The sequence below is a fragment of the Glycomyces arizonensis DSM 44726 genome (assembly GCF_000482705.1).
GTDB lineage: Bacteria > Actinomycetota > Actinomycetes > Mycobacteriales > Micromonosporaceae > Glycomyces > Glycomyces arizonensis.
In genome coordinates this window covers 57,672-113,180 of record NZ_AXWO01000019.1, presented here as the reverse complement: position 1 = coordinate 113,180, position 55,509 = coordinate 57,672, and the positions used below count along the sequence as shown (strand labels likewise).

50 protein-coding genes and 1 rRNA gene (1 of these 51 cut by a window edge) are annotated in these 55,509 nt (G+C 71.1%); 30 read left to right on the top strand and 21 right to left on the bottom strand.

Features of this window, described 5'->3' with window-relative positions; translation table 11 throughout:
• Positions 1-24: 24 nt before the first annotated feature.
• Positions 25-141, top strand: a 5S ribosomal RNA gene (gene rrf / locus H613_RS0114505).
• A 563-nt stretch (positions 142-704) separates the two neighbouring features.
• Here the strand turns inward: rrf and H613_RS0114500 are convergent.
• Positions 705-1,868 carry a hypothetical protein gene (locus H613_RS0114500; RefSeq protein ID WP_169732001.1) on the bottom strand — a complete coding sequence of 388 codons (1,164 nt, stop codon included), beginning with the start codon at positions 1,866-1,868 and terminating at the stop codon, positions 705-707.
• A gap of 233 nt (positions 1,869-2,101) precedes the next feature.
• Between H613_RS0114500 and H613_RS0114495 the strand changes: the two genes are divergently transcribed.
• The 3 genes from H613_RS0114495 to H613_RS26630 all read left to right on the top strand — a co-directional run bounded on the left by H613_RS0114495 (position 2,102) and on the right by H613_RS26630 (position 5,977).
• Positions 2,102-3,181 carry a tetratricopeptide repeat protein gene (locus H613_RS0114495; RefSeq protein ID WP_169732000.1) on the top strand — a complete coding sequence of 360 codons (1,080 nt, stop codon included), beginning with the start codon at positions 2,102-2,104 and terminating at the stop codon, positions 3,179-3,181.
• Between the two features lie 67 nt (positions 3,182-3,248).
• Positions 3,249-4,790, top strand: coding sequence for a gamma-glutamyltransferase family protein (locus tag H613_RS26635; RefSeq protein WP_035738154.1), 1,542 nt, complete (start codon positions 3,249-3,251; stop codon positions 4,788-4,790).
• Positions 4,791-4,861: 71 nt separating this feature from the next.
• Positions 4,862-5,977: a DNA glycosylase AlkZ-like family protein gene (locus H613_RS26630; RefSeq protein WP_051393361.1), complete on the top strand. Its 1,116-nt coding sequence runs from the start codon at positions 4,862-4,864 to the stop codon at positions 5,975-5,977.
• A 338-nt stretch (positions 5,978-6,315) separates the two neighbouring features.
• On the opposite strand, the gene H613_RS0114480 is transcribed toward H613_RS26630, so the two are convergent.
• The 3 genes from H613_RS0114480 to H613_RS0114470 form a co-directional block, all read right to left on the bottom strand.
• The gene (locus tag H613_RS0114480) at positions 6,316-6,984 is read right to left on the bottom strand and encodes a lytic polysaccharide monooxygenase auxiliary activity family 9 protein (protein ID WP_026924381.1); all 669 of its coding nucleotides are present in this window, start codon (positions 6,982-6,984) and stop codon (positions 6,316-6,318) included.
• 210 nt (positions 6,985-7,194) lie between these two features.
• Entirely contained in the window at positions 7,195-8,352 is a 1,158-nt protein-coding gene (locus tag H613_RS0114475) for a S1 family peptidase (protein ID WP_026924380.1), read from the bottom strand.
• A gap of 292 nt (positions 8,353-8,644) precedes the next feature.
• On the bottom strand, positions 8,645-9,532 hold the full coding sequence (locus H613_RS0114470) for a LysR family transcriptional regulator (protein ID WP_026924379.1): 888 nt from the start codon (positions 9,530-9,532) through the stop codon (positions 8,645-8,647).
• A 104-nt stretch (positions 9,533-9,636) separates the two neighbouring features.
• Between H613_RS0114470 and H613_RS0114465 the strand changes: the two genes are divergently transcribed.
• Positions 9,637-10,491, top strand: coding sequence for an oxidoreductase (locus H613_RS0114465; RefSeq protein ID WP_026924378.1), 855 nt, complete (start codon positions 9,637-9,639; stop codon positions 10,489-10,491).
• 142 nt (positions 10,492-10,633) lie between these two features.
• Here H613_RS0114465 and H613_RS0114460 read toward each other — a convergent pair whose 3' ends face one another.
• The 4 genes from H613_RS0114460 to H613_RS0114445 form a co-directional block, all read right to left on the bottom strand.
• Complete coding sequence (locus tag H613_RS0114460; protein WP_026924377.1) at positions 10,634-10,981, bottom strand: DoxX family protein; 348 nt, start codon at positions 10,979-10,981, stop codon at positions 10,634-10,636.
• A 139-nt stretch (positions 10,982-11,120) separates the two neighbouring features.
• Positions 11,121-11,819 (bottom strand): nucleoside/nucleotide kinase family protein, encoded by a 699-nt coding sequence (locus H613_RS26625; protein WP_051393360.1) that lies wholly within the window; start codon positions 11,817-11,819, stop codon positions 11,121-11,123.
• 84 nt (positions 11,820-11,903) lie between these two features.
• A complete protein-coding gene (locus tag H613_RS0114450; protein ID WP_026924376.1) occupies positions 11,904-12,311 on the bottom strand; it encodes an ArsR/SmtB family transcription factor in 408 nt (135 codons plus the stop codon).
• Positions 12,311-12,967: an SRPBCC domain-containing protein gene (locus H613_RS0114445; RefSeq protein ID WP_026924375.1), complete on the bottom strand. Its 657-nt coding sequence runs from the start codon at positions 12,965-12,967 to the stop codon at positions 12,311-12,313. Before H613_RS0114445 ends, H613_RS0114450 begins: the two co-directional genes overlap by 1 nt.
• A gap of 151 nt (positions 12,968-13,118) precedes the next feature.
• On the opposite strand from H613_RS0114445, the gene H613_RS0114440 reads away from it, so the two are divergent.
• Positions 13,119-14,567 (top strand): cytochrome ubiquinol oxidase subunit I, encoded by a 1,449-nt coding sequence (locus H613_RS0114440; protein ID WP_211234832.1) that lies wholly within the window; start codon positions 13,119-13,121, stop codon positions 14,565-14,567.
• A complete protein-coding gene (locus H613_RS0114435; RefSeq protein ID WP_026924373.1) occupies positions 14,564-15,574 on the top strand; it encodes a cytochrome d ubiquinol oxidase subunit II in 1,011 nt (336 codons plus the stop codon). Before H613_RS0114440 ends, H613_RS0114435 begins: the two co-directional genes overlap by 4 nt.
• On the opposite strand, the gene H613_RS0114430 is transcribed toward H613_RS0114435, so the two are convergent.
• Entirely contained in the window at positions 15,575-16,648 is a 1,074-nt protein-coding gene (locus H613_RS0114430; RefSeq protein ID WP_035738168.1) for an aldo/keto reductase, read from the bottom strand.
• Positions 16,649-16,749: 101 nt separating this feature from the next.
• Between H613_RS0114430 and H613_RS0114425 the strand changes: the two genes are divergently transcribed.
• On the top strand, positions 16,750-17,301 hold the full coding sequence (locus H613_RS0114425; protein WP_026924371.1) for a TetR/AcrR family transcriptional regulator: 552 nt from the start codon (positions 16,750-16,752) through the stop codon (positions 17,299-17,301).
• 251 nt (positions 17,302-17,552) lie between these two features.
• Here H613_RS0114425 and H613_RS0114420 read toward each other — a convergent pair whose 3' ends face one another.
• Complete coding sequence (locus tag H613_RS0114420) at positions 17,553-18,590, bottom strand: hypothetical protein (protein WP_156926038.1); 1,038 nt, start codon at positions 18,588-18,590, stop codon at positions 17,553-17,555.
• Positions 18,587-19,096, bottom strand: a complete 510-nt coding sequence (locus tag H613_RS0114415) for a SigE family RNA polymerase sigma factor (RefSeq protein ID WP_026924369.1) — start codon at positions 19,094-19,096, stop codon at positions 18,587-18,589. Before H613_RS0114415 ends, H613_RS0114420 begins: the two co-directional genes overlap by 4 nt.
• A 189-nt stretch (positions 19,097-19,285) precedes the next feature.
• On the opposite strand from H613_RS0114415, the gene H613_RS0114410 reads away from it, so the two are divergent.
• The 4 genes from H613_RS0114410 to H613_RS29325 all read left to right on the top strand — a co-directional run bounded on the left by H613_RS0114410 (position 19,286) and on the right by H613_RS29325 (position 25,687).
• Positions 19,286-20,809 (top strand): 3' terminal RNA ribose 2'-O-methyltransferase Hen1, encoded by a 1,524-nt coding sequence (locus H613_RS0114410; RefSeq protein ID WP_026924368.1) that lies wholly within the window; start codon positions 19,286-19,288, stop codon positions 20,807-20,809.
• Entirely contained in the window at positions 20,802-23,369 is a 2,568-nt protein-coding gene (locus H613_RS0114405) for a polynucleotide kinase-phosphatase (RefSeq protein ID WP_156926037.1), read from the top strand. The genes H613_RS0114410 and H613_RS0114405 overlap by 8 nt, the downstream gene beginning before the upstream one ends.
• Positions 23,370-23,494: 125 nt before the next feature.
• Positions 23,495-24,121, top strand: a complete 627-nt coding sequence (locus tag H613_RS0114400) for a hypothetical protein (RefSeq protein WP_026924366.1) — start codon at positions 23,495-23,497, stop codon at positions 24,119-24,121.
• Between the two features lie 24 nt (positions 24,122-24,145).
• Positions 24,146-25,687 (top strand): serine/threonine-protein kinase, encoded by a 1,542-nt coding sequence (locus H613_RS29325; RefSeq protein ID WP_051393358.1) that lies wholly within the window; start codon positions 24,146-24,148, stop codon positions 25,685-25,687.
• Between the two features lie 118 nt (positions 25,688-25,805).
• On the opposite strand, the gene H613_RS0114390 is transcribed toward H613_RS29325, so the two are convergent.
• The 3 genes from H613_RS0114390 to H613_RS0114380 form a co-directional block, all read right to left on the bottom strand.
• Positions 25,806-26,315 carry a DUF2231 domain-containing protein gene (locus H613_RS0114390; protein ID WP_026924365.1) on the bottom strand — a complete coding sequence of 170 codons (510 nt, stop codon included), beginning with the start codon at positions 26,313-26,315 and terminating at the stop codon, positions 25,806-25,808.
• Between the two features lie 64 nt (positions 26,316-26,379).
• Complete coding sequence (locus tag H613_RS0114385; protein WP_026924364.1) at positions 26,380-27,312, bottom strand: aldo/keto reductase; 933 nt, start codon at positions 27,310-27,312, stop codon at positions 26,380-26,382.
• A gap of 15 nt (positions 27,313-27,327) precedes the next feature.
• Positions 27,328-28,188: an aldo/keto reductase gene (locus tag H613_RS0114380; RefSeq protein WP_026924363.1), complete on the bottom strand. Its 861-nt coding sequence runs from the start codon at positions 28,186-28,188 to the stop codon at positions 27,328-27,330.
• Positions 28,189-28,299: 111 nt separating this feature from the next.
• Between H613_RS0114380 and H613_RS0114375 the strand changes: the two genes are divergently transcribed.
• Positions 28,300-29,193: a LysR family transcriptional regulator gene (locus tag H613_RS0114375; protein ID WP_026924362.1), complete on the top strand. Its 894-nt coding sequence runs from the start codon at positions 28,300-28,302 to the stop codon at positions 29,191-29,193.
• A 1-nt stretch (position 29,194) separates the two neighbouring features.
• On the opposite strand, the gene H613_RS0114370 is transcribed toward H613_RS0114375, so the two are convergent.
• The 5 genes from H613_RS0114370 to H613_RS0114350 all read right to left on the bottom strand — a co-directional run bounded on the left by H613_RS0114370 (position 29,195) and on the right by H613_RS0114350 (position 33,645).
• Positions 29,195-29,617 (bottom strand): SRPBCC family protein, encoded by a 423-nt coding sequence (locus H613_RS0114370; protein ID WP_026924361.1) that lies wholly within the window; start codon positions 29,615-29,617, stop codon positions 29,195-29,197.
• 81 nt (positions 29,618-29,698) lie between these two features.
• Positions 29,699-31,168: a sensor histidine kinase gene (locus H613_RS0114365; protein WP_026924360.1), complete on the bottom strand. Its 1,470-nt coding sequence runs from the start codon at positions 31,166-31,168 to the stop codon at positions 29,699-29,701.
• Positions 31,165-31,860 (bottom strand): response regulator, encoded by a 696-nt coding sequence (locus H613_RS0114360; RefSeq protein WP_026924359.1) that lies wholly within the window; start codon positions 31,858-31,860, stop codon positions 31,165-31,167. Before H613_RS0114360 ends, H613_RS0114365 begins: the two co-directional genes overlap by 4 nt.
• Positions 31,861-31,933: 73 nt before the next feature.
• Positions 31,934-32,734, bottom strand: coding sequence for an ABC transporter permease (locus tag H613_RS0114355; RefSeq protein WP_026924358.1), 801 nt, complete (start codon positions 32,732-32,734; stop codon positions 31,934-31,936).
• Complete coding sequence (locus tag H613_RS0114350; RefSeq protein ID WP_026924357.1) at positions 32,731-33,645, bottom strand: ABC transporter ATP-binding protein; 915 nt, start codon at positions 33,643-33,645, stop codon at positions 32,731-32,733. Before H613_RS0114350 ends, H613_RS0114355 begins: the two co-directional genes overlap by 4 nt.
• 218 nt (positions 33,646-33,863) lie before the next feature.
• Between H613_RS0114350 and H613_RS0114345 the strand changes: the two genes are divergently transcribed.
• Entirely contained in the window at positions 33,864-34,496 is a 633-nt protein-coding gene (locus H613_RS0114345; protein WP_035738151.1) for a TetR/AcrR family transcriptional regulator, read from the top strand.
• A 79-nt stretch (positions 34,497-34,575) separates the two neighbouring features.
• Positions 34,576-36,918 carry an MMPL family transporter gene (locus H613_RS26615; protein ID WP_035738148.1) on the top strand — a complete coding sequence of 781 codons (2,343 nt, stop codon included), beginning with the start codon at positions 34,576-34,578 and terminating at the stop codon, positions 36,916-36,918.
• A 41-nt stretch (positions 36,919-36,959) separates the two neighbouring features.
• On the opposite strand, the gene H613_RS0114335 is transcribed toward H613_RS26615, so the two are convergent.
• Positions 36,960-37,562, bottom strand: coding sequence for a TetR/AcrR family transcriptional regulator (locus H613_RS0114335; protein ID WP_245598562.1), 603 nt, complete (start codon positions 37,560-37,562; stop codon positions 36,960-36,962).
• A gap of 125 nt (positions 37,563-37,687) precedes the next feature.
• Between H613_RS0114335 and H613_RS0114330 the strand changes: the two genes are divergently transcribed.
• Together H613_RS0114330 and H613_RS0114325 are read left to right on the top strand one after the other, a co-directional pair.
• On the top strand, positions 37,688-38,755 hold the full coding sequence (locus H613_RS0114330; RefSeq protein WP_026924354.1) for an aldo/keto reductase: 1,068 nt from the start codon (positions 37,688-37,690) through the stop codon (positions 38,753-38,755).
• A 22-nt stretch (positions 38,756-38,777) separates the two neighbouring features.
• Positions 38,778-39,758, top strand: a complete 981-nt coding sequence (locus H613_RS0114325; RefSeq protein ID WP_026924353.1) for an SDR family NAD(P)-dependent oxidoreductase — start codon at positions 38,778-38,780, stop codon at positions 39,756-39,758.
• 423 nt (positions 39,759-40,181) lie between these two features.
• Here H613_RS0114325 and H613_RS0114320 read toward each other — a convergent pair whose 3' ends face one another.
• A complete protein-coding gene (locus H613_RS0114320; protein ID WP_026924352.1) occupies positions 40,182-40,931 on the bottom strand; it encodes a FadR/GntR family transcriptional regulator in 750 nt (249 codons plus the stop codon).
• A 157-nt stretch (positions 40,932-41,088) separates the two neighbouring features.
• On the opposite strand from H613_RS0114320, the gene H613_RS26610 reads away from it, so the two are divergent.
• The 13 genes from H613_RS26610 to H613_RS0114255 all read left to right on the top strand — a co-directional run.
• On the top strand, positions 41,089-42,360 hold the full coding sequence (locus H613_RS26610; RefSeq protein ID WP_084546626.1) for an enolase C-terminal domain-like protein: 1,272 nt from the start codon (positions 41,089-41,091) through the stop codon (positions 42,358-42,360).
• A gap of 19 nt (positions 42,361-42,379) precedes the next feature.
• The gene (locus tag H613_RS0114310; RefSeq protein ID WP_211234830.1) at positions 42,380-43,405 is read left to right on the top strand and encodes a hydroxyacid dehydrogenase; all 1,026 of its coding nucleotides are present in this window, start codon (positions 42,380-42,382) and stop codon (positions 43,403-43,405) included.
• The gene (locus tag H613_RS0114305; protein ID WP_026924350.1) at positions 43,398-44,387 is read left to right on the top strand and encodes an aldo/keto reductase; all 990 of its coding nucleotides are present in this window, start codon (positions 43,398-43,400) and stop codon (positions 44,385-44,387) included. Before H613_RS0114310 ends, H613_RS0114305 begins: the two co-directional genes overlap by 8 nt.
• The gene (locus tag H613_RS26605; protein ID WP_211234829.1) at positions 44,384-46,006 is read left to right on the top strand and encodes a hypothetical protein; all 1,623 of its coding nucleotides are present in this window, start codon (positions 44,384-44,386) and stop codon (positions 46,004-46,006) included. Before H613_RS0114305 ends, H613_RS26605 begins: the two co-directional genes overlap by 4 nt.
• Positions 45,937-47,202 (top strand): ABC transporter substrate-binding protein, encoded by a 1,266-nt coding sequence (locus H613_RS26600; RefSeq protein WP_051393357.1) that lies wholly within the window; start codon positions 45,937-45,939, stop codon positions 47,200-47,202. Before H613_RS26605 ends, H613_RS26600 begins: the two co-directional genes overlap by 70 nt.
• Before the next feature lies 1 nt (position 47,203).
• Positions 47,204-48,118: a carbohydrate ABC transporter permease gene (locus tag H613_RS0114290; protein ID WP_026924349.1), complete on the top strand. Its 915-nt coding sequence runs from the start codon at positions 47,204-47,206 to the stop codon at positions 48,116-48,118.
• Positions 48,115-48,957: a carbohydrate ABC transporter permease gene (locus tag H613_RS0114285; protein ID WP_026924348.1), complete on the top strand. Its 843-nt coding sequence runs from the start codon at positions 48,115-48,117 to the stop codon at positions 48,955-48,957. The genes H613_RS0114290 and H613_RS0114285 overlap by 4 nt, the downstream gene beginning before the upstream one ends.
• 14 nt (positions 48,958-48,971) lie before the next feature.
• Positions 48,972-49,676: a deoxyribose-phosphate aldolase gene (deoC, locus tag H613_RS0114280; protein WP_026924347.1), complete on the top strand. Its 705-nt coding sequence runs from the start codon at positions 48,972-48,974 to the stop codon at positions 49,674-49,676.
• Positions 49,666-50,604: a ribokinase gene (locus H613_RS0114275; RefSeq protein WP_026924346.1), complete on the top strand. Its 939-nt coding sequence runs from the start codon at positions 49,666-49,668 to the stop codon at positions 50,602-50,604. The genes deoC and H613_RS0114275 overlap by 11 nt, the downstream gene beginning before the upstream one ends.
• A gap of 8 nt (positions 50,605-50,612) precedes the next feature.
• On the top strand, positions 50,613-51,110 hold the full coding sequence (gene rbsD / locus H613_RS0114270; protein WP_026924345.1) for a D-ribose pyranase: 498 nt from the start codon (positions 50,613-50,615) through the stop codon (positions 51,108-51,110).
• 254 nt (positions 51,111-51,364) lie between these two features.
• On the top strand, positions 51,365-53,986 hold the full coding sequence (locus H613_RS0114265) for a right-handed parallel beta-helix repeat-containing protein (RefSeq protein WP_026924344.1): 2,622 nt from the start codon (positions 51,365-51,367) through the stop codon (positions 53,984-53,986).
• Between the two features lie 150 nt (positions 53,987-54,136).
• Positions 54,137-55,372 (top strand): hypothetical protein, encoded by a 1,236-nt coding sequence (locus H613_RS0114260; RefSeq protein WP_026924343.1) that lies wholly within the window; start codon positions 54,137-54,139, stop codon positions 55,370-55,372.
• A 13-nt stretch (positions 55,373-55,385) separates the two neighbouring features.
• A protein-coding gene (locus H613_RS0114255) for a hypothetical protein (RefSeq protein ID WP_026924342.1) crosses the window boundary here: on the top strand, positions 55,386-55,509 show its beginning. 1,040 nt of this gene lie beyond the right edge of the window; 124 of the gene's 1,164 nt are visible here — the first part of the coding sequence; it begins with the start codon at positions 55,386-55,388; its stop codon lies beyond the right edge, outside the window.

The window sequence follows — 55,509 nt, the reverse complement described above, 5'->3', positions numbered from 1 at the left end:
GGGGCGTGTGTTCTCACTGGTTTGTTTGGTGGTGAGAGCGGAAGTGGCACACCCGGTCCCATTCCGAACCCGGTCGTTACGGCTTCCAGCGCCGATGGTACTGCACTCGAGAGGGTGTGGGAGAGCAGGACACCGCCAAACATTGAACATGAAGGAAAGGCCCCCACCGGTTCCGGTGGGGGCCTTTCCCGTGTCCTCTCGAAACGAACACCCACGCACCGCGTGAGGCACGGCCCGCAACCACCCCGCCGAGCGCCGGGTGGTGTCACCGCACCGATGACCGGGCCAGCGATCGACAGCGGCTGAGCGCACCGCTGCGGCTCACGACCCCGCCACAGGTGCTGGCCCCGGTTTTCTGTGCCTTCATCGTCTTCATCGTTTGCATCCGATGAATACCATTGCGCTCCACGATCATGGAGGTGGACCGTGCGGAGCGGAATCTGCGTCAAGTGTCAGAGCAACCGGATTTACGTCCTGTCGTCCTCTACGAGCAATAGTCGCAATCAGCCGGACCTGCGTCTGGGGATGGGCTATACCCAGGACAGCCATTTCCTTGCCTGCCGGGACTGCGGATACACCGAGCGATACATCAATCCCGAACGGCTGTATCTGCTCGAGACATACGGGCGTTCACTCGCCGAAGCGAAAGCGATGGCCGCACGCGGTCAGATGCGTTGAGCACCGCAGACCGCTACACGTACCTCTTACACGTAGGGACCCGCCAGCGGCTCGCCCGCGTGCTCGCGGTACCACAGGCCCCGATAACACCGCCACGGTTCCGGCCGCAGCTTCGTCGGGGCGAAGATCTGCTCCAGCAGACTCCTTGCCTCCAAGAAGAAGTCGAGGCGCTCGTCCGGGGCCGCCACGTGTTGCGAGTCGTCCACCGGTGTCTTCGCCGGGAGGATCGTCAGCGAAGGCCACATCGTCGTCTGCTCCGCTATCGGCAGCAGCCACGCCCGCATCTCGTCGAGCGGTTCGCTCCCCACCGTGTACGTGAACGACGTCCGGTGCCCGGCCGCTCGCGCCGCCGCCAGGATTCCCGCCAGACGCTCCGACTGCTGCGCCTCGGCGGCAACCGGATCAGCACCCGCCGCTTCGGGAGTGCCCGGGTCCGCGGCAGCGGCCTCCTGCGTCGCACTTCCCTCGACCGTAGGGTCGGCGCGGCGCTCTTCGAACGACTCGGTGGTCAGGAAGAGCAGGATCGGTCCCACCTTCTCGGCGAGCTCCTCGAACGCCGCCTCGCTGTGCAGCGCGGGCGTCAGCACGCCGAGCGTCGTGCTCTCCGGCAGGCCCTCGGCCGTCATCGCCTCGCGCACCGCGATGAGGTTCTCGACCACCAGCGCCTCGTCGTGCTCGTGGATGGCGGTGAGCATCACCTCTTGGAACACGTGCGGCGTGCCGTCGTCGCTCAGGTCGGACCCCAGGGCCTGCAGCAGGTCCCGGTAGTTCTTCACCAGTTCCTGTGCGTCCGTGCCGCTCTGCAGCACCAAGGTCGCCGCCGTCCCGTCGGCGCGCAGGTAGCCGCGCACCTCGTCGCCCGGTTCGGCCTCGATGATCTCGGCCACCGGCGTGCCGTCGACGCACAGCTCACTCAGTCCGTGCTGAGGCGACGAGGGGTCGACGTGCGCGCGCAGGCTGAACGGCGAGGTCGCTCGGTCGGACGGCAGCACCGTCATGAACTCTTCGCCCTCGGAGCTGCCGCGCAGGCGCATTCCTTCAGTGTTGTTGCCGCGCAACCCGTAGAGGTTCAACGCGATCAGCAGCAGCTCGCTCCACTGGAGGCCGTGGCGCACGGTCAGGCGACGCCAACGGCGTACAGTCGATGAGATCGGGCCGGCCAGGTCTGCCGGCTGTGTCGGCTCTTCCATCACAGATTCCGATCTTTCTTCTCGTCCCCACCACTGTCCCCCACCGTACAAGAGAACTTCGCCGTACAGGTGGGTGCGGTCCGCCCTCTATGCTAAGTCCGCCGAGGCGCAAAAGCACCCGCCGTGAGAGCATCGGCACTCCATTGCATCCGCCGCCGAAATGGCGGCCGGGTGGAACTCGGCAATTGTTTCCAGCATCGAATCGATGCACCACGACTGGTCTGGAGTCGCTCATGCGAAACGGTGTCGCGCGCGGGCGTGTTCTAGGGGCCGTGGCCAAGGCGTGGCCCGGTTTCATCATGCACGTCGTCGAGGCGCGCGCCCGTGAGCACGTCGAGGCCGGCCGTTTCGGCGAGGCCGCGGTGGTGATGGAGGAGGCCGTGGAGCGCTACGGGCCGGGCACGGTGCCGCCGCTGCTGCTCGCGTGGGTGCTCGTCAAGGCCGGGCGGCCCGATGCCGCGCGTGATTGGGCGCTGCGCGCGGTCGAGGACGAGCCGGAGAACCCCGACGCGCATTGGGTGCTCTCGGGCGCCCTGTTCGATCTCGAGCGCGGAGTCGAGGCCGCGGACGCATTGCGCAAGGCCGTCGAACTGTCGCCGGAGAACGGCTCCTACTACATGGAGCTGGCCTGGATCCGCTACCGGGAAGAGGATTTCGGCGTCACGCGGGAACTGGTGGACAAGGCCCTCGAATTGGCGCCCGATGACGCGTGGGTGCAGTACACGGCCGGGCGCATCTTCGATCACCATCTGCGCCACCGGCGCGCGCAGTCGCATTACGAGCGGGCGCTCGAACTCGATCCGGAGAACGCCGCTGTGCGCTACGACCTCGGCGCGCTCTTGCAGACGCGCGGACGGATCAGCCGGGGCGTGGTGTGCGTCTACGAGACCGCGCCCGAGCCGGGCGGCGAGGCCGAGTACGACGAGGCGTATGGGGCGGCGCTGCTGCGCTGGCCGTGGCGCTGGTACGAGTGGGCGCTGCGGGCGGTGTTCGTGATCAACATCGCGGACTGGGTCTTCCCGACGCCGCCGTGGCTCGCCGCGCCGCTGGCCGGCCTGCTGGTGGCCGCGTTCGCGGTGCGGTGGGGGCGCACGTTCGCCTCCTTGCCCGCGCAGTGCCGCCGCGACATGCTCGCCCCCGGGCGGCGGGGGCGCTTCACCGCCGCCTCGGTGCGGACCCTCGTGGTCTTGGCGGGAGCTGCGGCGTTCCTCCTGGTCGAGCCGGGCGGGTGGCAGCACTTGGGCGTGCTCGCCGTCATCGTGCTCGGCTATGCCGACTGGTATCGCCGGGCGGTGCGGATCGCCGGGAACTGACACTCGCTGCTAGCCGGGCGGCAAGGTAGGCTTCGGGGCGCGAAACGCAACCGATAGGAGCAGTCCCGTGGCCGACCAGGGTGTCGTGTGTTCGATCGATCCGCTCGTCAGCGGCATCGGGCGTCAAGTGCTGGCCGAGGGCGGCAACGCCGTCGACGCCGCCATCGCCGCCGGTGCGGCCCTGACGGTCGTGGCCCCGCATCTGTGCGGTCTCGGCGGGGACCTGTTCGCGCTCGTCCACCGGCCCGGCGAGGCGGTGCCCGCGAGCCTGAACGCCTCCGGGCGGGCCGGTTCCGGCGCCGACCCTGAAGCGCTGCGGGCCGAGGGGCACGCGGTGATGCCGTTTCGGGACGACATCCGCTCGACTCCCGTGCCCGGGTGCGTCGACGGCTGGTTCGCGCTGCACGGGCGGTACGGGACGAAGCCGATCGCCGAGCTGCTCGCGCCCGCGACGGTCCTGGCCGAGGAGGGCTGGGCGGCCACCAGGATGCTCGCGGCCGCCGGTGCCACCTTGAAGGGCGTCGAAGGCGCCGAGGACCTCGTCGGGCTGGAGGAAGGCGGCACCGTCACGCGGCGGCGCACCGCCGCGGCCCTGCGCGCCATCGCTTCGGAGGGCCGCGACGGGTTCTATCTCGGCGAGTTCGGGCGGGGCCTCATCGACATGGGCGAGGGACTGTTCACCGAGGCCGATCTGGCCGCGTCGCAAGCCGACTGGGAGGCGCCGCTCGGCGTCGACGCGTTCGGCCACCGCGTGTGGGCGGCCGCGCCGAACTCCCAGGGCTATCTCCTGCTGCTGACGCTGGCCATCGCCGACCGCCTCGACCTGCCCGCCGACCCGGCCGACCCGCTGTGGGCGCACTACCTCGTCGAGGCCTCGCGCCTGGCCGGGTACGACCGGCCCGAGCGGCTCCACGAAGACGCCGACGTCGCCGACCTGCTCGCCGCCGCGGGCGAGCGCGCCGCCCGCGTCAGCCCCGGCGGCCGCGTCGACGTGCCGGTCCAGCAGCGGGCGGGCGGCACCACGTACATGGCCGTCCTCGATTCGAGCGGCATGGGCGTCTCCTACATCCAGTCGAACGCGGCCGGTTTCGGGACGCGGCTGTTCGAGCCGCGCACCGGCATCGGGCTCCAGAACCGCGGCACCGGCTTCAACCTCACCCCCGGGCACCCCGCCGAGCTCGGACCCGGGAGGCGGCCGCCGCACACGCTCGTGCCAGCGCTGGTCACCCGGCCTGACGGGTCGCTGCGGCTCGTCGCCGGGACCATGGGCGGCGACTCGCAGCCGCAGATCGACGCCCAGTTGATCAGCCGCGTCCTCGCCTCGGGCGAGTCCGTGGGCGAGGCGGTGTCGGCGCCGCGCTGGAGGCTGCACCCCGGCGAGACGGGCTTCGGCACGTGGACCGGGGCCTACGAGATCGACGTCGAGCTCGAGACCGGCGCGCCCGAGGCGTGGAGCGCGGGACTGGCCGAACGCGGGCACGTCGCGGCGTGGGCCGCGGCGGGGAGCGCGTTCGGGCACGCGCACCTCATCGAGGTCGACGACGAGGGCCGCGCCTCGGGGGCGGCCGATCCGCGCGCTGAGACCGGGACGGTCGCCTGCGCCGATTGACGCCGATCGCCTGGTTGTCGGAGGCTCCGGTTACGGTCGCCTGAAGCCCACTCCCGCGGAAGGACCTCACCGTGACCGAGTCGCTCAGCCTGGCCCAGGCCCGTCGGATCGCCGTGGCGGCGCAGCTGCGGCCCCGGTCGGCCAGGTACCGATCGGTGCTCGAACGCCTCGGCTGCATCCAGCTCGACACGATCTCGGCGGTGCGCCGCGCCCACGAGCTGACGCTGCTGGCCCGCGGCCTCGATCTCGACGAGTCCGTGGGGAGCCTGGGGCGGCGGCGCAATCCGGTCGGCTTCGAGGGCTGGGCGCACGCGATGTCGATCATGCCGGTCGCGGACTGGCCGTATCAGGCGTGGCGGCGGGGTCAGCTCCGCAAGCGCTGGGCCGACGATCCGCTGCCGGCCGCCGCGGAGGCCGACGTCCGGGCGCTGCTGGCCGAGCGCGGCGCGGTCACCGTCTCCGACTTCCCCGACGGCGCGATGCACCGCGGCGGGGCGGCGACGATGGGCGACAGCTGGGAGCGCCGCACCGACCACAAGCACGCCGCCGAGCGGATGCTGCTCATGGGGGAGATCGCCTGCACGCACCGGATCGGTTTCAAGCGCGTGTACCAGCTCGCCGAGCGCGCCATTCCCGAGCGTTATTTCTGGGACGCCAGTGACGAGGAGTGCATGCGGCACCGGGTCGGCACCGCGCTGCGCAACCTCGGTGTGGGCACCACCAAGGACATCGCCGACTACTTCCGCCTGCCGGTGGCCGCCACCGGAGCGGCCCTGCGCGAGATGGGCGTCGAGCAGGTCCGCGTCGAGGGCTGGCGGAGCCGCGCGTGGATCGACCCGGAGCTGGTCCTGGCCCGCAGGCCCGCCGCCGATCCGGCGGTGGCGGTGTCCATGTTCGACCAGTTGGTGTGGCTGCGCGAGCGCATGGAGCGGCTGTGGGGCCACGGCTGGAAGATCGAGATCTACGTTCCGGCTCCGAAGCGGACGTTCGGGTATTACTGCCTGCCGATCTTCGTCGGCGACGACCTGCCGGGGCGGGTGGCGCTGCGGCGCGTGGGCGGCGACTTGGTCGTCGAGGCGGTGGAGTGGGACGACGCGAGGGCCGACCGCGAGCACTTGAAGGCCGCGGTGGACCGCGTGGCGTCCTGGGTGAACGCCGAACCGAGGTGGAGGACGGACACGCTCTGAGCCTCCGCGAAGGGCGCCAACGCCACACGCGGCAAGCTCGCCGACACCGTGTCGCTCCGCGAGGGCCGAGCGCTGCGCCAGTGCGGTGGCCACTGCGCGCACTTCGCGTCGCCCCGCACTGGACACCGCCGAGGGTGGCGCCGCCTTCCGTTTCGACATCGCGGACTTGGATCCGTTTCGCGGGCGGCGCCTATCGCCGCCGACGCGGGGGCTCCCGTCCGCACTTCGCACCCGCCCGTACAGGGCGCCGCGAAGGGCCTTCCGCTTCGGAAGGCCCTTCGGGCGGACGCCTGCTCACCGGCGTCCGTTCTCGATATGTGCTGGGAGCGCTCCCGCAATCAGCCGAAGTCGACGTCGCTGCAGGAGTAGAAGGCCTGGTCCAGGTGGCTGGCCTGCCAGATCACGTAGACCACGTGGTGCCCCGTCCGGCCCGGCGCGCTGACCGGGATGTCGATCGCCTCGCCGGGCTGGTAGACGCCGGTCGTGACGACCCGTTCGAGGTCGTCCCAGCCGAGCGGCTCGCTGTTGACGTCGAAGCCCTGCTTGGTGACGTACACCCAGTAGTAGTCGGCGCCGTGCGTGGCCACGTCCTCGTAGTGGAGCGTGAAGTCGTTGTCCAGTGGCGTGGCGTGCCAGGGGCCGACCGCGTCGAGGGAGTTGTAGCGCCCGCCCTCGGCGTGGCCGCCCGAGCAGAGCTGGCCGTCGGGGATCAGCGACTCATGCTGGCCCTGCATGTTCATGCGCAGCAAGCCGTTCCAGTTCCACATGGCGTTGGGGTTGTCCTGGAACGCCTGCCAGCACATGGGGTCTTCGGTGGCCATGTCCGGGTTCAGATGGTCGTCGCCCCAGCGTTCCCAGCAGCTGTACTGCCGGGCGGGGGGACTGGTCGCGGTGCCGTGGGCCGACGCCGAGGGCGCCAGCACGACACTCATCGCCGCTGCCGCGCACAGCGCGAACAGCACGACGAGGGAGCGCCGCAGCCGGGTGGTGCCGGTGATGGTCATCATCCACCTCCTTCAGTCGTTGTATTGATATGGATGAATATATAGGGATCCATGCAAGATCGCAAACATTGCACGCATAAGTCCATATTGACCAATATTTCGACCGAATCGCACCGCCCTGCGACGCACCGGAGGGCCCCACGTCGTGAGGCCCTCCGGCGGATCCCGGCTCACCTCGTAGCTGCGGTGCGAGAAGCCGGGAGCGTAACGGCGCTAGCTGGTGACCAGCGTCAGGTTCCAGGCGCTGAGCGCCTCGTTGATCGGTTGGAAGTAGGTCGTGCCGCCCCAGCTGCAGTTGCCCGAGCCGCCCGAGGTCATGCCCTGGGCGCTGTTGCCGGTGATGAACGACCCGCCCGAGTCGCCGGGCTCGGCGCACACGTTGGTGCGGGTCAGGCCGTAGACGGTGCCCTCGGCGTAGCGGACGGTCTGGTTGAACGCCTGCACGGTGCCGCAGTGCCAGCCGGTGGTCGAGCCGGAGCGGCAGACCGACGAACCGGTGGCGGCCACGTTGGAGTTGTAGACGTAGCGCGAGCCGCTGTACATGTTCACGATGTTGTAGAGCGTCTCGCCGCTGCCGACCTGCACCCACGCGCGGTCCGAGCCGGGGAAGAGCGAGGCGCGGAACGTGCCGGGGGCGGCCTGGCCGCTGGTGAGGCTGTCGCCCGGGTCGCCGCAGTGGCCCGCGGTCACGAAGCCGGGCGTGCTGCCCTGGCGGACGGCGAAGCCGACCGAGCAGCGCCAGGAGTTGTTGACGATGTAGGGATCGCCGCCGCGGACGTAGAACGTCTCGGGCGCCTCGGCGGTGGTGTCGACGGTGATGAGGTCGGGGTCGACGCCCGCGGCCTCTGCCAGGTCGGTCGCGGCGTCCGCGTCGGCGGCCTCGATGACGATCCCGTTGGACTCGACGTCGACGTAGTAGCCGTAGACGTCATCGGCCGCGACGGTGTCGAGGTCGGCCAGGGCCGCCTCGAGCTCGGCGAGGTCGTGCTCGACCAGGACCGGGGTGGCGCCCTCGGCCTCCAGTTCGGCGGCGTCGGCCGCGGAGGTGGTGGCCACCATGATCTCCTCGGCGCCGTCGGCGACCCACAGGCCGGCGTAGCTCTTGTCGTACTCGGCGGGGACTTCGGCGAGGAGGTCGGCGGCGACGGACTCGACCGCGAGCCGGTCGTAGACCTCGGTGGCGGTGATGTCGAAGGTCTCGGACATCTCCTGGACCATCGCGGGACTGACGTTGCCGAGCAGGTCGGCGCGGGCTTCATCGGCCTTGATCTCGAGCGGGTCGGCCGAGGCCGGGCTCGCGCTGAAGGCGAGGGCGAAGGTGGTGGCGAGGGCGCCGGCGGCGGTGACCGCAAGCGCTCGTTGGCGTTTCATCTCTCTATGCCTTTCGGGTGAGGCGATGAGGCAGCTGCGGGGGGCGGCTGCCACGGCCCGGCGATGGTGAGCCAGGCCATATGAGGAGGTTAGAGGGAAAACGCGTATATCAGAAGATGTGAATAATTCAGTTAATATATAGACAGGTTTCGTTTTACATTGCATATGCGAACGACTGTGTTATTAACGAGGTTTACGTGCATAGTGTGGCGAACTGCGGGGGCGCGCATGGGTCCCCGTCGTCAGAGGTGTGGAAGGGGCCGGCGTTGCCTTTCCGGCAGAACGCCCTGAGTCAGGTTTCGGTCACCGCCAGGTCCGAGACCGCCTCGACGAAGCCGCGCACCAGCGCGGTCTCGGTGTCGTCGGACCACGACAGCGCCACCCGCAGCGGCTCGACGTCGGTCAGCGGCACCCACGCCAGGTCCGGGCGCGCGTAGTAACTGGCCATGCTGGACGGAGCGAAGCAGATCGCGGCTCCCTCGGCGACCTGCTCGAGCATCTCCTCCACATTGTCGTTCTTGGGGCCCCAGAGCGGCTCCGATCCATCGGGCCGCGGATTGACCGCCCACCAGTCCACCCACGCCCTCGGCGCCCGTTCCGTCCACATCAGCGGCTCGCCGTTCGTCTCGACCACCGACACGCCCTCGCGGTCGGCCAGGCGGTGCCCCACCGGCAGGCCCACCACGCGCGGCTCGGTGTGGACGACGACGCTCCGCAGCCCCGCCAGATCCGCCGGAAGCCACACGAACGCCACGTCGACCCGTCCGTCGCGCAGCGCCTCGGCCTCTTCGCCCCAGTCGAACCGCTTGGGCTCCACCCGCGCTCCCGGATGGCGGCGGGCGAACTCGGCGCGGGCCTTCGTCGTCAACTCACCGGCGCCGCTGGCCTCGAAGCCGACCCGCAGCACCCGGTCGGCATCGCGCCGGTGGCGCGCGGCGACGGCCGCGACGAGGTCGGCCCGGCGCACCGCCTCCGACGCCGCGCGCACCACGTCGCGTCCGGCGGCCGTGGCGACCACGCCCCCCGGCGTGCGCTCGAACAGGCGCACCCCCAGCTCCGACTCGAGGCTCTTGAGCGCGTACGACAGCGCGGGCTGGCTGACGAACAGCGCCCTCGCGGCCCGTCCCAGGTTCCCGTGCTCGTCGATGGCGACGAGGTATCGCAGTTGGCGCAGCTCCATCCAGCGATCATAAGCCGCGTTTATGGCCCCGTCGAAACTCGGTATTGGACACCCCAAGGGCCCCAAGGGATAAATGGGGAGAACCACTGAGCGAAGGGAACACCATGAGCGAGCACACGCCCAAGAACCCCGTCGGCCGCGTCTGGCTGATCACCGGCACTTCCTCGGGCTTCGGCCGCGCCATCGCCGAGGCCGCGCTGGAGGCGGGCGACACCGTCGTGGCCACCGCCCGCAACACCGAGGCGCTCGACGATCTCGTCGCCGCCCACCCCGACCGGGCCGTCCCGGTCCGGCTCGACGTCACCGACGCCGAGCGCATCGCCGCCGTTGTGGCCGAGGTCGTCCTCTGGTACGGCCGCATCGACGTCCTGGTCAACAACGCCGGACGCAGCCACGTCGGCGCCGTCGAGGAGACCCTCGACGCCGAACTGCGCTCCCTGATGGAGCTGCACCTCTTCGGCCCCGCGGCCCTGACGCGGGCCGTGCTGCCGCACATGAGGTCTCGGCGTTCGGGTGCGATCGTGCAGATCAGCAGCATGGGCGGGCGCATGTCCTTCCCCGGCGTCGGCGCCTACTCGGCCACCAAGCACGCCCTTGAGGGCCTGAGCACGGCGATGGCCGCCGAACTCGCCCCGCTCGGGATCCGGACCCTGATCGTCGAGCCCGGCGCGTTCCGCACCGGCCTCGCCGGCGGGGCGCAGTCGCAGTCGGCGCCGATCGGCGACTACGAGGGGACGGTAGGGCCGTTCCGCACGGCCTTCCCCGACAGCGACGGCACGCAGCCCGGCGATCCGGCCAAGGCCGCGGCGGCGATCCTGGCGGCGGTCGGGGCCGACGAGCCGCCGCTGCGCCTCGTGCTCGGCGGCGACGCGGCCGATGCGATCGGGTCCGAACTGGAGTCGCAGGCGGCCGAGCTCAAGGCGTGGGAGCCGGTCGCGCGGGGTACCGACTTCGACTGACCCGCGGGGGCGCCGCTTCGCCGATGAGCGGCGCCCCGGCGCGTCGTCAACGCGGAGTTCGGCTCCGAGGCGATCCCCGTTCCGAAGCTCTTGAGCGGCAAGGCGAAGGCCGGTGCGGCAGCGCACCGGCCTCGCGTCGTCGTCAGGCGGCGGCGCCGAGGGCGAGGGCCGCGGCCACCGGCGCCAGGTACAGCAGCGGGAAGGGGACGTGCGAGTACGCGCGCGCCCGGACGACGGTGATGACGGCGCCGGTGAAGTAGAGGATCAGGCCGATCGCGGCCGCCACGCCGATGAACGGCACGAACAGGCCGACGACGAGCCCGACCGCCCCGGCGGCCTTGGCGGTGCCGAGCCAGAACCACCAGGACTGCGGCACGCCGTATTCGGTGATCGGCTCGACGACCCACTTGGCCTTGAGGTAGACCGAGAGGGCCGAGAAGGCGACCCAGGCGGCGGCGATGACGGTGACGATCGTGTAGGCGGTGGACATCGGGATCTCCTGTCGGTTGCGCGCCGGGTGCGGTGGCACCGGGCGGGTGTCTTGCGTCTGCACCCGGTTGAACCCGCGGGCGGCGCGCATGTGACAGGAAATCGGAAATGTGTCGGCGATCACGCCATAGCATCGGGTGTCAGGCGGCTCGACCTGTCCCGATGCCGAGGGAGTCGAAGTCGAAGACGAGATCGGCGCGGTCGCGCGCCTTGCGGATGCGCCGGGCGTTCGGCTCGTCCACCGCCTCGATCCACGTCCGCGTCGCCTCGGGCGACTTCCCGAAGCGCTCGTGCCTGGCCGCCAGCCGCGCCAGGCGCGTCGGCTCGTCGAGCTCGCAGTACCAGACCTCCGTCAGGGCCGCTCGGACGCCGGTCCAGGGCTCGTCGGGCTCGAGCAGGTAGTTTCCCTCGGTCACCACGACCTCGGTCTCGCCGAACACCGGTATCGACCCGGCGACCGGCTCCTCGATGCGCCGGTCGAACGCGGGCGCGTAGACCACCCGGTCCCGCTCGCGGGCGATCCGGTCCAGCAGGCTCCGGTAGCCCTCGCCGTCGAAGGTGTCGATCGCGCCCTTCCGGCCCGCGCGGCCGAGCCGCTCCAGCTCGGCCTGCGCCAGGTGGAACCCGTCCATCGGCACCCACACTGCGCGGGTGCCGCCGGGATCGAGCGAGCGCGCCAGCCACGCGGCGACGGTCGACTTGCCCGCGCCGGGGCACCCGGTGACCCCGATCAGGACCCGGCCGCCGCCCGTGGGCAGCGCCCGGACGCGGGCCAGGAGTGCCTCGCGCCTGCGAGCGGAATCGGATGTGAGATCGCGGAGTTCACCGTCGGTTGCCACGCAGCCGAACCTAGCCGAAGGGGACAGGCCCGTCCAATGAGCCCGGCCGCCTCGCTGCCCGACTCACTGTGCCGAACGCGAGGGTCATACGGCTCTGCGCTGACCCGGAGACTGCCGGTCGGGCGCCTGCCGCTCTCGGCCCGCGTCCGCATCGCGGGCCAGGCGGCGCTCGCGTCGGCCCCTGGCGAGCTCGGTCTCCAAGGCGTCGAGCGGCTGCGCGAAGGCGTCGGCGAAGCGCGCGAGCCAGTCCTGGACGGCGGCGAGACCGGCGGCGTCGACGCCGTACACGCGCCTCGTGCCCTCGGCCCGCACGGTGACCAGCCCGGCCTCGCGCAGGACCCGCAGGTGCTGCGAGGCGGCCGGCTGGGAGATCCCGAACTGCGCGCGCAGCGCCTCCGCGATCGCCCCGGCGGGCCGCTCGCCCTCGTTCAGCAGCTCGAGGACCCGGCGGCGCACCGGGTCGCCCAGCGCGTCGAAGACCTCGCCCGCCATCAGCGCTCCTGAGCCGCCTCGGGCGGCGTCGTGAAGAACGCGACCGAGCTTTCGGCCGCGGCCCTGGCCTTGTCGGGGTCGTCGCCCGCGTCGACCGCGGCCCGCTCCCAGATGCGGGCGGCTTCCCGGTGGAAGGCCACGCCCTCAGGGCCGACGGCCCACGCCTGGTACTCCTCGGGGTCGAGCGGCTCGGCGCCGCCGAGGTGCAGGCCGAGGCCCAGAAGCCCGCCGTCCCAGCCGAGGCCGACCGCACCGGGGCCGAACTGCTCCCACATGGCGGGGTCGACATGGGCCTCGTGGACGAGTTCGAGGGCCGTGCCGGCGCCGGTCTCGCTCAGGTGCACTTCGAGCCATGAGACCTGGCCGCCGAACTCCCAGGTCACGGCGAAGCTCTCCGGCCTGTCGCAGCGCTCGACGACGCCGCCGGCGTTGCCCTCGAACTGGTAGCGGCCGCCGACGGACAGATCGCCGCTGATCGGCAGGAACCAGCGCGGAATCCGTTCGGCGCTGGTGAGGGCGTCCCAGACGTCCTCCCGGTCGGCCTTGTACTCGCGGCGCGCGACGGCGATCTTGGTCGGTTCGCCGTCGCGCGCGCCGTTGCGCACTTCGCGCGTGACCAGCCGCGCGGTCTGGATGGGATCGGGCATCGGTGCCATGTCTCCTCCTAATATAAGTTCAGACTTATATTAGGGAGCCGAAGCGGCCGTGTCAAGGGTGGTTCCGGGGCGCAACCGGGGTGACGCCGGACCCATGTGAAAACTTTCACAAGCGCGAGTTTTTGAACATGTTCAGACGTAGTTTCAAGGCATGTCGGTCCATGAAGTCCTCGCCCAGATGTCCGATGTGGCCCCGACGGCGCTCGCCTCCGCCGAGCCCGCGGGACTGCTCCCGGCACGGCAGCAGATGGCGCTGTCCCTGGGCTGGCACATCATCATCGCCTGCTTCGGCGTCGCCTTCCCCGCCATCATCTTCGTGATGCACCTGCGCGGCATCCGCCGAGGTGACCAAGTGGCGCTCGACCTGGCGAAGCGGTGGGCCAAGGTCTCCGCCGTCCTGTTCGCCATCGGCGCCGTCTCGGGCACGGTGCTCAGCTTCGAGATGGGCCTGCTGTGGCCCGGCCTGATGGGCACCTTCGGCGACGTGCTCGGCCTGCCCTTCGCGTTCGAAGGACTCGCGTTCTTCCTAGAGGCGATCTTCCTCGGCATCTACCTCTACGGCTGGGGCCGCATACCGCCGAAGCGGCACGTGCTCATGGTGCTCCCGATGGCCGTGACCGGCGTGTTCGGCACCTACTGCGTCATCGCGGTCAACGCCTGGATGAACGTGCCCACCGGCTTCCGGATCACCGACGGCGAGATCACCGACGTCGAGCCCTGGAAGGTGCTGTTCAACGGGCACGCCTTCATGCAGTTCGGGCACATGTGGGTGGGCGCCTACATGGTCACCGGGTTCGCGATCGCCGGCGTGTACGCCGTCGGCATGCTGCGCGGGCGCCGCGACCGGCACCACCGCCTCGGATTCCTCGTGCCGTTCGCCTTCGCCACGATCGCCGCCCTCGCCCAGCCCTTCGTCGGGCACTTCCTCGGCGACGGCCTGGCCGACCGGCAGCCCTCCAAGCTCGCCGCGTTCGAACTCGCCGAGACCACCGGCGACGGCCCCTCCCCGCTGCGCCTCGGCGGCGTTCTCATCGACGGCGAGGTCAAAGGCGCCCTTGACATTCCCTATCTCGGCTCGATCATCGCGCAGAGCTCCTTCACCGAACCGGTGCCCGGTCTCGACACGGTCCCCGTCGAAGACCGGCCGCCGGTCAACATCACCCACTTGGCCTTCCAGACGATGGTCGGCATCGGCCTGCTGTTGATGCTCGCCGTGCTGCTCTACTGGTTCATGCGCTGGCGGGGCAGGGACCTCTTGGACCATCGCTGGTTCCTGCGGTGCTGCGCGACAGCCGGGCCCCTCGCCGCGGTGGCGCTGGAGGCCGGATGGATCGCCACCGAGGTCGGCAGGCAGCCGTGGATCGTCTACGGCGTCATGCGGACCGCCGAGGCCGTCGGCGACTACACCGCGCGCCTGTGGTGGGTCCTGGGCGGTTCGGTGCTGCTCTACGGCGCGATGACGTTCGGGGCCGCGATCGTCCTGCGGTCGATGGCCCGGCGCTGGAGGCGCGGCGACTCGGACCTGCCGAGCCCGTACGGCCCCGAACTGGTCGGCACGGCCACCGGTAAGGGCACCGACGCGGGGGAGGAGCGGCGATGAGCCTCGAGATCGCGGTCGCGGCCGCACTGTTCGTCGGCGTCATCGCCTACGCCGTGCTCGGCGGCGCCGACTTCGGGTCCGGCTTCTTCGACCTCACCGCCGGAGGCAGCCGCCGCGGCGCCGAGGTGCGCACCCTGATCGACCGCAGCATCGGTCCGGTCTGGGAGGCCAACCACGTCTGGCTGATCTACGTCCTCGTCACCTGGTGGACGGCGTTCCCCTCCTCGTTCGCGGCGGCGATGACCACATTGATCGTGCCGCTGCTGCTGGCGCTGATCGGCATCGTCCTGCGCGGGGCGAGCTTCGCGTTCCGCAAGTACAGCGAGACGCTCGGCCAGGCGCGGCTGTTCGGAGCGGTCTTCGCGATCTCCTCAGTGCTGGCGCCGTTCTTCTTCGGCACGGTCGCGGGCGCTCTCGCCTCGGGCCGTGTTCCGGCCGACGGGCACGGCGACCTGTGGTCGTCCTGGCTGAACCCGACCTCGCTGTTCGGCGGAGTGATCGCGGTGGGCACGTGCGCGTTCCTGGCGGGCACGTTCCTGACCGCCGAGGCGGCCCGCGGCGGCCAGACCCGACTGGCCGAGCGGCTGCGGGTCCGCTCGCTCGCGGTCGGGGCGGTGACCGGCGCGGTGGTGTTCGCCGCGCTCATACCGCTCACGGCGGACGCCCCGACGCTGAGCGACGGGCTCACCGGCCGGGCCGCGCCGCTCATCGTGCTCTCGGCGCTGGGCGGGGCCGCGACGCTGCTCCTGCTCGTCCGACGCCGCTACGGCGCTTCGCGCGCCACGGCCGTCATCGCGGTGGCCTCGGTCGTCTCGGGGTGGGGCTTCGGCCAGTACCCGTGGATCCTGGTCGACCACACGACGATCAGCGACGCCGCGGGGGCGCCGGCGACCCTCCAGGGCCTGCTGGTGGCCGTCGGCGTCGCCGCGGTCGTCGTCGTACCGGCGCTGCTCTACCTGTTCCGCCTCACCCAGTCGAAGGAGTGGACGAGCGGCGCGGGCCACTGATCAGCCGCGGTACCAGGCCGGTTCCTTGGTGACCGTGTGGCCGCCGCTCATGAACCGCTGGTGCACCTCCGGGCTCTGCAACATCAGCAGCTTGTTCGGCACCGGCGCGCTGGCCTCGTCGAGCCGGGCCACCTGCTCGGCCGTCAGCTCGAACTCGACCGCGGCCAGGTTCTGCTCGAGCTGCGCGGTGTCGCGGGCGCCGATGATCACCGAGGCGACGGCGCGGCGCCTGACCGCCCAGTTCAGCGCCACCTGCGCCATGCTCCGGCCGACCTCCTCGGCGATGCCGCCCAGCACGTCGAGGAGGCGCCAGTGACGGTCGTCGAAGCCGCCGAGCATCTCGCGGAAGTACCGCTGGGAGGCGCCGTTGAGCCGCCCCTCGCCGTCCACATGGTTCCCGTCGCGGCGGTACCGCCCGGTCAGGAACCCGGCGGCGAGCGGGCTGTAGGACACCAGCCCCATGCTCAGGTCGAGGGCGGCGGCGGTGTGCTCGACCTCGACCTCGCGGTCGGCCAGGGAGTACTCGAGCTGGAGCGCGGCGACCGGCTCCCAGCCGCGCCACCGGGCCGTCATCTGCGCCTTGGCCGCGTACCAGGCCGGCACGTTCGACAGGCCCACGGCGCGGACCTTGCCCGAGCGCACCAGGGCGTCGAAGGTGGACATGATCTCCTCGACCGGGGTGACGGTGTCCCAGATGTGGACCCAGTACAGGTCGATGTAGTCGGTGCCGAGGCGGCGGAGGGAGTCCTCCAGCGTGGCGAGCATGTTCTTGCGCCCGTTGCCGACCCGGTTGGGGTTGCGGCTGCCGCCGCCGTGGGAGTACTTGGTGGCCAGCACGACCTGGTCGCGCAGGGCGGGGTCGGCGAGGAACTTGCCGAGCATCGCCTCGCTGCGGCCCTGCGCGTACATGTCGGCGGTGTCGACGAAGTTGCCGCCGGCTTCGAGGTAGCGGTCGAGGATGGCGCGGGCGGCGGCCTCGTCGCTGCCCCAGTCGTCCTGGGCGAAGGTCATCGTGCCCAGGGCGAGTGGGGAGACGCGCAGGCCGCTGCCGCCGAGGAGGTGGTAGGCGTTCATCGTGGTCACGGATAGGCTCCTTGCTGAGAAGAACAAAAGCGGAGTGTTGGTTCCGCTTTCAATATACGGAACATCAATTCCGTTTGCAAGGAGGGGGCGCCTTGAACGCCGAACGGTCGCTGCGCGCAGACGCGGCGCGCAACCGCGCCCAGGTCATGGAGGCCGCCGAGACGCTCATCGCCGAGCGGGGATTCGGGGTGCCGGTCAGCGAGATCGCCAAGAAGGTGGGCGTGGGCGTGGGCACCGTCTACCGCCACTTCCCGACCAAGGAGGCCCTGTTCGAGGCCATACTGACCCGCAAGATGCACGAGCTGTCCGCCGGCCTGCGCGAATTCGCCGAGCGGGACGACCCGGCCGCGGCCTTCGGCGACTCCCTCGCCTACGTCATCGAGCGCGCCGGCCGCGACCGCTCCCTCTACGAGGGCCTGGCCGCGGCGGCCGACGTCGACCTCGGGCCCGGGAGCGAGCTGGGCGCCGAGATGTTCGACGCCGAGGGCCGCCTCCTCGAACGCGCCCAGGAGGTCGGCGTCGTCCGCCGTGACTTCGGCCCCGTTGAGTTCAAGTCCTTCGTCGCCGGTTGCATCGTCATGGCCGAGCGCGGCGTCGCCCCGGCCCGAGTGGTCGAACTGGCCCTCAAGGCCCTTGCTCCCTGACAGGGGTTGCCGGGCGGGGCGGTGAGCGGCGCGCGGCCCGGCTCCGGCGCTTTGTCCAGTGCCCGAATCCGGTGCCCCGATCGCATTTCGGCTGCGGTCGCCGCCGCGAGCACGGCCCCGACCGCTGCAACGCACGGGGCCGGTGCGCCGAACGGCGCACCGGCCCCGGTTTCGACCGCGTCAACCGGATCGGCGGAGTCGGTCCTCACGATCGCCTCGGGATCGACGACACCGTTCCCCTTCGGAGAGGATCAATCGTCCTCGTCCGTTTCGCGCGTCGGCACCTCGTCGTCGCCGGGGGTCGGTTCTCCATCCGCTCCGGGCGTCGGCTCCTCGCCCGCTTCCGGCATCGACTCCTGGTCCCCGCCGGGCGTCGGCTCCTCGCCCGCTCCGGGCGTCGGTTCTTCGCCACCTCCCGGTGTCGGTTCTTCGGCCCCCTCGTCTTCGGGCTCCTGCGCGCCGGTCGCATCCCCGCCGACCGGGATGGCGGCCGCGAGCTCGCCGAGCTGCTCGGCCGTCGTCCTCAGCGTGCTGCCGAATTCGCCGCTGACGCCCATCTCCACCTCGACGATGGTGCCGTCCGCAAGGCCCAGCAGTGCGCCGTTGACCGGATCGAACTCGATCGCGGTGCGATCGTCCTCGTTGAGGAGGACCTTGGCATAATCCTCGACCAGCAGCAGCGTTCCCTCGGCGGTCTCGCTCCAGCGGCAATCCAGGTCGAGCTCCTCGCACGTGGTGAACTCCTCCATCCGCTCGTCCAACGGCCCCTCGGCCGGAGGGTGAATACTGACGAGGAGCTGTGCCCACTCGCCGGTGGCCGGGAAGTCCACGGACTCGTTGAACCGGTACGCGCCGGACTCGGCGTCGTAGTAGAAGCCGTGGTGTTCCGGCTCGCCCTCGAAGCACGAGTTGGCCACTTCGCCGCCGAGGCTCGCGACGTACTCCTCGAGCGCCTCTCCGTACATCGCCACGGTGTTCAGCTGCTCCTCGGTCGATCCGCCGACCGGCTCGGGACAGTCGCCGCCGGGCCGCTCGACCGGCGCCTCGCCGCTCGAACCCGCTATGGGCGGCGCGGTGGTGCCGTCGCCGCGCTCGAACACCGTGGGGATGGCCGCGATCAGCGCGACGGCCGCGACCGCGGCCAATGTGCCCGCGCCGGCCTGCGCGGTTCGGCGACGCCGCTGCGATCGCTTGGCCGCGGTGACGATGTCGTCGGTGTCGGTGCGGGTGGACGGCGGGGACTCCGCGAGCGCGTCGTTGAACAGCTCGCGCATGTCATGTGGGTTCACGATTCGGCTCCTTGGCCTGTGAGATCAGCGTTCTCATACAGGACGCGCAGCGTCTGCAGCCCCCGCGCGGTCTGACTCTTGACGGTGCCGGTCGAGCAGCGGAGCATCCGCGCCGTCGCCTCGACCGACAGGTCCTCCCAGAATCGGAGGACCAGTGTGGCCCGCTGCCTGGGTGGCAGCTGGGCGAGGACGGAGACCGCCGCCAGGCGTTCGTCGTGTCCGCCCGGATCGGCCGGGACGTCGGGCGGCGCGGCGTAGGAGAGCTCGCGGCGGAACCGGCTGCGCCGCGCCTCGTCGATCAGCACACGGGTGATGATCTGGCGGGTGTAGGCGTCGGCCGTCTCCAGCCTTGTCCGGGTCCACTTGGCGTACAACTTGATCAGCGAGGTCTGCACGGCGTCTTCGGCTCTGTGCCAGTCGCCGCACATGAGGAAGGCCGTTCGCAGCAGCGCGCTGCGCCGGGCCTCCACGTACTCGCGGAACTCGGCTTCCTGCTCTGGCGTCATGAGGACCTTTCGTCACGTCTCCGTCGCCCTTTCTACGGAGCGGGCCGCTCGTCGGGTTGCATGCGGCCACGAAGTCCCAATAGAAGTTATAGCCTATATGTCGTGACAATCAAGATATAGGCTATAACCTATAACTGAATGGTGTAAACCCGCTCGCGTCCCGGCGGCCGCAACCGCGATAATCCTCAGGTGCTGCTCACGATCGCGACCACCGCCAGGCCCGCCACCGACCTGGGCCGGCTGCTGCACAAGCATCCGGACAACGTGCAGCGGTTCGACCAGTCCTTCGGCGCCGCATGGGTGCTCTACCCCGAGGCCACTGAGGAGCGGTGCACGGCGGCGCTGATGCTGGAGGTCGACCCGGTCCGCCTCTCCCGCGCGTTCGGCCGCGGCTCCGGCGACGCCTCGCTCCAGCAGTACGTGAACGACCGGCCGTACGCGGCGTCGTCGCTGCTGTCGGTGGCGCTGGGGAAGGTGTTCTCCACGGCCAGGACCGGACGCTGCGACGCCCGCCCCGAACTGGCCGCGGCCGCGATGCCGCTGGAGATCGCGCTGCCGTCCGTGCCGTGCAAGGGCGGACCCGAACTGGTCGAGGAGCTGTTCGCGCCGCTCGGCTGGGCGGTCGAGGCCGAGCCGGTGCCGCTGCCGGGGTTCGATGCGGACTCGCGCCACCTCCGGATCCGGCTGCGCGGCGACGCCAGGCTCGCCGACGCGCTCAACCAGCTGTACGTCCTCCTGCCGGTGCTCGACGACGCCAAGCACTACTGGGTCGACATCGGCGAGATCGACAAGCTGATCCGCTCCGGCGGCGAATGGCTGGCCTCGCACCCGAAGCGCGGCCTGATCACCAGGCGCTATCTGGCGCACCGCAAGTCGTTCGAGCGGGCGGCGATCACGCGCCTCGCCGAGCTCGGCGACGGCACCGAGGACTCGCTCCAGACGCCGATCGAGGAAGAGGCCGAGGGCGTGGAGGCCGGGGCCGCGAGTCCCGCGGTCGAGGCCGCCGAAACGACCGGGGCCGATCACCCCGCGAGCGCGGCCGCTGGAATCGCAGACCCCGCGGCCGACGGCCGCAAGACCGCGGCCGCCGAAACCGCCGGGACCGAGCGTTCTGGGCCGCTGCACCGCAAGCGGATCGCCGCCGTGCTCGAGGCGCTCCATGAAGCGGAAGCGAGCTCGGTCATCGACCTCGGCTGCGGCTCGGGGAAGCTGCTGTCCAAGCTGCTCAAGGACCGCCGGTTCTCCCGCGTCACCGGCGTGGACGTCTCGTCCCGGGCGCTCGACCTGGTCGAGCGGCGGCTCCGGCTCGACCGCATGCCCGAACGCCGAGCCGAACGCCTCAACCTCCTCCAGGGCTCGGTGGTCTACCGCGACCGCCGCTTCGCCGGGTTCGACGCCGCGGTGCTCATGGAGGTCGTCGAGCACATCGACCCCGGGCGGCTCCCCGCCATGGAGCGGGTCGTGTTCGCCGCCGCCCGGCCCCGGACGGTCGTCGTCACCACGCCCAATGTGGAGTACAACGTCCGCTACGGCATGGACGAGCACCGGCTCCGCCACGCCGACCACCGGTTCGAGTGGGACCGCGCACGGTTCACCGCGTGGGCCTCCGAGGTCGCCGCCCGCCACGGCTACCGGCTCCGCATCACCGGTATCGGCGACGACGACCCCGAAGTCGGGGCCCCGACCCAGATGGGAGTGTTCGATCGTGCCTGAAACGACTGTCTCTGCAACGGCCGCAACCGAGATCAGCGTCCCCGAACTGTCGCTCGTCGTCCTCATCGGCGTCTCGGGCTCGGGCAAGTCGACCTTCGCCGCCCGCCACTTCAAGCCCACGCAGGTGATCTCCTCGGACTACTGCCGCGGCCTGGTCGCCGACGACGAGACCGACCAGACCGCCACCCCCGACGCCTTCGCGCTGCTGAACCACATCGTCGGGGTGCGGTTGCGCCGCGGCCTGCTCACCGTCGTCGACGCCACGAACGTGCAGCGCCACGCCCGTGCCGAGCTCGTCAAACTCGCCAAGGACCACCACGTCCTGGTCGACGCGATCGTGCTCGACGTCGACCCCAAGCTCGCCGCCGCGCGCAACGAGGCCCGGGCCGATCGCGACTTCGGCGAGGCCGTGGTCCGCCGCCAGCACCGCGACCTCAAACGGAGCCTCAAGGGGCTGGGCAAGGAGGGCTTCCGCCGCGTCCACCGCCTCTCCGGGCTCGAAGCGGTCGAGTCCGCCGCGATCGCCTACGAGAAGGCCTGGAACGACAGGACCGACGAGACCGGCCCGTTCGACCTCATCGGCGACGTCCACGGCTGCCGCTCCGAACTCGAGACCCTCCTGGCGAAGCTCGGCTGGGAGATCGAGCGCGACGCGGGCGGCCGCGCCGTCGGCGCCGCGCACCCCGAGGGCCGCAAGGCCGTCTTCGTCGGCGACCTCGTCGACCGCGGACCCGACACGCCCGGCGTCCTGCGGCTGGTCATGGGCATGGTCGAGGCCGGGAACGCGCTGAGCGTGTGCGGCAACCACGAGCAGAAGCTCGTCCGAGCCCTGCGCGGCAAGAAGGTCAAGGTGGCGCACGGCCTGGCCGAGTCCCTCGCCCAGCTCGAGATCGCGGGGGCTGAGTTCCGCGACCACGCAGAGTCCTTCATGGATGGACTGGTCAGCCATTACCGGCTCGACGGCGGCCGCCTCGTCGTCGCGCACGCGGGCCTGAAAGAGGAGTTCCACGGCCGCGCCTCGGGCAAGGTCCGCTCCTTCGCGCTCTACGGCGACACCACCGGCGAGACCGACGAGTACGGCCTGCCGGTGCGCCTGCCGTGGGCCCGCGACTACCGGGGCCGGGCCACAGTGGTCTACGGGCACACGCCCACCGCCGAGCCCGAATGGGTCAACAACACCATCTGCCTCGACACCGGCTGCTGCTTCGGCGGCAGGCTCACCGCCCTGCGCTACCCCGAGCGCGAACTGATCAGTGTGGACGCCGAACGCGAATGGTACGAGCCGGTCCGCCCGCTCGACGCCGCGCCGGAGCGCGAGCCGACCACACTGGACTTCGACGACGTCGCCGGCGACCGCCACCTGAAGACGGACCTGCACGGCACCGTGAAGGTCCGCGCCGAGAACGCCGCGGCGGCCCTGGAGGTCATGAGCCGCTTCGCCGACGACCCCAGGAGGGTCCTGTACCTGCCGCCGACGATGGCCCCCGTCGACGCCTCCGCGCTGGACGGCTTCCTGGAGCACCCCGTCCAGGCCTTCGACCACTACCGCGAGCGCACGCGCCAGGTCGTGTGCCAGGAGAAGCACATGGGCTCCCGGGCCGTGGCGCTGGTCTGCCGCGACCCCGAGACCGCACGGGGGCGCTTCGACCTCGACGCGGGCCCGGCGGGCGCGGTGCTGACGCGCACCGGCAGGGCGTTCTTCGAGGAGGACGCCCTCACCGACGAACTGCTCGCCCGGATCGCCCGCGCCGCCGAGGCCTCGGGCCTGTGGGACCACCTCGGCACCGACTGGATGATGCTCGACTGCGAACTCCTGCCGTGGTCGGCCAAGGCCCGCGAACTCGTGGAAGACCAGTTCGCGTCCGTCGCGGCCGCGGGCATCGCGGCGCTGCCCGCCGCCAGGGAGGTCCTCGACGCGGCGGCCGCACGCGGCCTCGACGTCGCCGACCTGGCATCGCGCACCGAGGAGCGGCAGGCGAACATCGAGGCCTTCGCCGAGGTCTACCAGCGCTACTGCTGGCCGACCGACGGCCTCGAAGGCGTGCGCCTGGCGCCGTTCCAGATCCTGGCCACCGAGGGGAAGAACCGCGCCGACCACCGCCACGACTGGCACCTCGGCCTCATCGACGCCCTTGCGGACGCCGACGGGACCGGAACGCTCCTGAAGACCGCCCGGAAGTTCGTCGCGCTCGGCACCGACGACGAGCGGGCCGCCACCGACTGGTGGACCGAGCTGTGCGAGGCGGGCGGCGAAGGCATGGTCGTCAAGCCCGTCATGGAGACCCGCCGGGCGGGCGGGCGACAGGTCCAGCCGGGCCTCAAGGTCCGCGGCCGCGAGTACCTGCGCATCATCTACGGCGCCGACTACACCGAGCCCGAACAGCTGCAACGGCTCCGCCAGCGCCACCTGGGCCACAAGCGCTCGCAGGCCCTGCGGGAGCACGCCCTCGGCGTCGAAGCGCTCGATCTGCTCGCCTCCGGCGCTCCCTTGTGGCGCATCCACCAGATGGTCTTCGCGATCCTGGCACTGGAATCCGAACCGGTCGACCCGCGCCTGTAGCGGCGAGGACGCGCCCCACGTCCGCGTGGACTGAATCGCTTAACATTGTTGAGGAAACCCGTTGCACGACGACGCCGTCGATATGCGATCGACCGTTGCGGCCTTGCATCTCCCTGGAGGAACCGTTGCCCGACCGCGATACCGTCCACCTGCGGCGCCAGGCGGTCGACAACGACGGCGGCAATGACGAGGACAGCAGTGGCAGCGATGACGGCGGTGCCGACGCGACCGCCCTGCTCGGCCCGCCGAAGCGAAAGCGCCTGCGAGACCACCGGTCCACCGTCATCGACCTGCGCGGCGGGAAGCGCCCGAAGCGCGAGACCCGGCTCGACATGGGCGTCACGATGGTCACCGACACCCGCACCGGAGCCGAACGCGACGAGACCCCGCCTTCGGCGCCGAAACGCCGCCGCAGGCTCCTCATCGGCACCGGCGTGCTCGCCGCCGTCGCGGTGCTGACCGTCTCGCTGGCGGCGGCCTACGGCGGCGACGCCGGCGGCGCGGTCGGCGGCGAGTGCGTCTACAACGCCGACGAGGCGGCGATCGCGCCCGGCGGCGGCTGGAGGACCCAGCCGTGCGCCCTGCCCTCCCCCTCCCGGGAGCGCTACCAGGTGCTGCTGCGCATCGAGGGCACCGCCGAAGCCGACGCCTGCGGCGAACACCTGTCGTCCTGGGGCGCCGAGGGCGACCGGGCGGCCGCCGTCGGCGCCGGCTCCCGCCCGGCCGTCCTCTGCCTCGTCTTCGTGAACTGAGACCCGAACTCGCAAGGAGCCACGGTGGAATCCGGCATCAGCATCGCTGACCGCTACGTACTGGAGAAGCTCATCGCCACCGGCGGCATGGGCGCGGTGTGGCGAGGCCGCGACGCGCAACTGGACCGGCCGGTCGCGATCAAGCTGCTGCGGAACTCGGTCTTCCAGGACAACGACGAGGCCCGGCAGCGGTTCGAGCGCGAGGCCCGCGCGGCGGCGAAACTGAAGGGCTCGGGTTTCGCCGTGGTCCACGACCACGGCACCTGCCTGGTCGGCGACGAGGACGTCGCCTATCTGGTGATGGAGCTCGTCGAAGGCGAGTCCCTGTCGGCGCTGCTCGACCGCGAGGAGCAGCTCACGCCCGAGCAGACGATGGCGATCGCCGGTGCGGTGGCGGACGCCCTGCGCAGCGTGCACCGGAAAGGGATCGTCCACCGCGACATCAAGCCCGGCAACATCCTCATCGAGGAGGACGGCACCGTCAAGCTCGTCGACTTCGGCATCGCGCGGATCAACGACGTCACCTCGCTGACCTCGACCGGTGTGGCGCTGGGGACGCTTCACTACGCCTCGCCCGAGCAGGTGGACCTCAAGGAGATCACGGCGGCCTCCGACCTCTACTCGCTCGGCGTGGTCGCCTACGAGTGCCTCACGGGGGAACCGCCGTTCCCCTCGAACGACCGCACGGCCGTGGTCGCCGCGCACCTGAACGCCGCGCCGCCGCCGCTGCCCGAGTCGGTGCCGCCGCGGGTCGCCGGGGTGGTGATGACGGCGCTGGAGAAGGACCCGAAGGACCGGTGGGAGTCGGCGGGGGCGTTCGCCGAGGCGTGCCGGGCGGCGGCGGACGGCGACGCGACCGTGCTGGTGGCGCTCAAGCCGCGGCAGGCGGAGCAGCCGTCCGTCGAGCCGGTGCCGACGCCGAGGCGGCTGCCGGGGCTGTGGTCGTGGCGGTTCGGGTTCGTGGCGGTGGCCGTGGTGGCGATCATGCTGCTGACCGCGGTGTTCGCCTGGGCGCCCGGGCTGCTCCCCGACGGCACGACCGCTGGAGAGAGCCCGGAGACAGGTACATCCACAGAGGAGGAAATACGGTCCGACGGCGGCTCCGCGACGGCCTCGGCGGCGGCCGATGAGACGACGGAGGAGGCCGCTTCGCCCGAGGAGAGCACCGGGACGGCAGCGGGCGCCGGTGACGAGGAGGGCGAGTCCGGCGGCGGGAGCACCGATGAGAGCACCGGTGGGAACAGCGGCGGCTCAGGTGAGGAGGACACCGGCGTTGAGAGCGGCGGCGATGACGACTCCGGCGGTGGCACCGGCGGTGATGACGGCGGCAGCAGCGGCGAGAAGATCCCGGACCTGTACAGCGTTCCGATCGCCGAAGCCCAGGCGGATTTGAACGCACGGGGCTTCGACAACGTCGTACCGCAGCAGCACATGAGCAAGGAAGGCGACGGCAGCCTCGACGGCTGCGACGTCGTGATGCAGGACCCGAGCGCCGGGACGATGGCGGACTACGGGGACACGATCACTCTCTACTACTACTCCTTCGCCACGCATCTGTGCTGGTAGCCGAGCATTGCCGTCAACCGATGGCGGCGGCCCCGGCGGTCGGCCCGGCAAGTCCCCAGGGGAGCGCACGCGGCCGCGGCCCCCGCCTCGTGCTCGCGGGGGCCGATGAGCGGCCGGGTCAGGCGCGCCCGTGCGGGGTCGGCTCGACCACGTGCGGGTGGGACAGCGAGTTCGGCGCGTCGAGATTGGCGCCCTCGTCGACGCCCATGCCGAGCCGCTCGACGAGCTCGCCGCCCAGCCAGGCGGTCGCGATGGCCAGCGCCACCCCGGTGAAGCTGAAGATCAGCGCCCACACGCCGGGGTCCCAGGCACCGTCGCCCGAGCGCAGCAGCCAGCTCACGGCGAACAGCGCCAGCACCACGACGTTGCCCAGCCCGTGCACGAGCCCGATCCGCTTGGCCCGGGTCGCGCCCGGGATCGCGAACCAGTCGACCCAGCCGAACACGGCGGCCACCACGCCGCCGATGATCCCGGCGGCGATCGCGTAGGCCGAGGCGACGGTGAACCCGTCCTCGTCGGTGATCAGGTACAGGATGTCGAAGATCGCGGCCGTCCCCAGCAGCCCCAGCGGGAACGCGATCAGCATCGGGTGGATCGCGTGGCCGCCGGCCTTGGCGTGACTCTCCATGACGCCTCCCAACGTCGAAGGATGCCTGCCGTGGATACCCGATGCGCGACCCGGTACACGCTTCTTAGGGGACGGTGTACCCGGCGGCGCGGAACAGCTCGTACCACTCCGAACGGGTCAGCGGGACCTCCGAGCCGTGCGCGGCCGCGTCCACGCGCTCGGGCGTGGTGGTGCCGATGACCACCTGCATCTGCGCCGGGTGCCGCGTGATCCATGCGGTGGCGATCGCCAGCGGCGGCACGTCGTACTTCGCCGCGATCCGGTCGATCACCGTGTTCAGCAGCGCATAGCGCGGCGAGCCGAGGAACGGCCCGTCGAAGAAGCCCGCCTGGAACGGCGACCAGGCCTGCACGGTGATGTCGTGCAGGCGGCAGTAGTCGACGATGCCGTCGTCGCGGCTGATCGACTGGTCGAGCCCCTGCATGTTCGCGGCCACGCCCTGGGCGATCAGCGGGGCGTGCGTGATCGAGAGCTGCACCTGGTTCGCGACGATCGGCTGCGCGACGTACTTGCGCAGCAGGTCGATCTGCCGCCCGGTGTGGTTCGAGACGCCGAACGCGCGCACCTTCCCGGCGGCGGCGAGGTCGCTGAACGCGCGGGCCACCTCCTCGGGCTCGACGAGCGCGTCCGGGCGGTGGAGCAGCAGGATGTCGATGTAGTCGGTGCCGAGCGCCGCCAGCGAGCCGTCGACGGACTCGGTGATGTGCTCGTAGGAGAAGTCGAAGTACGGGCCGTCCTTGACGATGCCGGTCTTGGTCTGGATCACCAGGCGCTCGCGCTCGGCGGGCCGCAGCCGCATCGCCTCGGCGAAGCGCCGCTCGCAGCCGTGGACCTCGCCGCCGTAGATGTCGGCGTGGTCGAGGAAGGTGATGCCCGCGTCGAGGGCGGTCCCCACCAGAGCGCGCACCTCCTCGTCGGTCTTCTCCTGGATGCGCATGAGGCCGAGCACCACGTTCGGCGCGGTGATGTCGGTGCCGGGCATTGTGAACGTCTTCATCGGGTTCCTTGCGGGTCAGGCGGCGGAGAGCCGGGCGATCTGGGCGGGGGTGAGTTCGAGGTCGGCGGCGCCGGCGGAGTCGCGGATGCTCTCGGGCCGGGACGCGCCCGGGATCGGGACCACCACGGGGGCGAGCGCGAGCTGCCACGCGAGGGCGACCTGGTAGACGCTGGTGCCGGTCTCGGCGGCGACCTCGTTGAAGGCGGCGTGCCTGCTGCCCAGCTCGGGCGCGTTGCGGATGCCGCCGAGCGGGCTCCACGGCAGGAAGGCGACGCCGAGCTTCGCGCAGTGCTCGAGTTCGCCCTCGCTGGAGCGGAAGCGGGGCGAGAACTGGTTCTGCACCGAGGCCAGGCGCCCGCCGAGGATCTCGTTCGCCTCGTCGATCTGGGCGATGTCCGCGTTCGAGATGCCCGCCGCGAGGATCACGCCCTCGTCGAGCAGGTCGCGGAGCGCGCCGATCGAGTCGGCGTAGGGGACGTCGGGGTCGGGGCGGTGGAACTGGTAGAGGCCGATCGCCTCGACGCCGAGCCGCTTCGCCGAGGCCTTCGCGGCCTCCTTGAGGTACTCGGGGCGCCCGTTCTTCGTCCAGCTGCCGTCACCGGGGCGCAGATGGCCGCCCTTGGTGGCGACGAGGACCTCGTCGGGGCCCGCGCCGCGCTCGCGCAGCGCCCGGGCGATGAGCGACTCGTTGTGGCCGACCTCGCCCGCGTCGCGGTGGTAGGCGTCGGCGGTGTCGATGAGGGTCACGCCCGCGTCGAGCGCCGCGTGGATCGTGGCGACCGACCGGGCCTCGTCCGGCCTGCCCTCGATCGACATCGGCATGCCGCCGAGGCCGATCGCCGAGACGCTGCGGTCGCCGATGGTGCGCTGCTGCATGGAGCCCTCCTTGGGAGCGGATTGCCGTGGGACGCGGACCATCCTACGAAGCGTTAATCTAGAAGTCCAACAAATCTTCCTCATGGGATTCAGAAATCAGGGGCATGAGTCATGGATCTGCGGCAGCTGGAGTACCTGGTGGCGCTCGCCGATGAGCGGCATTTCACCCGCGCCGCCGAGCTCACCGGCATCTCGCAGTCGGGGCTGTCGGCGGCGATCCGCAGTCTGGAGGAGGAGCTCGGCACGGGCCTGTTCACCCGCACCACCCGCCGGGTCGAGCCTACCGAGGCCGGGTTCGCGCTGCTGCCGTTCGCGCGCTCGATCCTGGAGCAGGCCGCGGGCGCCCGCGACGCGGTCGTCAAGGCGAGCCGCGCGGTCTCCGGGTCGCTGCGGATCGGCGCGGAGCAGTGCCTCGGCCTGGTCGACGTCACGGCGCTGCTCGAGCGCTTCCACCGCCGCCACCCGCGCGTGGAAACCCACTTTACTCAGTGCGGCTCGCACGACCTGCTCGCGATGCTCCGCGCCGGGGAGCTCGACGTCGCGTTCGTCGCCACCGACAAGCACCTGGGCGGGCTGCCGCGCACCGTGCTCGGCCGCGAGCCGCTCGTGCTGCTCCTGCCGCCGGACCACCCGCTCGCCTCGCGCGCGTCGGTGCGGCTGGACGCGCTCGACGACCGGGACTTCATCGACTTCGGTCCCGCCTGGGGCGTGCGCACGATGAACGAGGCCGCGTTCGCCGCGCACGGGGTGCGCCGCCGGGTGCGCTGCGCGGTCAACGACGTGCACACGCTGCTGGACCTGGTGTGCCGCGGCCTCGGCATCGCGGTGGTGCCCCGGCATGTGGCGGCCAAGCCGCAGGCGGCCGGGCTGCGGGTCCTCCCGCTGGCCGACCACAACAATCCGGAGTGGACGGTCTCGGTGGTCTCGACCGCCTGGGGCCACGCCGACTCACCGGCCGCGCACCTCCTCGAACTCATCAAGGACGCGCCCGTCGCGAGCGCCTGACTCAGGCGGTCCGCTCGGCCTCCGCTTTGAAGCCCTCGTTCTCGCGCTTGATGGCCCAGCGGATGGCCGCGCCGTACATGAAGGCGAACCACTGCTCGCCCTTGCCGGTCAGCTCGATGCCCAGGGTGTTGCGGCAGCCGCCGTCGATCTCCTCGACGCGGTGCGTCCCGGTCATGGTCAGGCCGCCGCGCGGGGTCTCCCAGGCGAAGGAGCGGCCGGGGTCGAGCTCGGTGACGGTCCAGACCGCCGCGGGCTGCAGGGGCTGCTTGATCCGCGCGCGGCCGCCGACGCGGAGCGGGAGCGGGTCGAGCGGCTCGACGCGCTTCATGGTCGGGGTGAGCTCGGGCCAGCGCGGGAGGTCCGCCGTCAGGTCCCAGACGACGGCGGCGGGCGCGGCTATGACGATCGCGTTCTCATATCGCACTCTGTCAATGTAAGACCGACCTCGCCGCGGGCGGCCACCGGCACCTGCCGTCCGGCCCGCCCGCCGTCCGCGCGAGACCGCTCAGTCGCGCGGCCAGGCGTCGACGAAGCGTTCGAGCGGCAGGACCAGCCTGAAGCGGGCGCCTTCGCCGAGAGCGGTCGTCAGCTCGACGTCGCCGCCGTGGGCCCGCGCCAGCGAACGGGCGATCGACAGCCCGAGTCCCGCGTTGGCGCCGCCCTCGCGGCTGCGCGAGCGGTCGGCCCGATAGAAGCGGTCGAAGACCCGCCCGGCCTGCTCGGCCGTCATCCCCGGCCCCTCGTCCGCCACCTCCAGCACGGCCCTGCCGTCCACAGTGCCGACGCCGATGCGGACCGGCGTCCCCGCGGGAGTGTGCGCGGCCGCGTTCCCGACCAGATTGGTGACCACCTGCCGCAGCCGCGCCTCGTCGGCCAGGACCGGCGCCGGACCCGGCGGGCCGTCCCCGCCCGGGCCGGTCAGCTCCACCGGCCGGGACGCATCCAGCGACCGCACGTCGTGCCTGGCGTCGCCCGCGAGCGTGCGCAGGTCCATCGGCGTCCGCTCCAACTGCGCCTCGGGCGACTCGTCGAGCTGCGCCAGCAGCAGCAGGTCCTCGGTGAGCGCCGCGAGCCGCGTGGCCTCGCGGTCGATGCGGCGCATCGCCTCATCCACATCGGACCGATCGGGCATCGCGCCCATCCGGTACAGCTCCGTCGAGCCCTTGATGCCGACCAGCGGTGTCCGCAGCTCGTGGCTGACGTCCCACACCAGGTCCCGCATCCTCGCCTCCGACGCCGCCCGCTGCGCGAAGGCCCGCTCCAGCTGCCCGAGCATGGTGTTGAGCGAGTCCGACAGGTGCCCGATCTCCGTGCTCGGCGAAGCGAGCGCGGGGACGCGCCGCGTCAGGTCGCCGCCCGCGATCGCCGCGGCCGTGTGCTCGATCCGGCGCAGCGGCCGCAGGCCGCGGCCGAGGGCGAACCAGCCGACCCCCGTCAGCACGACGAGCAGCACGGCCCCGCCGACGATGCTGCTGGCGCGCAGCGCGGCCACGGTGGCGTCGGCCTCGCCGAGCGGCGCGGCGGCGACCACCGTCCACTCGCCACCGGTGGTCGGCCGGGCGACGGCCCGCCAGCGCACCGATCCGTCGGCGGCCTCGAGCTCGACGGCCTCCCCGTCGAGGGGGACCGTCCGCAGTTCGCCGAGCGGCGGCAGGGCGTCGCCGTCCAATCCGGACGATTGCAGTTCCTCCAGCGGCTCGCCGTCCGCGTCGAGGTAGACCAGGTACGGGGTGCCGACCAGGTCGAGCGCGGGATCGATCAGCTCGGTCCGTCCGTTGGTCTCCTCGATCGCGGCGGGCCCGCCGGCCGGCATCCGCGAGAGGATCTCGGTGAACGACCGCAGCTGCTCGTCGATCCTGTCGAGCTGGTACCGCTCCAGACTGCGGGAGACGACCGCGCTGATGAGGCTCAGCCCGGCCAGCAGCAGCACCGACGTCAGCACGAGCAGCCTGGCGCGCAGCGAGAACCGGCTCACCGCCGCGGCTCCCGCATCACGTAGCCCGTGCCGTGGACGGTGTGGATGAGCTTCGGCTCTCCGTCGTCCACTTTGCGGCGCAGATAGGAGATGTAGGTGTCCACGATGCTGGCGTCGCCGCCGAAGTCGTAGCGCCACACCCGGTCGAGGATCTGCGATTTGGACACCACGTGCCCGGCGTTCTCCATCAGGTAGCGCAGGAGCCGGAACTCGGTGGGGGAGAGGCGGACCGGCTTCCCATCGCGCGTCACCTGGTGCCCTTCGGCGTCGAGTTCGAGCGCGCCGACGGCCAGCACGTCACTGCGGCGCCCGGCGGTGCGGCGCAGGATCGCTCTGATGCGGGCGATGAGCTCCTCCAGATCGAACGGCTTGGTCACGTAGTCGTCGGCGCCGAGCGAGAGCCCGGTGACCTTGTCGGCCTGGCGGCCCCGCGCGGTGAGGAAGAGGACCGGCACCGGCCCGGTGCGGCCCTCCGGGCGCTGCTCGCGCAGCCGCCGGACGACTTCGAAGCCGTCCATGTCCGGCAGCATGACGTCGAGCAGCACCAGGTCGGGCGGCTCGGCTTCGGCCGCGGCGACCGCTTCGGCGGCGGTCGCCGCGGACGAGACCCGGAACCCGGCGAACCGCAGCGTCGCCGAGAGCAGCTCGCGCACGGTGGCCTCGTCGTCGACCACCAGCAGGTGTTCCCTCATCTCCCGGTCCGCGCTCTCCACGACGACCAGAGTACGGAACCCCGGCGGCCGGAGCGGTGCGCGAGCGGGCCCCTCACACGTCGCGCCGTCGGAAGAGGACGAACGCGGCCACCAGCACGGCGGCGATCCCCAGGCACATCCCGCCCACGTTGAACCAGGGGTGCGGGAAGTCGGGATCGGCGACCGTCGCGGTGACCGCGGTCCCCGTGACGGTCGGCCAGTAGTCGAGCAGGCCCTGCGTCCACGAGGGGAACAGTTCCGCGAAGGCCGGCACGAGGAAGATGACGGCCACCAGGATGGCCAGCGCCCCGGCGGTGGCCCGCAGGATGACGCCGAGTCCGGCCGCGAGCAGCGCGATGGCGGTGAGGTAGAGCCCGCTGCCCGCCACGGCCGAGAGCACGCCGGGATCGCCCAGGCTCGCGTTCGGCACGTCGTACGAGGCCAGGAGGGCCTGTCCGACGAAGAAGGCGGCGAACATCAAGACCTGTCCCACGACCAGGGCGACACCGGCGATCAGCACCGCCTTGGCCGCCAGCAGCCGGTGCCTGCGGGGCGTGGCGGCCAGCGAGGTCCGCATCATGCCGGTCGCGTACTCGGAGGTGACGACGAGAATGCCCAGCACGCCGACGACCAGTTGGGCGAGCATGAACGCGCGCAGGCTCAGCGCGGTCGGATCCCAGTCGAGCCGCTCGGCGGCGGTGGCGTCCCGGTACGAGGCCGCGGCCGGGTCCATGGCGAGCGCGGCGATCCCGATGCCGAGGACGAAGAGGCCGGCCAGCGTGTACCAGGTGGAGCGCAGCGTGCGGAACTTGATCCACTCGGCGCGGAGGGTGCGGTGGAAGGGCACTGCGGCGGTGTCGGTGAGCGTGGTCATGCCCCGGCCCCCTGGTATTCGATGCTGTCCTGGGTCAGTTCCATGAAGGCGTCCTCCAATGAGGCCTGCTGCGGGGTGAGCTCTGAGAGCGCGATGCCGTGGTAGGCGGCGAGCTTGCCGATCTCGCCGCCGTCCATGCCGGAGACGACGAGGGAGGACTCGACGCCCTCGCGCACGGCGGCCCCGGCGGCGGTCAGCAGGGGCGCGAACGCATCCGGTTCGGCGGTGCGGACGAGCACGGTGCCTTTGCCATTGGAGCGCATGAACTCGCCCATGCCGGTGTCGGCGATGAGCCTGCCCTTGCCGATGACGACCAGGTGATCGGCGGTCAGCGCCATCTCGTTCATGAGGTGGCTGGAGACCAGCACCGAGCGGCCCTCGCGGGCGAGCGAGCGCATGAAGTCGCGGACCCAGCGGATGCCCTCGGGGTCGAGCCCGTTGACCGGCTCGTCGAAGATCAGCACGCGCGGGTCGCCGAGCAGGGCCGCGGCGATGCCGAGCCGCTGGCGCATGCCGAGCGAGAACCCTCCGGCGCGCTTGTCCGCCACGCCTTCGAGCCCGGTCCGGGCGAGTGCCTCGTCGACGCGCCGCTTCGGCAGGCCGTTGCTGACGGCGAGCGCCAGCAGGTGGTCGCGGGCCTTGCGGGCACCGTGGACGGCGCCCGCGTCGAGCAGCGCGCCGACCTCGGTCAGCGGGACGGGCAGGTCGGCGTAGCGCCTGCCGCCGATGGTCACGGTGCCGCGCGTCGGGGCGGCCAGCCCCAAGATCATCTTCATGGTGGTGGACTTCCCGGCGCCGTTGGGCCCGAGGAAGCCGGTCACCTGCCCGGGCTCGACGGTGAACGACAGGTCGTCCACCGCGGTCTCGGGGCCGTACCGCTTGGTCAGCCCCCGTATCGCAATCGTGGTCATGCCGCGATCCTGGCCCGTCGGTCTGGCCGGGTTCTGGGCACTTCTGGGAGGACTCTGTGAGCCCCGCGCCCCCCGCCTGCGCCCGCACCGGTCCGATCGTCGCAGTGGGCGCCGATTCACAGGAAACCTTGAGAAGGCGAGACGGTGCGAGCCCCCACGCTGTGCAAGCCAACACATCATATTGCACTGAGTGCATCGTTGCATTTAGTGTAAGCAACATGGGTGCGATGATCGATCCCGCCGACCGCCGGGCCGCGCTGAAGGCCAAGAGCCGCCGGGCCATCCTCGACGCCGCCGCGGCGCTCATGCACGAGCACCGCCGCGCCGACTTCTCCGTGGACGAGCTGGCCGCCGTGGCCGACGTCTCCCGCCGCACGGTGTTCAACCACTTCGCCTCCCTGGAGGACGTGGCCACCGAGGCGGCCGGGCAGATGCTCGGCGAGGTCGTCGGCCGCATGGAGGCCGAGGCCACCGACGCCTCCCGCGAGGTCGGCACCGTCCTGGAGGACCTGGTGGCCACCGCCTCGGGCGCCCACCTGGTGCCCGCCGTGGCCTACCTCATCGAGGTCTTCGACGGCGCGGACTCGCGCCAGTCGACCCGTGAGGCCGTGCTCATGCAGCGGGCCTTCGCCCTGTTCACCGAGCGGATGTCGACCGCGATCGCGCACCGGCACCCGCACAAAGACCCGCTCGCGGTGGAGTTGCTGGTCGCGGCCTTCAGCGGCGGCGTCCTCGGCCTCGTCGACCGGTGGATCGACGCCACCGGCGGCACCGACACTCCCGCCTCACGCGCGGTCTGGGACGGCTTCATCGCGAGCCTCGCCGCCGTCCTGCGCGAACCGGGCAGCTGAGCCCATGCAACCGAGGTTCATGCAACCGAGGCCCATACAACCGTGAACCCATTCGGACACCTACCAAGGAAAGGCCGCCATGGCTGAGTTCCTCTACCGGGTCGGGCGCTGGTGCGCCCGCCGCGCCTGGACCGTCATCGCCGCATGGGCCGCGCTGCTCGCGGCCGCCGCCGCGGCGTTCGCACTGTTCGGCGGGACGCTGTCGAACGCGTTCTCGATCCCCGGCACCGCCACCGAGCAGGTGACCGAGCACCTGGAGGACTCGCTCCCCGAAGCCTCGGGCGGCACCGGCCGCATCGTGCTGAGCACGAGCGACGGCGAGCCCTTCACCGACGAGCAGCGGGCCGCGATCAGCGACCTGGTGGCCGAGGCCGCGGAAGCCGACGGCGTCGAGACCGTCGTCGACCCGTTCGCCACCGAGGCCGAGCGCGCCGAGCAGGCGCAGGCGATCGAGGCGGGCCTGGCCCAGATCGAGGCGCAGCAGGCCCAGGGCGGCGCCTCTGCCGAACTGGAGGCCCAGCAGGCCGCGCTCGAGCAGGGGCAGACGCTCCTCGAACTCGCCGAGGGCATCACCACTGTCTCCGAGGACGGGAGCGCCGCGGTCGTCACCGTCGCGTTCGACGACCCCCAGATGGAGGTCACGCCCGAGACCAAGGCCACCGTCACCGACGTCTTCGACGACGCGCCGATCGACGGCGTCGAGGTCGACTACTCCTCCGAGATGCTCGACTCCCTGCCGAGTCTGTTCGGCGCGAGCGAGGTCATCGGCCTCGTCGTGGCCGGGATCGTCCTGATCGTCATGCTCGGCACCCTCATCGGCGCGGGACTGCCGCTCTTGACCGCGCTCGTCGGCGTCGGCGTGGGCGCCATGGTGACGATGTCGCTGTCGGGCACGGTCGACATGGCGTCGGTGACGCCGATCCTCGGCCTCATGCTCGGCCTGGCCGTCGGCATCGACTACTCGCTGTTCATCGTCAACCGGCACCGCCGCCAGCTCAAGGAGGGCTACGGCCTCGACGAGTCGATCGCCCTGGCGACCGGCACGTCCGGCAACGCCGTCGTGTTCGCCGGGGCCACCGTGCTCATCGCGCTGGTCGCCCTCAACGTCACCGGCATTCCCTTCCTCGGCCTCATGGGCTCGGTCGGCGCACTCTGCATCGCCACCGCCGTGCTCGTCGCCGTCACGTTCATCCCGGCGCTGCTGTCGCTGGTGGGCGCGCGCATCCTCGGCAGGCGCGAGCGCGCCGCCCGCGAGCGGGGCGAGCACGAGGAGCAGCGGCCGCTGAAGGCCATGAGCACGCCGCGGGCCGTGGTCCGCGTCCTGGTCGGCGTCGGCGCGCTGCTGGCGGTGGCCCTGCCCGCCATGGACATGCGCCTCAACCTGCCCGACGGCTCGTCCGAGGCGCACGACTCCACCCAGTACCAGGCGTACGCCACCATCGCCGAGGAGTTCGGCGAGGGCCAGAACGGGCCGCTGCTGGTGGTCGCCGACCTGCCGGGCAGCCCGAGTGAGGCCGAGTCGCAAACCGCGCAGGTGGTGATCGCCGAGGCTATAGCGACGCAGGACGACGTGTCCGCCGTCGCCCCGATCGGCTCCTCCGAGGACCGCACCGTCCTCGCCTTCCAGGTCGTCCCCGAGACGGGGCCGACGAGCGAGGCCACCGAGGAGCTCGTGCACACGCTGCGGGACCTGTCGGTCGAGGGCGTGGACGCCATCGGCGTCGCGGGCACCGCCAGCGGCAACATCGACATCTCCGAGAAGCTGGCCGACGCCCTGCCGGTCTACCTCGCGGTCGTCGTCGGCCTGTCGCTGCTCATCCTGATCCTGGTGTTCCGGTCGATCTTCGTGCCGGTGGTCGCCACGCTCGGGTTCATCCTGAGCTACTTCGCCGCGCTCGGCGGCGTCGTGGCGATCTACCAGTGGGGCTGGCTGCCGGCAGTCTTCGGCGTCGAGTCGCCCGGGCCGATCCTGAACTTCCTGCCGACCATCGTGGTGGGAGTCCTGTTCGGACTGGCGATGGACTACATGCTGTTCCTCGGCTCGGGCATGCGCGAGGCCTACGCCCACGGCACCCCGGCGCGGCTGGCCGTGGTGCACGGCGTGCGGGCCGGGCGCTCGGTGGTCACGGCCGCGGCGATCATCATGATCGCCGTCTTCGGCGGGTTCGTGTTCTCGCACTCGACGATGATCCGGCCGATCGGGTTCGCCCTGGCCTTCGGCGTGCTGGTCGACGCGTTCCTGGTGCGGATGCTCATCATCCCCTCGCTCATGCACCTGGTGGGGGACGAGGTCTGGTGGCTGCCGAAGTGGCTCGACCGGATCCTGCCGGACGTCGACGTGGAGGGAGCGGCCCTGGAGCGCCGCCATCCGCACCGCGACGCCGAGACCGCCCAGGCGGAGAAGGCCGAGACGAGAGCCTGACGCAGTTCTCGTGAGAAGCCGCGCCGGACTCCGGCGCGGCTTCACTCGTGCTCGGCCCCGTAGCGCAGCCCATCGACCAGGAGCGCCACCATGCGCCTGCTGTGCTCGGGCCCCAGTTGCTCGGTGGACAGGCACAGGTTGGCGACGGCGTACAGCAGGTCTTCGGCGCCGATGTCGCCGCGGATCTCGCCCGCGGCGGCCGCCGCGTCGAGCAGCGAGCCCAGGGCCGGGCCGAACCGCCGCATGAAGTAGCCGGGCAGCTCGTCGAACGCCGGATCGCCCGAGTGCAGCGCCGAGGCGAGCCCCCGCTTGGTCGCGATGAATCCGGTGAAGCGGTAGAGCCACTGTTCGAGCGCCACACCTGGCTCGTGCGCCGCGGCCAGGACCGGTGCCTCGTCGGCGCAGGCGTCCACCTCGCGCTGGAAGACGGCCTTGACCAGGTCCGAGCGCTGCGGGAAGTGCCGGTACAGCGTGCCGACGCCGACCCCGGCCCGGTCGGTGATCTCCTTCGCGGGCGCGTCCACGCCTGAGACGGTGAAGACGGCCTTCGCCGCTTCGAGCAGGGCGTCGACGTTGCGCTGCGCGTCAGCGCGCCGCCGACGCGGTGCCCGCTCGACCTCGGCCGACACTGTGTTCTCCGTCACGATACCTCTCTTCGCTTGCTAAACGGAAAGCCTTTCCGTATATTTGCGGAAGAGCTTTCCGTTTCGATGGTACGCCACCGGCGGAGCGCCCGCCAAACCATCGACCACCATTCCAGGAGCAAGCCATGCAGTACCGCACACTCGGCCGCACCGGCATCAAGGTCAGTCCCTATGCGCTCGGGGCGATGATGTTCGGCCCCATGGGCAACCCCGACCACGACGACGCGGTCAAGATCATCCACAAGGCCCTCGACGCCGGGATCAACCTCGTGGACACCGCCGACGCCTACTCCGGCGGCGAGTCCGAGGAGATCGTCGGCAAGGCACTCAAGGGGCGTCGCGACGACATCGTGCTCGCCACCAAGGCGCGCCTGCCCATGGGCGAGGACCCGAACCGACAGGGCGCCTCCCGGCGCTGGCTGGTGCGCGCCGTGGAGGACTCGCTGCGCCGCCTGCAGACCGACCGCATCGACCTCTACCAGATCCACCGGCCCGACCCCGACACCGACATCGAGGAGACGCTGTCGGCGCTGTCGGACCTCGTCCGCAGCGGCAAGGTCCTCGCGATCGGGTCGTCGGCCATGCCCGCCTCCGACATCGTCGAGGCCCAGTGGACCGCCGAGCGGCGCGGTCTGGAGCGGTTCCGCACCGAGCAGCCGAGCTACTCGATCCTCAACCGGGGCATCGAGACCGAGGTGCTGCCCGTCGTGCAGCGACACGGTATGGGCGCGCTGGTCTGGAGCCCGCTCGCGAAGGGCATGCTCACCGGCCGGGTCCGCAAGGGACAGCAGACCGACCTCCGCCGCGCCGCTCACCCGCTGCTCGGCCGGCAGTTCGGCGACGAGCGCCGCCTCGACGTCATCGAGCAGCTCGTCGCCCTCGCCGAGGACGCCGGACTGCGCCTGACCCACATGGCCATGGCGTTCGCCATCGCCCACCCCGGCGTCACCGCCGCGATCGTCGGGCCGCGGACCATGGAGCACCTCGACGACCTGCTCGACGGCGCCGACATCGCGCTCACCGACGAGATCCTCGACCGGATCGACGCGATCGTCCCGCCGGGCACCGACGTCGGCGTGCGCGACGGCGCCGCCTACGTCCCCCCGTCGCTCCAGCACCCGCACCTGCGCCGCCGCGACTTCGGCGAGCGCGCCGCCGCTGTGAACGACGACTTCGTGAACACCACCGCCTGACCATCCGAACAGGAGCAATGAAATGACGCATCAGCAGCCCATCGGAACCGGATTCACCGCGGCCTCCACGGCCGACGACGTCCTCAAAGGCGTCGACCTGACCGGCAGGCGCGCCGTCGTCACCGGCGGCCACTCGGGGATCGGTCTGGCGGCGGTCCGCGCGCTGGCCGCGGCAGGCGCCTCGGTCGTCATCGGCGCGCGTGACACGGACCGCGCCGCGGCCGCCGTGGCCGGGATCGACCGCGTCGAGGTCGACCGGCTCGACCTGATCGACCCGGCCTCGATCGACGCCTTCGCCGCCAGGCGGCTCGACTCGGGCCGCCCGCTCCACATCCTGCTCAACAACGCGGGCCTGCCGGGGCCCGCCGAGATCGAACGGGACGCGCGCGGCTACGAGGCGCAGTTCTCGACCAACCACCTCGGCCACTTCCAGCTGACCCTGGCGCTGCGTCCGGCGCTGGTCGCCGCGGGCGGCGCCCGGGTCGTCAACACCTCGTCCGGCGCTCAGCGCTTCGGCGAGATCCGCTGGGACGACCCGAACTTCACCAACGGCGGCTACGACGTCAACGTCGCCTACGCTCAGTCCAAGCTCGCCAACGTCCTGTTCGCCGTCGAGCTGGACCGCCGGTGGGCGGCGGACGGCGTCCGCGCCTACGCGGCGCACCCGGGCGTCGTCGTCGGCACGGGCCTGAACAGCTCGACGGGCGAGGAAGGGCTGCGGGCCATGGGACTCATCGACGAGGCCGGTCGGCCGATCATCGACCCCGAGGTGGGGAAGAAGACGCCGGAGCAGGGGGCGGGCACCATCGTGTTCGGGGCCGCCAGCCCGCTGCTCGACGGCATCGGCGGCGTCTACCTGAAGGACAACGACATCGCGGCGCTGGACGACGAGCCGAGGCCGCTCACCGCCGACAGCATCCCGGCAGAGGCCATGTCGCGCTCGATCGACTCGATCGCCGCCAAGCGGCTCTGGGAGCTCAGCGAGCGCCTGCTCGACGCCTGACGCACCCGGCCGCTCACGGTAGGCATTCGAATTATAACTATAGCTTATAACCTATAACCGAAAAGTTCACGCGCGAATGCGGTATTCAGCTTATATCTTATAGCATATAATCTGTAATTGAACGGCTACCACCGTGGGCGCGGTATGCGGGTACCGCTGGTCGCTCCGTCTCGGAGGAGTGTGAGCCGTCCATGTGGGCGCGGTATTCGCCCAACAGGAATTTTATAGGATATATCCTATAAGTTACTGTCCGCTTGAGCGCGCTACTCGGACGGAGGCCGTGGTGGAGGGCGCAGGCCAGGACACCGCCACTGTGGCCAAAGCACCATTCCGAACACCACGCGGCGGCGGCGATCCGAAAGGATCGCCGCCGCCGCGTTCGTTCTATGTCGCTTGTGGCCGGTCCGCTTGTGGCCGTGCCGCTTACGCTTCGGGCGTCTCTCCCGGGCGGCGGCGCGCCCACGAGGACGTGATGTGCTCGCGCATCTCCTCGGCGGCCCGGTCGGCGTCGCCGACGAGCAGGGCCGCGAGGATCGCCGTGTGGCCCTCGTGCGTCAGCTCGATGTCCTCGCGGGTCGGGTGGCCGCTGTACTGGGGCGCGTGCAGCGCCTTGCCCTGGATGTTCGCCACGATCGCCCTGCCGAACGCGTCCTGCGAGGCGTGGTGGATCAGCTCGTGGAACTCGATGTCGGCCCGCGAGTACGCCCCGGGGTCGTCCATGAGATCGCCGAGCTCCTTGAGCTTCGCCTTGAGCATCGTGTTCTGGGCGTCGTCGAGCCGCGTGGCCGCCCGGGCCGCCATGGCGCACTCCAGGTTCGCCCTGACCTCGATGAGGTTGTCGAGATAGAACAGCCGGTCCTCGCGCTGGAAGAGCGCGTCGAGGACCAAGGGGTCCAACAGGTTCCACTGCTCCTGGTCGAGCACCACCGTGCCCCAGCCCTGCCGGGGCGCGACGAGTCCCTTCTCGGCGAGCGTCGTCGTGGCCTCGCGGATGACGGTCCGGCTGACCTCGTACTGCTCGCACAGTGCTCCGGCGGTGGGCAGCGCCGAGCCGGGGGCGAACTCCCCGACGACGATCGCCCTCACCAGGCTCTTGACGACCGCCGCCGCGAGCGGGGGACGGTGGCGTTGGGGGCGCGGCACCTCGCCGCCGGTCGCAGGTGTCGAGTTCATGTCGTCAGGGACTCCATCGATGTGCTGGCAGAGGAAGTTCCGCCGGTCAGGGCAAGTGTAACCGAATGTTGTATGATCTTCAGTCGTATCATAAGTTATAAGTGACATGCCGGTGGAACGTTGCCAGCATGCTATCGCGACGCTGATCTGGAGCACGATGCGAATCACCGGGTATCGGAGCCTGACCACGGTCCACCGATGGGGACGCCCAGTGGGCGATGTCAACGGCGTCATCGCCGGAGGCGTCACGGAGGTCCCGATCGTGCTGGTCGAGACCGATTCCGGCCTGACCGGCGTCGGTCTCGGCGCGCACCCCGGCGTCGACCGCGTCTTCCCCGCCCTCGAAGGCCGGGACCCGCGGGCCGTGACCGCGCTGTACGACCGGATGCTCGCGTTCGTGTTCAAGGCCGGGCACAACGGCGCCGCGTTCGGGACCATCGGCGCCCTCGACATGGCCCTGTGGGACCTCAAGGCGAAGGCGGCCGGCGAGCCGCTGTGGCGCACCCTCGGTGCGGCCGACCGCTTCGTCCCCGGCTACGCCTCGGGCCTGGAGTACGCGCTCAGTGACGACGAACTCGTCCGCCTCTACGAGCGCTGGGCCGAGCGGGGCTTCACGGGCGCGAAGGTCAAGGGCGGCCTCGACGTCGACCGGGACGCCAAGCGCCTGGTCGCCGTGCGCGACGTCCTGCGCGTCAACTCGGACCGGCCCGCCGTGATGTACGACGTCAACGAGGCGTGGGGCCGCCACCAGGCCGTCCGGCTCGCCCACCGCGTCGAGGAGCAGGTCGACCTCACCTGGATCGAGGAGCCCGTGCGGCGCTGGGACGTCGCGGGCCACCGGGCCGTCGCCTCCGGCATCCGCTCGGCGGTGGCCAGCGGCGAGAACCTCACCGGCCTCGAGCAGTACCGGCACCTGCTCGACGCCGACGCGGTCGGCGTCGTGCAGGCCGGGAGCGTCTGGGGCGTCACGCACTTCCTGCGTGTGGCGGTCCTGGCGCTCGGGCGCGACCTGCCGGTGAGTCCGGTGGGGTACAACGCCAACCCGCTGGCGCACGCGGCCGCCGCGGTCCCCAACCACCTCGTCACCGAGATCCAGGACCTCGCGCTCCCGGTGGGACTGACCGCCGACCAGGAGATCACCGACGGCGGCCTCCGGCTCGGCGACGCGCCGGGCCTGGGCATCGAGGTCGACGAGGCGCTCATCGCCGCGCAGCGCGAGTCCGGGACATGGGCGGACGCCGCCGGGCCCCACGTGCGCCCGGCCGACGCGGGCCTGCGGCTCGCGCCCCACCGCGGTGCCACGACCTCGGAAGGCGGGCTGTCCCAGCGGGACCGCGGCGCCACTATCGCGGAAGACGGGGCGCTCCAGCGGGATCGCAGTGCCGAGGCGGCGCCGCACCGCGCCGCCGGGACCGGGGAAGGCGACTGAGCGCATGGCCGCTGAACACATGAGCACTGAGCACATGGACACCGACAAGACCCGCAAGCCCCGCGCGGTCCTGTCCTTCTGGCCTCCCGAGCTGGTCGGGCAGATCTTCACGCCCGAGGCGATCGGCCGGATCACGGAGGCCGTGGACGTCGACCCCGAACAGGTGGTCACCGACACCGACTCCGAAGCGACCCGCGAACGCCTCGCCGAAGCCGAGATCCTGCTGGCCGGCTGGGGAGCGCCCCGCATCCCGCCCGCGCTCGTCCCGCATCTGCGCGCGGTCGTCTACGCGGGCGGCGTCGCCGCCACCTGCCTGTCCGAGCCCGCCGAGCACGCCGCCCGCGGCGTCGCCGCCTCGAACGCGCGCTCGGTCAACGCCGCGCCGGTCGCCGAATACACGCTCGCCCAGATCCTCCTGGCGGGCAAACGCGCCCACTGGGCCGAACGCGAGTACCGCGAGCATCGCCGGATGCCCGAGCGCTCGCCCGACACGGGCAACTACCGCCTGACCGTCGGCATCGTCGGCGCCTCCCAAGTGGGGCGCCGGCTCATCGAACTGCTGCGCCCCTTCGCACTCGACGTCGTCGTCTACAGCCCGGAGCTGACACCGGACGACGCCGAGGCGCTCGGCGTCCGCGTCGGCACGCTCGAAGCGGTCGCCGCCCAGAGCCACGTGCTCTCGCTCCACCAGCCGCTGCTGCCGGAGACGATCGGCCAGATCGACGCGCGCATCCTGGCGCTCATGCCCGACGGCGCGACGCTCGTCAACACCGCCCGCGGCGCCGTCGTCGACGAGGCCGCGCTCATCGCCGAGCTCCGCACCGGCCGCATCGACGCCGTCCTCGACGTCACCCATCCCGAACCGCCCGCACCGGACAGTGAACTGTGGATGATGCCGAACGTCGTGCTCACCCCGCACATCGCCGGTTCGATGGGCCGCGAGCTGCACCGCATCGGCGACTCGGTGGCCGCCGAGGTCGAGCGCTTCGCGAGCGGCCTCCCCTTCGCCCACCCCGAGGACCTGAGAGGACCGCAACATGCGTGAGATGCGGACCGGCACGCGCCTGACCGAGCTGGGCTTCGGCGCGGCGCAGCTCGGCAACCTCTACCGGGAGACCGCCGAGGAGGAGGCGCGGGGCGCCGTCGACGCCGCCTGGGACGCGGGGATCCGGTACTTCGACACCGCGCCGCACTACGGGCTCGGCCTCTCCGAGCGGCGCCTCGGCGCCGCTCTGGCCCACCGGCCCCGAGACGAGTACGTCCTGTCCACGAAGGTCGGCCGAGCCCTGGTCCCGACGCCCGAACGCGCGCACCTCCAAGACGACGAAGGCTTCGCCGTGCCCGCCGCCTTCCGCAGGGAGTGGGACTTCTCCAGGGACGGCATCCTCCGGTCCATCGAGGGCAGCCTCGAACGCCTCGGCACGGACCGCCTCGACATCGTCTATCTCCACGACCCCGACGAGCACTGGGCCGAGGCCTCCACCAGCGGCGTCCAGACTCTCGTCGAACTGCGCGACCAGGGCGTCGTCTCGGCGGTCGGCGTCGGCATGAACCAGTCGGCGATGCCCGCCGCATTCGTGCGCGAGACCGACATCGACGTGGTCATGTGCGCGGGCCGCTTCACCCTCGTCGACCGCACCGCGCTCGGCGACCTCCTGCCCGCCGCGGCCGAGCGCGGCGTCTCGGTGGTCGCCGCCGCGGTCTACAACTCGGGGCTCCTGGCGAACCCGCGCCCGGCGGCGGACGCGCGGTTCGACTACGGGCGGGTGCCCGCCGACCTCGCCGCCCTGGTCCATCGGATCGCCGACGCCGCCGAGCCGTTCGGCGTCACCGTCCCCGAACTCGCCGCCCGCTTCGCGCTGCGGCACAGCGCGGTCGCGTCGGTCGTCGCCGGAATGCGCACGGCCGCGCACGTCACCGTGAACGCCGAGCGCATCGCCAGCGACGTCCCCGAGGCGCTCTGGGACGAACTCGACCGCCTGGGTCTCGTCCCGCACCTCGCCGCCACCGCAAGGAGCACGACATGAGCAAGCATCACGAACGCGCCCCGCGGGTGGACGCCCTCGCCCGGTGGATGCGCACCTGGATCGGCGACGACGGGCAGATCCGCGGCTTCCACAACCACAGCGTATGGGGCACCAACCCCGCCACGTTCATCGACTTCACCAGCGGCCACCAGGCGTTCTCGGCACCCGCCACCGCCGCGTTCGCCGAGGCCCTCGCCCGGCGCCGCGACGACCGGGCCCTGGCGATGTGGCGCCGCATGATGCTGTTCCAGGCGCGCACGGTCCAAGACGACGGCCAGTTCCGCCACATCGGCTTCCAAGTGGGGGAGTCGGCCACCTCGGGCCTCATCCACAACATGGCCGGGTGCATCGGCCTCCTGGAGGGCCTGCGCCACGCCGGACACCTGCTGGGCCTCGGCGAGGCCGACGAGGTCCTCGGCGCCGTGCGCGCCAACCTGGAGGCGTGCCGCGCCTACGGCGGCGGGCGGCCCACCGAGGACGGGACCGTGAACCAGGAGTACGCCCGCGTCTGGGCCAAGCTCAGGTACACCGAGCTGTCCGGCGACGACCGCTACGCCGATGAGCTGGAGGACGACCTCGACGCGCTCGTCCGCCTCAGCCGCGCCCCCGGCGTGCCCGACGCCGACTGCGCCGGGGCCTACCGCCAGCCCGCCGACCGCGCCGAGGGCGGGATCCTCGAACCGGCCGAATATTACGGGCTCATGATCGTGCCGCTCGTGCTCGGCTCGCGCCGCTTCGGCCGCCCGGACCTCCTCGACGAGGCGGTCCGCCTGGGCCTCCACGTCGCCCGCTCGGCCTGGACGGACGAGCTGGGCTGCACGCGGTTCCACCGCTACTGGTACGTGCGGGAGGGCGCGGTCCTCAAGTCCACCTCGCCGATGCTCATCGCGGGCATGGGGCTGAGCCTCTACGGGATCGACGAGATCCTGGCCGAGACCGGGCACCCCGAGCTCGCCCGCTTCGTCGACGACTGCCTGGCCACGTACGCCCGCTACCAGACCCCCGCGGGCTACTTCGCCTCGGCCACGGGCTGGCACAACGAGGCGGACGTCGCCCCGAGCACCGCCTGGCACGCGCACGACCTGCTGTTCCTCGTGCGCCGCACCGACACTCCGGAGACGTTCTGGGAGTCGGTGTTCGCCGAGCCCGAGCGGCAGTCCGTCCTGCTCTCCGACCGCGCGTACTGGGTCGAGGACGGCGCCCACTGGTGCATCCTCAGTCCGCTGACGGCAGGCGACCTGAGCATCTACGGCCGCAAGGACCGCGACGACTTCGCGCGGTCGTTCTTCGCCTGGACGGACAAGGAGCCGCTGCCCGCCGAGCTCGAATTCGACGAGGCGCCGGTCTTCTTCGTCGCCGACGAGGGGATCTACCGCGTGGACGGCTCGACGCGCGAGACCGACGTCTCGGTCCTCGGCGCAGTCCCGTACCGCGGCCACGTCCACGAGGCGCGGCCCGCACTCGACCACAACTTAGAACATGTAGTATGTATTACAAGTAGTCGCCCTCCGCTCCTGGAGGCGACTCGGACCAAGGTTGGGAGACAACGATGTCAACTCCGCTCCGGCGCCGTGCCTGCGGCGCCGCACTCCTCGGCTTCGTCCCGGTCCTCGCGCTGACGGCCTGCGGCTCGGGCGGCGGCTCCGACGACGACTCGGTGCGCATGCTCGTCAACATCACCGACAACCTCACGCAGGAGAAGTGGGAAGCCCTCGTCGCCCCCTTCGAGGAGGAGACCGGGATCGACGTCGAGATCGAAGGGCCCACCGGCCAGTCGGTCGCCGAGTCCTTCCCCGCGCTCCTCGCCTCCGGGACGGCCCCCGACGTCATCCAGTCGATCTTCCCCTCCGAGGACACCGCCCCCGAGATCCTCGACCTCACCGACTACGAGTGGGCCGCCGGAACGCCCATGTCGGACCTGTACTCCACCGACGGCAAGATCAACGTCGTCGGCGTCGGCATGCAGGCCCAGTCGCTGCTGTACTACAACGCCGACCTGTTCGAGCAGGCCGGCATCGCCGAGCCGCCGCGGACCTGGGCCGAACTCGACGCCGCCCTCGCCGCGCTCGACGAGGCGGGCGTGGCCACCCCCATCGCCTTCGCCGCGGACTGGGCCACCGGCGTGCAGGCCCAACAGCTGTGGCACCCGCAGCAGAACCTCACCACCCCCGGCTGGCAGCAGAGCGTCGCCGACGGCTCATCGACCCTCGGCGAGCAGTTCGAGCCGCTGTTCGAGCACCTCGCGAGCTGGATCGACGCCGGATACACCACCGCCGACGACGTGGCCACCGACTCCGGCACCCAGGAGGCCAACTTCATCGCCGGAGACGTCGGCATCTACCCGATGGGCTCGTGGTTCTCCACCACCCTGGCCGCCTCGCCGCCGGACTTCGAGGTGGGCGTCGCCGCGGCGCCCGTCGACGACGCCGCCGACTACCCCGGCCCCATGGGCGCCACCATGGCCTACCCGTACATGGTGTGGAACGGCACCGAGAAGGCCGACGACGCCACCGCGCTCGTGGAATACCTCGTGACCGACGAGGCCGCGATCGCGACGCAGGCCGAGATGGACCACTTCACCCGCGAGGGCACCGACACCAGCTCCAACGAGTACGCCTCGCTGGTGCAGGAGGTGACCGACAAGGCGCCCTCGCTCGCCGTGCCGGGCAACCAGACCGTCGGCGACCACGCGCTGCCGGTGGCCGGGTTCAACCCGAAGTTCACCGAGCTCGTCCAGGGCCTGTGGCAGGGCGCCGAGCCCGCCGACGTCGCCGCCGACCTCACCGCCTGGTACGACGCGGAGAGCGCCGGCTGACATGACCCGGATTTCGACCTCGTGGCGGTCGCGCGCGGGCGCCTTCGCGAACGGGCTGCTGACGGTCCCCGCGCTCGCCGTCTACGCCGGGCTCCTGGTGGTCCCGGTCGGGTTCGCCGTCTACTACTCGTTCACCGACTACAACGGCTTCCCGAGCCAGACGCCGACGTGGGTCGGCCTCGACAACTACGAGCGGATCGCCCAAGACCCCATCGGCGACCTGCACCCGTCGATCTGGGTCACCGTCGCGATCGCCATCGTCGGCACACTGCTGGTGAACGCCGCGGCGCTCGGCCTCGCGCTGCTGCTGCGGCGCACCACGCCGTTCAACACCGTCGCCCGCGTCGTCATGTTCTACCCGCACGTGCTCTCGGCGCTCATCGTCGGCTTCCTGTGGCAGGCGATCCTGGGCCCGCAGGGCGCGGTGAACAACGTCCTCGAAGGCGGGGGCCAGTCCACGCTGCCGTTCCTGGCCGACCCGCAGTGGGCGCTGGCGACGCTGATCGGCGTCATCGTCTGGGCGCAGTTCGGCGTCCAGCTCGTGCTCTACCTCGCCGGGCTCCAGGCGGTCTCGCCGCAACTGCAGGAGTCGGCCAGGATCGACGGCGCGAACGGCGGCCAGGTGTTCCGCCACGTCACCTGGCCCGCGCTGGCGCCGACCGTCACCGTCACGCTCGTGACCACCGTGCTCTCACTGCTGAAGGTCTACGACGTCGTGCTCGGCCTGACCAACGGCGGGCCCGGCGACGCCACCCAGAACTGGGCCTACGAGATCCTCGCCGTCTCCTTCGCCAACAACGACATCGGGCTCGCCTGCGCGCAGGCCGTCCTGCTCGTGCTCGTCGCCGGGCTCCTGTCGTTCACGATCATCGCGCTGCGCAGGCGCGCCGAAGAGGGAGCGGAGGCCATCGGATGACCGGCAAGCGCACCGTCCGCCGCACCGTCCGCGTCGCCGTCGTCGCCGTGCTCTCGGCCGCCATGCTCGTGCCGATGTACATCATGGTGGTCAACGCGTTCAAGCCGCAGCAGGAGATCCTCCTCTCGCCGCTCTCGCTGGACTTCGCGACGGCCACCACGGACCACCTCAAGGCCGCCTGGCAGAGCACCAGCTTCCCGGTGATCGAGGGCTACGCGGTCTCGCTGTTCCTCGTCCTGGCGTGCAACGCCGTGGCGATCGGGACGGCGGTCCCCGCCGCGTACGCCATCGCCCGGACGCCCAAGCTACTGTTCCGGATCCTGCTCATGTTCTTCGTCGCGGGCATGTTCGTGCCCGCGCAGATCATCCTCGTCCCGGCGATCTTCGTGCTGAAGTCGCTGGGGCTGATGGGCACGCTGCCGGGCCTGGTGCTGTTCATGTCCGCCACGATGATCCCGTTCACCCTGTTCGTGTTCAGCGCGTACATCAGGATGCTGCCCAGGTCCCTGGACGAGGCCGCCGCGATCGACGGCGCGGGCCGCCAGCGCATCCTGTGGACGATCGTCTTCCCGCTCATGCGCCCGATCGTCGCCACGGCGTTCGTCCTCAACGCGCTGGGCGCCTGGAACGACTTCGTCAGCCCGCAGCTGATCCTCGGGCCCGGATCGGAGTTCCGCACGATCACCACCGGCGTCTACGCCGCCGTGTCCACGTACTCGACGAACTACGAGATCGTCTTCCCCACCCTGCTGCTCGCCGTCGCCCCGATCCTGCTGATCTTCGCGGTCATGCAGCGCCACATCATGGGCGGCCTCTCGGCGGGCGCCGTCAAAGGCTGAGCCAAGGAGACCAGATGACCATCGACTTCACCGACCCGAAACAGGTCGCCGGGGCGATCCAGTACACGAACGTCAACCCGGACCTGACCAGAGCCGGACTGCTCCAGCACCTCGAGACCTGCGTCGAGTACGGCTTCGACGCGGCCATGATCGCCCCCTTCTGGGTGCGGCCGGCTCGGGACGTGCTGTCCGGCACGGGCGTCCGCGTCGCCTCGACCCTGAACTTCCCGATGGCGAACGACACCCTCACGATGCGCCTGGCGGCCCTGAAGGCGCTCGCGGCCGACGGCGTGGACGAGTTCGACTTCCCGCCGCACCCCGGGCTCCTCATCGGCGGCGACGAGGACCTCTACGCGGCCGACATCGCCGCGATCGTCGGGGCCGCCCACGGCGAGGGGATCAAGGTCAAGGCCATGCTGGAGTTCGGGTTCCTGGAGACCGACGAGCTCAAGGCCAAGGCGACCCGCATCGCGTACGAGGCGGGCGTGGACTGGGTCAAGCAGTCCTCCGGCTGGGGCAAGGGCGGCCTCGCCGCCACCGAGCACGACGTGCGGATCCTCGCCGAGCACATCGAGCCGCCCTGCCGCGTCAAGGTTTCGGGCAAGGTCAACTCTCTGGAGAAGATGCGCTCGCTCTTCGAGGCCGGCGCCGAACTGGTCGGCACCAGCTCGGGCCCGGCGATCGTCGACGGCCTCGAAGGAGACCCCGATGCCTACTGACGGGCACGCGAGCGTCGCGATCGTCGGCAGCTACGCGAAGGCGCTCGTCATGACGGCCGACCGGATTCCGGGCGCGGGGGAGACCCTGATCGGCCGGGACTACCGGGAGACCTTCGGCGGCAAGGGCTCCGACATGGCCGTCCAGGCCGCGCGCCTCGGCGCCGAGGTGTCCTACCTGGGCGTCGTGGGCGACGACGCCCACGGCGAGGAGTTCAGGGCGCTCATGGCCGACGAAGGCGTCGACATCCGCGGCCTGCGCACGGCCCCGGACCGGCCGACCGGCGTCGGCTTCATCGTCAAGGACACCGCGGGCGCCAACGTCATCGTCGTCGACCCGGGCGCGAACGCCCGCTTCGGCGCCGACGACGTCGACCGGGCCGCCGACGTGCTGCGCGGCGCCGACGTGGCGCTCGCGCAGCTGGAGACCCCGCTCGGCACGGCGCTGCACGCACTCGCCATCGCGAAGAACGGCGGCGCCACCACGATCCTCAACCCCGCCCCCGCCGCAGACCTGCGCGACGTCGACCTGTCCTGTGTAGACGTGTTGACGCCGAACGAGCACGAGGCGAAGACCGTCCTGGGCCTCGCGCCCGGCGACGACACGCCTCCCGAAGCGCTGGCCCGCAGGCTCTTGGCCCTCGGCCCGAGGGCTGTCGCCATCACGCTCGGCGAGGCCGGGGCACTGGTCGCCACGGCCGACGCCGCCACGGCGGTCCCGCCGTTGGAGGTCGCCGTCGTCGACTCGAACGGCGCGGGCGACAGCTTCAACGCCGCACTGGCCGTGGCCCTCGCGGAAGGCGAAGACCTGCCCGAAGCGGCGCGGTTCGCGAACGCGGTGGCGGCCCTGTGCTGCGAGCACTGGGAGACCGTCCCCTCCTATCAGGACCGCGAAACGGTCGAAGCGACCCTCAAGGCCACGAACCCTTAGGAGCGACAATGCGAAACGGCACGATCCTGCACCCCGAACTCGCCCGGGGCCTGGCCTCGCTCGGGCACACCGACGTGGTCCTGGTGACCGACGCCGGATTCCCCATCCCCGCCGACGCGAACCGGATCGACCTGGCCCTCACTCGCGGCCAGATCGACGTCCGCGTGGTGCTCCAGGCGCTCATCGACGCGGTCTTCGTCGAGGAGGTCCACTTCGCCACTGAGCTGAAGGCGAACCACCCGCGCCTGTACGGCGAGGTTCAGGACCGCTTCACCGGCTCGGGGGCGGAATTCCACGGCACCACGCACGAGGCGCTCATCGAGGAGTGGGCCCCGCGCGCCAAGCTCGTGGTCCGCTCGGGCTCGTTCGAGCCGTGGGCGAACTTCGCCCTCGTCGCCTCGACGGCGCCCTTCGACTGGTTCACCGACGACGACGTGACCATCCTGCCCGCCTACGTCGAGCGACGCCGCCGGATCACCGAAGGCGAGCGCCCCGACCTCACCTGAGAGGGCAGGACACGTGGAGTCCGCCCGCATCGGCGCCCTCGGGCGCCGACGGCGGCAATACGAGGCGTGGAAGCACGACTGACCGGCCGCGGGCCCTTGCGCAACCCCACCCGCACCTCTATTCTGAACATGTCATACATATAGATGTATCATGTGTGCTCTCCTGGTTCCGGCGCCGAGGAACACGCGCCGCCCCAAGGCGCGGGGCACCTCGATACCGCACTTCGACAGCGCATTTCGACAGGAGTTTCTCGATGGCGAGAGAACACCGCACCGCCAGACGCCTCGCCGCGAAGGCGGCCGTGCTGGCCCTGATAACGAGCGCGGCGCTCAGTGTGAGCCCAGCGGCCTCGGCGGCCCCGGCCCACCTGACCGTGTACGTCTCCAGCACCGAAGGCGACGACGCGAACCCCGGCACGAAGCAGGCGCCGCTCAAGACGATCGAGGCCGCGCGCGACGCGCTGGCCGGACGGACCGCCGAGGACGAGCGCGGCACGGTCTACCTCCGCGGCGGCGAGTACGTCCTGGACGAGACGGTCGAGTTGACCGGCGACGAGCACTCGTGGGTCACCTACACCGCCTACAAGGACGAGCAGGTGAGCATCACCGGCTCGCACGAGCTGCCCGCCGACGGCTGGCACCGGCTCGGCGACCTGGCCGACGAGCCCCAGTACTCCTCCAGCAGCCGCATCGCGGACGCCGTGCGCGATGCGGTGTGGGTCTACGACCTCGGCGCGGCGGGCATCGACCCCGGCACGCTCTACAAGAACGGCTTCAACTGGATACAGCAACCGTTTGCCACCGAGCTCATCGTCGACGGCTCGATCCAGACCCTCGCCGAGTACCCCAACGGCGACTCCTGCTCCACGACCGACACCTCGTGCCACCTGTGGGGCACCGGCGGCAAGTGGGACGCCGAAGGGCCCGAGGACCTGATGAACGTCGACCTCGTCGGCCGCTTCGGCGAACAGGACGACTGGCAGTGGAGCGGCACCACCCCGAGGGCGCAGTTCGAGGACAAGAAGCAGGAGACCGACGACCCCGACTCGTGGTCGTACGAGCGGATGCTGACGATGACGCCGTCGGTCTTCACCGTCGGCGGACGCGCCGCCGAGGGCGACCGCTACCAGCACTGGGCCCCCGAGGCCGAACCGGTCGTGGACGACCTGGGCGGCCGCGGCTTCGGCGAGTACTCCGATGTGGCCACCCAGCTCGATCCGCAGTGGATCGAGGACATCGACAACGCGCGGTACGAGACCGAGGCGTGGCTCTCGGGCTACCTCGGCAACAACTACGCCAACGACATGGTGCGGCTCCTGTCGTGGAGCGGGGACCGGCTCTACACGAAGTACCCCTCGATGTACATCCCGCAGGACGAGTGGACCAAGGTCAAGGTCGTCAACGCGCTGTCCGAGATGGATGCCACGGGCGAGTACTACATCGACCGCCACGAGGGCAACGACGTCCTGTACTACCTGCCCGAAGGCGACACCCTCGAAGGCAAGGACATCGAGCTGATGACCTTCGACAAGAACTTCTTCCGCCTCGAAGGCACCGCCGGCGTGGAGCTGCGCGACGTCGCCATGTCCGGCTCGCTCGTGACCGGCGTGCAGCTGCTGGACGCGGTCGACACGCTCATCGACGGCGTCGAGATCTCCAATGTGAGCATGGACGCCATCCGCATCGGACAGACGACCGAGTCGCTCACCGCCCTGCCCGACTACGAGACGACGCGCGGCGGCCACGGCAACACCGTCCAGAACTCCTACCTCCACGACCTCGGCGGAGGCGGCGTCCTGCTCGGCGGCGGCGACCGCGAGACCCTCGAACGCGGCGACAACACCGCCCGCCACAACGAGATCGCGCGCTTCTCGCAGCTGGCGACCTACACGCCCGCCGGTTACCTCTACGGCGTCGGGAACACCTTCGAGTACAACTACGTCCACGACGCGCCGCACATGGCGATCCAGATCATGGGCAACGACATGAAGGTCAACCACAACCACTTCCAGAACCTCGTCCTGAACGCGGGCGACCAGGGCGTCGTCTACACCGGCCGCGACTACACGTACCTCGGCAACGAGATCGCCTACAACTACTTCGAGACGATCGGCGGCTCGAACAACGCGTTCTACATGGACGACGGCGCCTCGGGGATGCGGTTCCACCACAACGTGGTCCAGGACGCGAACGCGGGCGTGTTCTTCCAGTCGGGGCACTCGAACACCGCCAACGACAACGTGTACATCGACGTCGAGCACACCGGGCACGACAAGCTCTACCACGAGGACGGGGAGACCGACCTGCCCGTGTCCAACGGCTGGGTGGTGCAGAGCCGCTTCGACTCCTTCCTCGACGTGCGCGAGGGCGAGAAGTACAGCGCCACACCGGAGATCGTCGCCACCTGGCACGACCACTACACCAGCGGCGAGTACACGTACTCGGACGGCACGCCGATCCTCTACCCCGAGATCACCGACTGGTACGTCCCGCGCGTGGCGGCGACCGGCGAGGACTGCACGGCCGAGGACTACGCGGTGGACGCGGCCAACGGCTGCGACCGCGCCACGGTGTGGGAGGACCCGAACTCGCTCTACGTCCCGGCCCGCAACGAGCTCGACCACTCGGTCGTGCTCGGCGGCGGCGACTACGCCGCGAGCACCGTGGAGTTCGCGAACCCGCCCGCCGCCTACGAGCTGTCCCGGTGGAGCGACAAGATCGGCACCAACGTCGTGCGGCCCGCCTCGCTCGACGACGCCGGCCTCAACGCCGAGACCCTCCGGTTCTCCAAGAACGGAGCGGTGGCGGACGAGTTCGGCAAGGACTGGGTCCAGGAGTGGAACCGGCACTTCACCCTCGACGGCATGGGCCGCTGAACCACACGGTGAGGGCCGGGTCGCCCGGCCCTCGCCCCCGTTCCCCCGCAAGGCATTCGAAGGGCGACACGCGGACATGTTGCCGTCCCGTGCGCCGTTTGTCGGTGATACTGGGCCATTCGACGTGCAACCCCACCATCTGGAGACGTCATGGGCGACGGCTACGAGCGAATCTCGGTCGACACCGATACCGGCAACTGGGTCAAGAACGTCGACCGGGCCATACCGGGCTCGGACATCAACGTCGTCAACGGCCTCATGTCCGCGCCGGGGCTCAGCCACCTCAACAACATCGGCTCGGGCATCTGGGACATGGCCTCGGGGGAGATGGACCTCGAAGCGGGCGTGACCCAGATCGTCGCCACGGTCGCCGATCTCGGGTTCCAGACCGCGGGCCTGGCCGCCGACCCGCTCGGCACGCTGATCGGTTGGGGCCTGGACATACTCATCGGTCTGATCCAACCGCTGGAGGACCTGATCCACATGGTCAGCGGCGACCCCGGCGCCATGCGCGACACGGCCGCGGTCTGGGGCCGCGTCGCCGAGGCCGACGCGGATCTCAGTCAGGCGCTGGCAGGCACCCTGACCCCCATGGCCGAGTGGACCACCGCCGACGGCGTCGCCTGCCGGGGCAGGATCGACGACCTCGCGGCGTCGGTCTTCCAGTTGGCGAAGTGCGCCAACGGACTCCAGACGGTGCTCCAGGCCGCGCAGGCCCTCGCCGAGCTGATCAAGGGCGCCGTCAAGTGGCTGCTGAGCCAGCTCGTCAAGTACTTCGTCATGGTGGTCGCCCCGCAGGTCGCGGCCTCCATCGTCACCCTCGGCGCCTCGCTGGCCTCGGCGATCGGACTCGCGGCGGTCCAGACCTCCTACGCCATCCTCAAGGCCACGAAGTTCACCACGCGCATCACGATGGCGTTCGGCGAGCTCGCGCAGGCGTTCGCGGCGTTCGCGAAGGAAGCGCTGCCCGGCATGGTGGTGGGCTCGCTCCAAGGGTCCGGCGCCTCACTGCCCGACGGCCCCGCGACGAGCGGCGGCGGCCCCGCTGCCGGGCCGGGGGACGGCGGCGCCGTCGACCCCGAGGTGATCCGGGAGGCCTCGCCCACGGTCACGAAGATCGCCGAGGACGCCGCCGGGGTGGCGGACGTCGTCTCCACCACCGCGGCGGACGAGATGACCTGGGGGCTCTGCGGCGTGGCCGGCTGGGTCGGGCAGTACGACGAGAAAGTCCAGGAGCTCCAGGGCCTCGCCTCCGCCGCCTCCGCGACGCTCAACGCGTTCGCTTCGAATATGAGGGCGGCCGCGGACGACTGGCAGTCCGCCGACGACGAGATCGCGACGGCGTTCAACGATCTGGACGGTGACCTCGCCTCCACCGGCGGGTAGGGTCAGACCGACTATGATCGACTCCTCAGCGACCGTCGACCTCGGTGAAGGCGCGGCCGACGCCGGAACCCTCCGCGTCGAGGTGCTCAAGCCCCGCAAGCGGGGACGGATCGTCGACCTCGACCCGCCCTCGGACG

Coding starts and splice junctions, on each gene's coding strand:
- H613_RS0114500 (WP_169732001.1), bottom strand. CDS start 1,868: ATGGAAGAGCCGACACAGCCGGCAGACCTGGCCGGCCCGATCTCATCG.
- H613_RS0114495 (WP_169732000.1), top strand. CDS start 2,102: ATGCGAAACGGTGTCGCGCGCGGGCGTGTTCTAGGGGCCGTGGCCAAG.
- H613_RS0114480 (WP_026924381.1), bottom strand. CDS start 6,984: ATGATGACCATCACCGGCACCACCCGGCTGCGGCGCTCCCTCGTCGTG.
- H613_RS0114475 (WP_026924380.1), bottom strand. CDS start 8,352: ATGAAACGCCAACGAGCGCTTGCGGTCACCGCCGCCGGCGCCCTCGCC.
- H613_RS0114470 (WP_026924379.1), bottom strand. CDS start 9,532: ATGGAGCTGCGCCAACTGCGATACCTCGTCGCCATCGACGAGCACGGG.
- H613_RS0114465 (WP_026924378.1), top strand. CDS start 9,637: ATGAGCGAGCACACGCCCAAGAACCCCGTCGGCCGCGTCTGGCTGATC.
- H613_RS0114460 (WP_026924377.1), bottom strand. CDS start 10,981: ATGTCCACCGCCTACACGATCGTCACCGTCATCGCCGCCGCCTGGGTC.
- H613_RS0114450 (WP_026924376.1), bottom strand. CDS start 12,311: ATGGCGGGCGAGGTCTTCGACGCGCTGGGCGACCCGGTGCGCCGCCGG.
- H613_RS0114445 (WP_026924375.1), bottom strand. CDS start 12,967: ATGGCACCGATGCCCGATCCCATCCAGACCGCGCGGCTGGTCACGCGC.
- H613_RS0114440 (WP_211234832.1), top strand. CDS start 13,119: ATGTCGGTCCATGAAGTCCTCGCCCAGATGTCCGATGTGGCCCCGACG.
- H613_RS0114435 (WP_026924373.1), top strand. CDS start 14,564: ATGAGCCTCGAGATCGCGGTCGCGGCCGCACTGTTCGTCGGCGTCATC.
- H613_RS0114430 (WP_035738168.1), bottom strand. CDS start 16,648: ATGAACGCCTACCACCTCCTCGGCGGCAGCGGCCTGCGCGTCTCCCCA.
- H613_RS0114415 (WP_026924369.1), bottom strand. CDS start 19,096: ATGACGCCAGAGCAGGAAGCCGAGTTCCGCGAGTACGTGGAGGCCCGG.
- H613_RS0114390 (WP_026924365.1), bottom strand. CDS start 26,315: ATGGAGAGTCACGCCAAGGCCGGCGGCCACGCGATCCACCCGATGCTG.
- H613_RS0114385 (WP_026924364.1), bottom strand. CDS start 27,312: ATGAAGACGTTCACAATGCCCGGCACCGACATCACCGCGCCGAACGTG.
- H613_RS0114380 (WP_026924363.1), bottom strand. CDS start 28,188: ATGCAGCAGCGCACCATCGGCGACCGCAGCGTCTCGGCGATCGGCCTC.
- H613_RS0114375 (WP_026924362.1), top strand. CDS start 28,300: ATGGATCTGCGGCAGCTGGAGTACCTGGTGGCGCTCGCCGATGAGCGG.
- H613_RS0114360 (WP_026924359.1), bottom strand. CDS start 31,860: ATGAGGGAACACCTGCTGGTGGTCGACGACGAGGCCACCGTGCGCGAG.
- H613_RS0114355 (WP_026924358.1), bottom strand. CDS start 32,734: ATGACCACGCTCACCGACACCGCCGCAGTGCCCTTCCACCGCACCCTC.
- H613_RS0114350 (WP_026924357.1), bottom strand. CDS start 33,645: ATGACCACGATTGCGATACGGGGGCTGACCAAGCGGTACGGCCCCGAG.
- H613_RS0114345 (WP_035738151.1), top strand. CDS start 33,864: ATGGGTGCGATGATCGATCCCGCCGACCGCCGGGCCGCGCTGAAGGCC.
- H613_RS26615 (WP_035738148.1), top strand. CDS start 34,576: ATGGCTGAGTTCCTCTACCGGGTCGGGCGCTGGTGCGCCCGCCGCGCC.
- H613_RS0114330 (WP_026924354.1), top strand. CDS start 37,688: ATGCAGTACCGCACACTCGGCCGCACCGGCATCAAGGTCAGTCCCTAT.
- H613_RS0114325 (WP_026924353.1), top strand. CDS start 38,778: ATGACGCATCAGCAGCCCATCGGAACCGGATTCACCGCGGCCTCCACG.
- H613_RS0114320 (WP_026924352.1), bottom strand. CDS start 40,931: ATGAACTCGACACCTGCGACCGGCGGCGAGGTGCCGCGCCCCCAACGC.
- H613_RS26610 (WP_084546626.1), top strand. CDS start 41,089: ATGCGAATCACCGGGTATCGGAGCCTGACCACGGTCCACCGATGGGGA.
- H613_RS0114310 (WP_211234830.1), top strand. CDS start 42,380: ATGAGCACTGAGCACATGGACACCGACAAGACCCGCAAGCCCCGCGCG.
- H613_RS0114305 (WP_026924350.1), top strand. CDS start 43,398: ATGCGTGAGATGCGGACCGGCACGCGCCTGACCGAGCTGGGCTTCGGC.
- H613_RS26605 (WP_211234829.1), top strand. CDS start 44,384: ATGAGCAAGCATCACGAACGCGCCCCGCGGGTGGACGCCCTCGCCCGG.
- H613_RS26600 (WP_051393357.1), top strand. CDS start 45,937: ATGTCAACTCCGCTCCGGCGCCGTGCCTGCGGCGCCGCACTCCTCGGC.
- H613_RS0114290 (WP_026924349.1), top strand. CDS start 47,204: ATGACCCGGATTTCGACCTCGTGGCGGTCGCGCGCGGGCGCCTTCGCG.
- H613_RS0114285 (WP_026924348.1), top strand. CDS start 48,115: ATGACCGGCAAGCGCACCGTCCGCCGCACCGTCCGCGTCGCCGTCGTC.
- deoC (WP_026924347.1), top strand. CDS start 48,972: ATGACCATCGACTTCACCGACCCGAAACAGGTCGCCGGGGCGATCCAG.
- H613_RS0114275 (WP_026924346.1), top strand. CDS start 49,666: ATGCCTACTGACGGGCACGCGAGCGTCGCGATCGTCGGCAGCTACGCG.
- rbsD (WP_026924345.1), top strand. CDS start 50,613: ATGCGAAACGGCACGATCCTGCACCCCGAACTCGCCCGGGGCCTGGCC.
- H613_RS0114265 (WP_026924344.1), top strand. CDS start 51,365: ATGGCGAGAGAACACCGCACCGCCAGACGCCTCGCCGCGAAGGCGGCC.
- H613_RS0114260 (WP_026924343.1), top strand. CDS start 54,137: ATGGGCGACGGCTACGAGCGAATCTCGGTCGACACCGATACCGGCAAC.